General features: G+C 48.9%; 36 protein-coding genes and 1 pseudogene. 18 read left to right on the plus strand and 19 right to left on the minus strand.

Going from position 1 to position 45,717, the window contains the following annotated elements; translation table 11 throughout:
• The 3 genes from V7723_RS15825 to V7723_RS15835 form a co-directional block, all read left to right on the plus strand.
• On the plus strand, nt 1–8,628 hold an 8,628-nt coding region (locus V7723_RS15825; RefSeq protein WP_335685457.1), incomplete at its 5' end, for an autotransporter outer membrane beta-barrel domain-containing protein.
• 51 nt (nt 8,629–8,679) lie between these two features.
• A complete protein-coding gene (locus V7723_RS15830; RefSeq protein ID WP_335685458.1) occupies nt 8,680–9,204 on the plus strand; it encodes an invasion associated locus B family protein in 525 nt (174 codons plus the stop codon).
• A 93-nt stretch (nt 9,205–9,297) separates the two neighbouring features.
• Entirely contained in the window at nt 9,298–10,062 is a 765-nt protein-coding gene (locus V7723_RS15835) for an SDR family NAD(P)-dependent oxidoreductase (protein ID WP_335685459.1), read from the plus strand.
• A 48-nt stretch (nt 10,063–10,110) separates the two neighbouring features.
• Here V7723_RS15835 and V7723_RS15840 read toward each other — a convergent pair whose 3' ends face one another.
• The gene (locus V7723_RS15840; RefSeq protein WP_335685460.1) at nt 10,111–10,989 is read right to left on the minus strand and encodes a LysR family transcriptional regulator; all 879 of its coding nucleotides are present in this window, start codon (nt 10,987–10,989) and stop codon (nt 10,111–10,113) included.
• 117 nt (nt 10,990–11,106) lie between these two features.
• On the opposite strand from V7723_RS15840, the gene V7723_RS15845 reads away from it, so the two are divergent.
• Nucleotides 11,107–11,697 (plus strand): cytochrome P460 family protein, encoded by a 591-nt coding sequence (locus V7723_RS15845; RefSeq protein WP_335685461.1) that lies wholly within the window; start codon nt 11,107–11,109, stop codon nt 11,695–11,697.
• Between the two features lie 140 nt (nt 11,698–11,837).
• Here V7723_RS15845 and V7723_RS15850 read toward each other — a convergent pair whose 3' ends face one another.
• Nucleotides 11,838–12,761 (minus strand): aminotransferase class IV, encoded by a 924-nt coding sequence (locus V7723_RS15850; RefSeq protein ID WP_335685462.1) that lies wholly within the window; start codon nt 12,759–12,761, stop codon nt 11,838–11,840.
• 179 nt (nt 12,762–12,940) lie between these two features.
• Between V7723_RS15850 and V7723_RS15855 the strand changes: the two genes are divergently transcribed.
• Nucleotides 12,941–14,062 (plus strand): calcium:proton antiporter, encoded by a 1,122-nt coding sequence (locus tag V7723_RS15855; RefSeq protein ID WP_335685463.1) that lies wholly within the window; start codon nt 12,941–12,943, stop codon nt 14,060–14,062.
• Nucleotides 14,063–14,085: 23 nt separating this feature from the next.
• Here V7723_RS15855 and V7723_RS15860 read toward each other — a convergent pair whose 3' ends face one another.
• The 3 genes from V7723_RS15860 to V7723_RS15870 form a co-directional block, all read right to left on the minus strand.
• Nucleotides 14,086–15,258 (minus strand): MFS transporter, encoded by a 1,173-nt coding sequence (locus tag V7723_RS15860; RefSeq protein WP_335685464.1) that lies wholly within the window; start codon nt 15,256–15,258, stop codon nt 14,086–14,088.
• A gap of 145 nt (nt 15,259–15,403) precedes the next feature.
• The gene (locus tag V7723_RS15865; RefSeq protein ID WP_335685465.1) at nt 15,404–16,129 is read right to left on the minus strand and encodes an META domain-containing protein; all 726 of its coding nucleotides are present in this window, start codon (nt 16,127–16,129) and stop codon (nt 15,404–15,406) included.
• Between the two features lie 38 nt (nt 16,130–16,167).
• The gene (locus tag V7723_RS15870) at nt 16,168–17,133 is read right to left on the minus strand and encodes a Gfo/Idh/MocA family protein (protein WP_335685466.1); all 966 of its coding nucleotides are present in this window, start codon (nt 17,131–17,133) and stop codon (nt 16,168–16,170) included.
• A 266-nt stretch (nt 17,134–17,399) separates the two neighbouring features.
• On the opposite strand from V7723_RS15870, the gene V7723_RS15875 reads away from it, so the two are divergent.
• The 5 genes and pseudogenes from V7723_RS15875 to pcp all read left to right on the plus strand — a co-directional run bounded on the left by V7723_RS15875 (nt 17,400) and on the right by pcp (nt 20,759).
• Entirely contained in the window at nt 17,400–18,809 is a 1,410-nt protein-coding gene (locus V7723_RS15875; RefSeq protein WP_335685467.1) for an FAD-dependent oxidoreductase, read from the plus strand.
• Nucleotides 18,810–18,944: 135 nt separating this feature from the next.
• Entirely contained in the window at nt 18,945–19,079 is a 135-nt protein-coding gene (locus V7723_RS15880) for a nitroreductase family protein (protein ID WP_335685468.1), read from the plus strand.
• 13 nt (nt 19,080–19,092) lie between these two features.
• A pseudogene (locus tag V7723_RS19830) lies at nt 19,093–19,311 on the plus strand (nitroreductase); the annotation flags it as partial.
• Between the two features lie 45 nt (nt 19,312–19,356).
• Nucleotides 19,357–20,076, plus strand: coding sequence for a DUF2161 domain-containing phosphodiesterase (locus tag V7723_RS15890; protein ID WP_335685470.1), 720 nt, complete (start codon nt 19,357–19,359; stop codon nt 20,074–20,076).
• Between the two features lie 14 nt (nt 20,077–20,090).
• Entirely contained in the window at nt 20,091–20,759 is a 669-nt protein-coding gene (pcp, locus tag V7723_RS15895; protein ID WP_335685471.1) for a pyroglutamyl-peptidase I, read from the plus strand.
• Nucleotides 20,760–20,782: 23 nt separating this feature from the next.
• Here pcp and V7723_RS15900 read toward each other — a convergent pair whose 3' ends face one another.
• Both V7723_RS15900 and V7723_RS15905 read right to left on the minus strand, forming a co-directional pair.
• Nucleotides 20,783–21,646 (minus strand): DMT family transporter, encoded by an 864-nt coding sequence (locus tag V7723_RS15900; RefSeq protein ID WP_335685472.1) that lies wholly within the window; start codon nt 21,644–21,646, stop codon nt 20,783–20,785.
• A gap of 107 nt (nt 21,647–21,753) precedes the next feature.
• Nucleotides 21,754–23,376 carry an AMP-binding protein gene (locus V7723_RS15905; RefSeq protein ID WP_335685473.1) on the minus strand — a complete coding sequence of 541 codons (1,623 nt, stop codon included), beginning with the start codon at nt 23,374–23,376 and terminating at the stop codon, nt 21,754–21,756.
• Between the two features lie 224 nt (nt 23,377–23,600).
• On the opposite strand from V7723_RS15905, the gene V7723_RS15910 reads away from it, so the two are divergent.
• Entirely contained in the window at nt 23,601–24,494 is an 894-nt protein-coding gene (locus V7723_RS15910) for a DMT family transporter (protein ID WP_335685474.1), read from the plus strand.
• A 100-nt stretch (nt 24,495–24,594) separates the two neighbouring features.
• Here V7723_RS15910 and V7723_RS15915 read toward each other — a convergent pair whose 3' ends face one another.
• Nucleotides 24,595–26,142 carry an alanine/glycine:cation symporter family protein gene (locus V7723_RS15915; protein WP_335685475.1) on the minus strand — a complete coding sequence of 516 codons (1,548 nt, stop codon included), beginning with the start codon at nt 26,140–26,142 and terminating at the stop codon, nt 24,595–24,597.
• Nucleotides 26,143–26,156: 14 nt separating this feature from the next.
• Nucleotides 26,157–26,591 (minus strand): universal stress protein, encoded by a 435-nt coding sequence (locus V7723_RS15920; RefSeq protein ID WP_335685476.1) that lies wholly within the window; start codon nt 26,589–26,591, stop codon nt 26,157–26,159.
• 241 nt (nt 26,592–26,832) lie between these two features.
• Between V7723_RS15920 and V7723_RS15925 the strand changes: the two genes are divergently transcribed.
• Nucleotides 26,833–27,378: an amino acid synthesis family protein gene (locus tag V7723_RS15925; RefSeq protein ID WP_335685477.1), complete on the plus strand. Its 546-nt coding sequence runs from the start codon at nt 26,833–26,835 to the stop codon at nt 27,376–27,378.
• 98 nt (nt 27,379–27,476) lie between these two features.
• Here the strand turns inward: V7723_RS15925 and V7723_RS15930 are convergent, their stop codons facing one another.
• Nucleotides 27,477–29,123 (minus strand): hypothetical protein, encoded by a 1,647-nt coding sequence (locus V7723_RS15930; protein ID WP_335685478.1) that lies wholly within the window; start codon nt 29,121–29,123, stop codon nt 27,477–27,479.
• Between the two features lie 130 nt (nt 29,124–29,253).
• The gene (locus V7723_RS15935; RefSeq protein WP_335685479.1) at nt 29,254–30,279 is read right to left on the minus strand and encodes an amidohydrolase family protein; all 1,026 of its coding nucleotides are present in this window, start codon (nt 30,277–30,279) and stop codon (nt 29,254–29,256) included.
• Between the two features lie 320 nt (nt 30,280–30,599).
• Here V7723_RS15935 and V7723_RS15940 point away from each other — a divergent pair, with 320 nt between their 5' ends.
• The 4 genes from V7723_RS15940 (at nt 30,600) to V7723_RS15955 (ending at nt 35,865) form a co-directional block, all read left to right on the plus strand.
• The gene (locus V7723_RS15940) at nt 30,600–31,655 is read left to right on the plus strand and encodes a cupin domain-containing protein (protein ID WP_335685480.1); all 1,056 of its coding nucleotides are present in this window, start codon (nt 30,600–30,602) and stop codon (nt 31,653–31,655) included.
• Nucleotides 31,656–31,765: 110 nt separating this feature from the next.
• Complete coding sequence (locus V7723_RS15945; RefSeq protein ID WP_335685481.1) at nt 31,766–32,209, plus strand: nuclear transport factor 2 family protein; 444 nt, start codon at nt 31,766–31,768, stop codon at nt 32,207–32,209.
• Between the two features lie 263 nt (nt 32,210–32,472).
• The gene (locus V7723_RS15950) at nt 32,473–33,333 is read left to right on the plus strand and encodes an alpha/beta fold hydrolase (protein WP_335685482.1); all 861 of its coding nucleotides are present in this window, start codon (nt 32,473–32,475) and stop codon (nt 33,331–33,333) included.
• A 408-nt stretch (nt 33,334–33,741) separates the two neighbouring features.
• Nucleotides 33,742–35,865, plus strand: coding sequence for a DEAD/DEAH box helicase (locus tag V7723_RS15955; RefSeq protein ID WP_335685483.1), 2,124 nt, complete (start codon nt 33,742–33,744; stop codon nt 35,863–35,865).
• A gap of 181 nt (nt 35,866–36,046) precedes the next feature.
• On the opposite strand, the gene V7723_RS15960 is transcribed toward V7723_RS15955, so the two are convergent.
• The 3 genes from V7723_RS15960 to V7723_RS15970 form a co-directional block, all read right to left on the minus strand.
• Nucleotides 36,047–36,646: a PA14 domain-containing protein gene (locus V7723_RS15960; RefSeq protein WP_335685484.1), complete on the minus strand. Its 600-nt coding sequence runs from the start codon at nt 36,644–36,646 to the stop codon at nt 36,047–36,049.
• Nucleotides 36,647–37,023: 377 nt separating this feature from the next.
• Nucleotides 37,024–38,553: a class I adenylate-forming enzyme family protein gene (locus V7723_RS15965; RefSeq protein ID WP_335685485.1), complete on the minus strand. Its 1,530-nt coding sequence runs from the start codon at nt 38,551–38,553 to the stop codon at nt 37,024–37,026.
• Between the two features lie 308 nt (nt 38,554–38,861).
• Nucleotides 38,862–39,482: a TIGR02466 family protein gene (locus V7723_RS15970; protein ID WP_335685486.1), complete on the minus strand. Its 621-nt coding sequence runs from the start codon at nt 39,480–39,482 to the stop codon at nt 38,862–38,864.
• Nucleotides 39,483–39,558: 76 nt separating this feature from the next.
• Between V7723_RS15970 and V7723_RS19835 the strand changes: the two genes are divergently transcribed.
• The gene (locus V7723_RS19835) at nt 39,559–39,708 is read left to right on the plus strand and encodes a winged helix-turn-helix transcriptional regulator (RefSeq protein WP_443024242.1); all 150 of its coding nucleotides are present in this window, start codon (nt 39,559–39,561) and stop codon (nt 39,706–39,708) included.
• A 368-nt stretch (nt 39,709–40,076) separates the two neighbouring features.
• On the opposite strand, the gene V7723_RS15975 is transcribed toward V7723_RS19835, so the two are convergent.
• The 5 genes from V7723_RS15975 to V7723_RS15995 all read right to left on the minus strand — a co-directional run bounded on the left by V7723_RS15975 (nt 40,077) and on the right by V7723_RS15995 (nt 44,821).
• Nucleotides 40,077–40,823 (minus strand): amino acid ABC transporter ATP-binding protein, encoded by a 747-nt coding sequence (locus V7723_RS15975; protein WP_335685487.1) that lies wholly within the window; start codon nt 40,821–40,823, stop codon nt 40,077–40,079.
• Between the two features lie 11 nt (nt 40,824–40,834).
• On the minus strand, nt 40,835–41,674 hold the full coding sequence (locus V7723_RS15980; protein WP_335685488.1) for an amino acid ABC transporter permease: 840 nt from the start codon (nt 41,672–41,674) through the stop codon (nt 40,835–40,837).
• Nucleotides 41,675–41,686: 12 nt separating this feature from the next.
• Nucleotides 41,687–42,433, minus strand: a complete 747-nt coding sequence (locus tag V7723_RS15985) for an amino acid ABC transporter permease (protein ID WP_335685489.1) — start codon at nt 42,431–42,433, stop codon at nt 41,687–41,689.
• A gap of 86 nt (nt 42,434–42,519) precedes the next feature.
• Entirely contained in the window at nt 42,520–43,332 is an 813-nt protein-coding gene (locus tag V7723_RS15990; RefSeq protein ID WP_335685490.1) for a transporter substrate-binding domain-containing protein, read from the minus strand.
• 82 nt (nt 43,333–43,414) lie between these two features.
• Nucleotides 43,415–44,821 (minus strand): MmgE/PrpD family protein, encoded by a 1,407-nt coding sequence (locus tag V7723_RS15995; protein ID WP_335685491.1) that lies wholly within the window; start codon nt 44,819–44,821, stop codon nt 43,415–43,417.
• 297 nt (nt 44,822–45,118) lie between these two features.
• On the opposite strand from V7723_RS15995, the gene V7723_RS16000 reads away from it, so the two are divergent.
• Complete coding sequence (locus V7723_RS16000; protein ID WP_335685492.1) at nt 45,119–45,715, plus strand: 2-hydroxychromene-2-carboxylate isomerase; 597 nt, start codon at nt 45,119–45,121, stop codon at nt 45,713–45,715.
• Nucleotides 45,716–45,717 lie beyond the last annotated feature (2 nt).

Here is a 45,717-nt window from a genome sequence, read left to right on the forward strand (position 1 = left end):
GGCGATATTTACAGCCTGTCGACTACCGGGGACAATGCGGAAGGTATTATCGGCCGCAGCAGTGGCGGAAATGGCGGTGAAGGGGGCGAAGCAGATTATGGTACGATCGTTGTTATCTCCGTCGGAGGGAATGGGGGAGACGGTGCCGACGGTAGCGATGTCAATATATCCAGCAGTGGTCAAATCACGACAACAGGATCGAATAGCGACGGTATCCTGGCCATTGGTCAAGGGGGAGATGGCGGTAATGGCGGAAAGGGACTTGGCGCCGGTGGAATAGGCGGCGATGCGGGGGATGGGGGCACCCCGGGGATCGTCTATGTTTACAGCCAGAGTATAATTCAAACCAGTGGGGACGGTGCCAACGGAATCCTGGCGCAGAGCCTTGGCGGGAGCGGTGGCGACGGTGGGGCCGGAGACGGTGCGGTTGCGGGTTCCGCTGGCGATGCCGGAACCAGTAAGGCTGGGCAATTGGTTACTGTCATCAACTCAGGCAACGTCACTACTGGTGGTTCGCTAGCTAACGGAATTCTCATTCAAAGCCTCGGTGGTTTTGGGGGGGATGGCGGTGATTCCGATGCCGGGATATACGCATCAGGGAGTGACGGTGTTGACGGAGCAGCGGGCGGAACCGTTGTCCTGACCAATAGCGGGACCATTTCGACTACAGGGCCAACCGCTTACGGTATTTTGGCGCAGAGTGTTGGCGGCGGCGGTGGCAGTGGCGGCGATGCGGGCGCGGCATCTTCAGTCGGCGGCGACGGGGCCGGCGGTGGTGATGGCGGCACTGTAACAGTCATCAACAATGGGGTGGTCTCGACGACCGGAACGGTCTCGCTGGGCATCCTCGCGCAAAGTGTTGGTGGCGGTGGTGGTGACGGGGGAAGCGCCGGTGGGATTGTGTCCATCGGTGGTTCGGGCTCTGCCGCGGCGAACGGTAGTACAGTGAATGTAACCAACACCAATACAGTATCTACCCTTGATGACGGGTCCATAGGTATTCTTGTACAAAGTGTTGGTGGCGGTGGTGGTCATGGTGGCGAAAGCACTGCGCTTGTTTCAATCGGTGGCCAAGCGGGCGGCGGCGGTGACAGTGACGTGGTCACCTTTATCAATACCGGTGATGTCTCCACGGAAGGCGATCTCGCCGATGCAATACAGGTTCAAAGTGTTGGCGGCGGTGGTGGTAAGGGCGGCGGCAGCGTCGCTGTGGGTGTATCGCTGCCGGCAATTGGTATCGGTGGCGCAGGTGGTTCAGGTGGCGACGCCAGCAGCGTATTCGTCAATAAGGACAATACACAGAGCAGCGAGACGGCAATTCTGTCAACAATGGGTGATCACTCTGTGGGGCTCGCGGCAATAAGTGTCGGCGGCGGCGGTGGTAGCGGTGGTTGGGCCGTGTCCACATCAGTAGGTGCCGGTGCCGTCAGTATTGCGCTGGGCGGAACAGGTGGTGACGGTGGAAATGCCGGAGCTGTTGATGCCAAATTTAATGGCACTATTACGACGGTGGGCGACCATAGCGCTGGATTTAGCGCACAGAGTACAGGCGGCGGCGGTGGCGCCGGTGGGTTTGCAATTGACGTCGCCGCGAGTTTTGCAGGTTCCATTAGCGTCGGTGTCGGAGGCAATGGCGGCGGGGGTGGATATGGTGAAACCGTCGACTTGACCAGTTGGGCGGCCATAACAACTGAAGGAGATCATTCTCCGGGCATAATTGGCTCAAGCGTTGGCGGTGGTGGTGGTAACGGCGGGTTTAATGTCAGCGTTGCCGCGAGTACTACGGCGGCATTAAGCGTTTCAGTCGGCGGTGGTGGTGCGACGGCGGGTGATGGGGCGGGGGTCGTTGTGAGCTCTACTGGCGTAATTCGTACCGGCGGCGATTATTCCTATGGTGTCGCCGCGCAGAGCCTTGGTGGTGGTGGTGGTAATGGCGGTTTCTCGATTAGCGCCGATGCGTCTGCGGGGCTCAGCGGCGCTGTCGGAATTGGCGGATCTGGTTCGGGCGGCGGTGATGCCAGTACCGCGTCTGCAACCAGTATAGGCAATATTACCACTCAAGGGGATTATGCTTACGGGTTGATTGCACAAAGCGTGGGCGGCGGAGGCGGTTCGGGTGGCTTTGCAGTCAGTGGATCCATTGGTGCCGCTGCGGTTTCCGTTGGCATTGGAGGGACCGGATCGGGCGGTGGCGATAGTGACGCCGCTATTGCCAACAGTACTGGTACTGTCATAACAAACGGCGAGCACGCCCACGGTATTCTAGCGCAAAGTCTTGGTGGCGGCGGCGGTAATGGCGGCTTCAGTGTTGCTGGTTCGGCTTCTTTGACGGTTACAGTCCCGGTCGCTATTGGGGGGCAGGGCGGGAGTGCGGGTAACGGCTCAACCGTGACCTTGACCAATGGTGGTGACATCACGACAACCGGCGGTTATTCCAATGCCATCTTCGCACAAAGCCTGGGCGGCGGCGGCGGAAACGGTGGATATAGTGTTGCCGGAGCCTTGACATTCAGTCCCGAATCCGCAGGTGCAAGCATCGCTGTCAGTGTTGGCGGATTGGGCGGTGGCGGCGGGACAAGTGATGAAGTGAGCGTTACCAGTAGTGGTGATTTGGAAACCGACGGGCAGCATGCCATGGGAATCTTTGCACAGAGTCTCGGTGGCGGTGGTGGTAATGGTGGCGCTAGTGTAGAGGGAACCTTGAATATCAGCGCCGACGGGAGTTGGTCTGCCGGGGTAACGATCGGCGGGGACGGAGGCACAGGATCCAGCAGTTCCGCTGTTATTGTGGACAGTACCGGTTCAATTTCCACGGCCAGTGACAATGCAGCGGCAATTTTCGCGCAAAGTGTCGGCGGTGGCGGCGGTAATGGCGGCTTTAGTGTCGGCGCGGCCATCGATGCCAGCGGCGGGGATGGTGGAAACCTCAGTGTATCCGTCGGCGGAGAGGGCGGCACAGGCAATGACGGTGATACGGTCAATGTGACATCCGTCGGCAATCTAACCACTCTGGGTGATAATTCTGCAGCGATCCAGGCGCAGAGTATCGGCGGCGGCGGCGGTAACGGCGGCTTCAGCATCGCCGGTACAGTCGGCAATGTGATAGCCGTCGATGTCTCCATTGCGCGCGCGGGTGGTGATGGCGGGCTTGGTAATGATGTGGATGTTAAAAGCACGGGTATCATCAATACGACCGGTGCCCATTCCTATGGTATCCTCGCGCAAAGTATTGGCGGTGCCGGTGGTAACGGCGGCTTTAGTGTTGCCGGAAGCTTGAGCACGTCTTCAAACGTCAATGTCAGTATTTCAGGTACCGGTGGTGACGGCGGAACGGCTGGAACATCTGAAGTAACACAATATCTTGGCGGCTCTATTACGACGACAGGAAGTGGCGCCCATGCCATCTTTGCGCAAAGCTTGGGTGGCGGTGGTGGCAACGGCGGCTTCAGTGTTGAAGGGGCTGTTACATTGAGTCCCGAAAGTAGCCTTAGTGCTGGCGTCAGTATTGCGGGCGGTGGCGGCGATGGCGCGACAGCTGCCGACGTAACCGTCATAAATTCAGTTGATATATCAACTGGCGGAGATAATGCGTCAGGTATTTTTGCCCAGAGTCTCGGCGGCGGCGGTGGTAGCGGCGGCTTTAGTGTTGCCGGAAATCTCAGCGTGAGTTCCGGCAGTAGTGCGACAATTGATGTTACGGTTGCTGGTGCAGGCGGTACGGGTAGTTATGGGTCGGAAGTAATTGTCAATAGTGCCGGAGATTTCATCACAACAGGGGCCAATTCGACCGCTATTTTAGCACAGAGCATTGGCGGTGGTGGTGGTAATGGCGGGTTCAGTGTTTCTGGAACCATCGCGGTTGCCAGTGACGATGGCGCCGCCGGTGGTGTCTCCGTTGGTGGTGAAGGTGGTGTTGGCAGTGACGGTGACGAAGTCACGGTTTTCTCTACCGGCAACGTGTCTACTGGCGGTGACAATTCTTCCGGTATATTGGCACAAAGTGTTGGTGGCGGTGGTGGTAACGGTGGTTTCAGTGGCGCGTTTTCTGCCAGTAAACAAGGCGCGCTCAGCGTCTCGGTCGGAGGCAGTGCAGGAGCTGGTGGCATCTCCGATATTGTCAATCTTACAAGTACCGGCACAATAATAACAGCAGGGTCTTTGTCCTATGGTGCCCTGGCACAAAGTGTTGGTGGGTCCGGCGGTAACGGCGGCTTTAGTCTTTCCGGATCCTTCAGCACAAAAGCCAGTGTAACCGTGTCCATCGGCGGTGGCGCCGGTTCAGGTGGCACGGCTTCTGACGCCATATTGGTGCAAAACGGATCCGTTTACACATCAGGCAGCGGGTCTCATGCCCTCTTTGCGCAAAGTGTCGGCGGCGGCGGTGGTACGGGTGGTTACGCCGGAGCAGCATCCATTACATTTAAAGGTACGGCAGCTTTGTCCGTTGGTGTGGGCGGCTCGGGTGGAACAGGCGGGACGGCTGGTACTGTCTCTTTGACCAGTCAAGATGGCACCTTGATCCAGACAGAAGGTGACGGTGCATTCGGTTTGCTGGCGCAAAGCATTGGCGGCGGCGGCGGTGACGGTGGATTTAGCTTCGCGGCCGATCTTGGATTCGTAAATAGTGGATCTTCTACAACCGATATTGCTGTCAGTATCGGAGGTGACGGAGGCTCCGGGGGAGCCGCGGATACCGTTGAGTTGTACAACTATATACCGGTTGTCACGTTTGGGGACGACTCCTTCGGAATATTGGCGCAAAGTATTGGCGGCGGGGGTGGTAGTGGCGGAATGGCAATTTCCGGATCCGTAAATTTATCTACTGATGCAACAAAAGCCTTGAATGTTGCCATTGGAGGTTCAGGCCTTACCGGTAATATCGCGGCCAAGACGACGGTAGAAAATTATGCCGCCATCACCACAATAGGCGATCGGTCCCGTGGTATTCTGGCGCAAAGTGTTGGCGGCGGCGGTGGTGTCGGTGGGATCGCTTTTTCAGGAACACTGGCAGGTGGTGGCGATGATGCTACAGCGAAATCTATAAATGTTGCTATAGGTGGTGACGGCGGTAGTGGTGGCGATGCGGGAGAAGTTCAACTGACCAACACCGGCGACATCGTCACATCTGGAGATTTGGCCGAAGGTATCCTGGCACAAAGTGTTGGCGGTGGCGGTGGTGCTGGTGGTCTTGCCGGAGCCGGCGTGATGTCGTATGAGGGCGGCGGTACAAGCTTGCAAGTATCTGTGGCTGTTGGCGGAACAGGGGCCGCAGGCGGTACGGGTGATGATGTCGTTCTTGTAAACTCAGGAAACGTGACGGGCACCGGAGTTGGATCAACAGCGATTTATGCCCAGAGTGTTGGCGGCGGCGGTGGTAATGGTGGCTCCTCTTTCACCGGCGTGATCGATCTCACCAAACCAGGCGGCGGCGGCGAAGATAGTGACGATGATTCCAATGACCGTAGTCTGACTGTAAATGTTGCCATTGGCGGGGATGCCGGAGATGGCGCCAGTGCGGGCACCGTGACCGTGACGAATGCCGGGGCGCTCACAACAACTGCGGGATCTGCTAAAGGTATTTTTGCGCAGAGTGTCGGCGGCGGCGGTGGTAGCGGCGGGTCCTCTGATGCGTTCTCCATGGAAATCGGATCCTGCAGTAACCCGGCCATACCAGGCTGTGATACACCTGATTTTACGGAACAAAACCTGACAGTTGAAGTGGCCATCGGCGGTAGCGGCGGAAGTGGTGGATTTGGCGATACGGTCACAGTGACCAACAAGAACACAATCCAGACATCGGGAGATGGATCTGAAGCCATTTACGCACAGAGTGTTGGTGCTGGGGGCGGCGAAGGCGGCAACGGAACCCTTGGCCAGAACCTCATTGATGGCGTTCCTGGGGATATTATCGGGACTGTCGATACCGTCCTCAATCCACCTTTTGCCTTCTGGCAGGAAATTGGTGTCACGGTCGGTGGCGCAGGCGGTGCCTCAGGAAGCGGTGGAGCCATCACCGTGAACAATGACAGCACATTGATCACGACGGGCGATCGGTCAAGTGCGATATTTGCACAAAGCGTTGGTGGCGGCGGTGGTCAAGGCGGAAATACTGAAGGTGTGTTTGTTGGGGTTAGCATCGGCGGCAGTGCCGGCGCAGCCGGCGACGGGGATACCGTGGAAGTTATCAATGACGGAAATATCAGAACACAAGGCATCTCGTCTATGGGTGTTTTTGCGCAAAGTGTTGGTGGCGGCGGTGGTATCAGTGGAACGATCGAGCAGGACTTTTTTGGGACAGGCGCCGATATGGGAATTGGTGTCGGACTTTCCAAAGGTGGCGGTTATGGTGGTAACGGAGGTAACGTTAATGTGGAAACCTCAACCACGATTATGTCGTCGGGGGATGGAGCCCACGGTGTGTTTGCGCAAAGTATCGGTGGTGGTGGCGGCCTAGCCGGAAGCTCGGGTTCTGATATTGGTGTGAATTTTGCCGGAACCAACGGCGACGACGGCGATGGTGGCGATGTGACGGTAAAGCATACAGGGTATTTACAAGTAACTGGTGATGGTACCGCAGGTATTTTTGCTCAAAGTGCCAGTGGTGGAGCAGACGGCAATACGGGCATTACAACGGATGACTACGCCTTGGGTGCCGAGGGCATCGGCGGGTTGGTGACTGTTACGGCAGACGGCAGTGTCATGGCCAGCGGCGACAATTCCATCGGCATTTTTGCCCAGAGCATCGGCCTTAACGGTGACGGCCAGATTGTCATTACTGTTGGAGAAGATGCCGTGATTACGGGCGGTGCAGATCCGGATGGTAATGGTGTTGGCGAAGATCCGGCCGGTATTCTTGTTCTGGATGGATCGGGAAATAGTATCACAATCAATGGCACGGTCACCACAGTTGACGGCGTCTTAGGGACGGCAATTGATGTTAGGGAAACCCAGGCAAACCCGGCCACAGCCATCGAAGATCTTGATGGTAGTTCCCCGGTTTTCCTCGTTGTTGAACATACGGGTACAACCATCATCAATAACGGAATGATGGTAGGATCCATTTTTCTGGCCGAAGCGGACAATCGGGTCATCAATACGGAAACGTATATTGCTGGGGAAAGCATCGCTCTGGGCGGTTCGGCCAATCAATTTGTCAATGATGGTATTTTGTCACCTGGCGGCGCGGGTAATATCATCACGACGACGCTTGACGGAAATTTGTTTCAAACAGAAAACGGCCAGATCATTGCGGATGTTGATTTTGCAGATAATAACTTCGGCGTAAATACTTCGGACGTGATCGTGGTTACGGGTATTGCAGACGTCGTCGGCACTGTCGCTATCAATTCAATTAACGGCGCCTTTATTGAGCCGGACGAATCTGGGGAGGTGAAGATTATCACCTCGGCTGCAGAGGTTGGATTACCGACAATTGTGGCGCTGGACACGGAAATTGTTGATTTCGAAACCCGCACCGATGCGGATGGCAATATTTTTCTGGCCTGGAATGTCGACTTTGCGCCGTCAGCCGGAGATTTCAACGCCAATCAAACAGCTGTTGCCAATTACCTGGTCGAAACAATTGCCACTGGGGAACCAAATGAACTGACAGATGTTCTCAATGCGGTTCTGGAAGCGCCAACCGCGGCGGTGCTGGCAAATTACTACGATCAACTTTCAGCAGAGCCTTATTTGCAAACGGAGCAAGCCGCTGTTCTGAGTGCGCAGCAGTTTGGTCGTGGCCTGTATGAATGCCCTGAATATGCATTGCCCGTTAGCGGTAAAGGGTGCGCATGGCTGCAAGTGAGCGGCCAGAAATCAAGCCAGTCCAGCGAGTTTGAAAGCGTTGGATATGATGAGTCCGTGATTGAAATGCAGTTCGGACTTGGCGGAAGCCTGAGTGAACAAATAGATATCCTGTTTGGTGTTTCCTATGCACAAACCTATCTGGACACGGAAGATCTTGCCTCAAGTGAAGGAAATCGGTTCCAGACCGGCGTTGGTGTAAGTTTCGCAAATGAGAGCGGGACCGTACTTTCCGTCGCCGCCGTTGGTGGTTACGCGACAACAGACGTCGAACGCTATCAAACTTTGACCGGGGCAGCCGTCACGGCGCGCGGAAATCAGAAATTATATTATGGGGGAGGTCAGGCGCGGGTCCTGCAGAATATCATGTTTGACGATATTTCTGTTGCCCCTGAGCTCGGAGCCTGGGTTGGTTATTTTCACCATAATGGTTTGAATGAATCCGGTGCCGGTGCAACAAATCTGGAAATTGATGCAGGTGGGAACACTTATGTTTCCTTCCGTCCAGCCGTAACAGTTGGCACAGAATTCAAAACCAGTGACGGCAACATGATACGACCTTATATCGGTGGTGGTGCGAGTTTCGTTCTGACAGAAGGTGGGCTCAGCCAGACTGATTTGACAGCCAATCTGCAAGGTGACGATAATCTGGCACCGGCTTTCACGGCGTCACGATCTTTGGAGAACCCATATTATGACGTGCAGCTCGGCCTCGATTGGGTTAGTCCCGCCGGCGTTGCGTTCAGGGTTGGCGGCATTGCTCAATTTGCAAGTAATTACCGATCCTATGGCGGCACCATGAGACTTGTGGCTCCGTTCTAAGACAGATAAACATTAAGTATACCGAGTTCAGTTTGGTGGAAGGATTTGATTGTGGAAGTAAAACTAGCCTATCGCGCGTTGATCATTGGGGCTTTGCTGGTGGCGGGAAGTAGCACGACTGTCGCCACACGAGCGCAAACGACGGCGCCCGTTGAAGCCAAACAGCCAGATAGTTCCTGGTCCGTGCAATGTGAAGCGAAATCCCGCGAAGCCCTTCCCGATTGCCGTATTGAACAGCGCGCAGTTGTCACGAAAACAGGCCGGCTTTTGATGCAGATCACTATTCGTGTTCCGGCAGAAACCCGCAAACCTGTGATGATGGTCCAGGGTCCGCTAGGCACGTTTCTTCCCGCAGGCCTCCAGTTAGATGTGGATGGATCCGAGCTGATGAAGCTGCCGTTCCAGACCTGTGAAGCCAATGGCTGTTTTGCGGGAACGCCGCTGTCCAGTGAACAGTTGCGGGTCTTGTTCGCCGGGCAAAAGCTCAATGTCCGTGTTCAGTCTGTGAATAAACAACCAATCACAGTTCCCATGTCCCTTATCGGTTTCACGTCTGCCTATAAAAAAATACAGTAGTTTTAGGTAGTGTGATAGGCGGAGGGACTAAAATTTTCTGACTGTATAGTTGGTAAAACAAGGCTATAGTTTCCTTAAAAAAGGAACAATGTCATGAAGCCAGTCTGTCTTGTTATGGGAGCCGGAGCCGGTATTGGCGGCACCGTCGGGAAGAAATTTGCCAAAGAAGGATATCATAGCGTTTTATGCCGGCGCAGTGATCAGGAAGGCCTCGACAAACTGGTCAGGGATATCGAGGATGACGGAGGATCGGCTTCGGGGTTTCTGCTCAATGTCGTTGAACCTGATAGCATCGAAAATCTTGTAAATTCCATCGAAGACGATATTGGGCCAATCGAAGTCGTCATCTTTAATTTGGGGGCGCAAGTTGGTGATCGCTCGCTCAAGGACACTAGCTACAAGGTATTCGAATTGGGCTGGCGCATGGCAACCTTCGCTTTGTTCCGCTTGGCCTCCATTGTTTGTCCGTTGATGGAAGAGCGCGGGAGCGGTGTCATTCTCGTCACCTCTGCCACTGCGGCGATGCGGGGAAATAAAGGGCAACATTCCCATGCCGCGGCCATGGGTGGACGGCGGATGCTATGCCAGTCCCTCAATGCGGAATTCGGCCCGAAAGGCATTCATGTCGCCCATATCCTGATTGATGGATCAGTGGATGCACCGGATACTCTTGGCAAAATGCTGGGCGAAGAAAAGTTCAAACAATTGAGAGAAACAAAGGGTCTGGAGAATGATGGTCTTGTCTTGCCCGAAAAAATTGCAGAGACATATTTCCATATTGCCCGTCAGCATCGTTCAACCTGGACAAATGAGCTGGATATCCGGTCCTTCTCTGATATGCCATGGTGGAATCACTAGCTGTGTCGGCGTTACTATTGCCAACGATCTTGAGACTGGTGGTGTTGTTTAAACCAGCCAGGAATATTTAGTAGCTTCATCAACGAAGGCCTGCACGGCGGGCGATCGATGGCGACCTGAGACAGTCACCAATTCTACATTGCGCAGGATATCCGGATCCGTAATTGGCCGGTTTTGGACACCCTCAACGGATATGGCATACTCGGGTATGATGGATATGCCCATGCCCTGCAAAACCATATTCTGCAACCAGTCTTCGCGTTCGCTTCGGTACCAAACGGAAACCTCGATGTCTCGTTTTCGTAAGAGCTCAAAGAAAGAGTTTCTGAATTCACAATTTAACCGATCCAGATATCGTTCATTCGCCAGCTCGCCAATAGGGATTTCGGTCATGGCAGAAAAACGGTGGTCAGGTGGAAATATGGCGACCATGCGTTCTTGATACAAACGAACTGTATCGAAGCGGTCTTCTAACTCAGTAGGCAATCCAAGTAATGCGCAATCAAGGTTGCCTGACAATAACCCTTCATTCAGATCTTGCGGCGTGACGTCATAAATTGTCAAGTCGATGCCAGGATGGATCATCTGAAAGCGCGACAGGAAGGGAATAGTGCGCAAGGATCCGATCGTGCACATAATGCCGACTTTCAAGGGTGATTTTTCCAGATTTAGCAACTTGCTCGCTGCCAAAACCGCATCTTGTGTTGTGGTGTTGACGCGGCCCAGATGCTCCTTCATCACCTGACCCAAATCCGTAAGATGTGTTCGGTTGCGTTCCCGTCGAAACAGCGCACCGCCAAGTTCCTCCTCTAGTTTTTTTACGGCCCGTGTCAGCGCTGGTTGCGAGACATTGCACCGCTCTGCGGCTCTCGTGAAATTGAGGGTTTCGGCTGTGGTCAGAAAGTATCTTATTTGGTGAAATTCCATCGTAGGCTTCTTTCACTATAACCATAGAACATTGAAATCATAGAATAACGGTATTTTTGTTTATGGCAACCCATGGGCATAATCCAGCTCTAACTGGTCAGAAATAAGGATGAAACAATGTTAAGAAATACTATTCCAATTGTCGGAAAAACTTTGGCAGCTGTTCTGGCAGGTATTTTAGTCATGATATTTGTCGTCGAAAAAGCAATGGCGGAAGAGCGCATTGAAGGTCCGAAATATGATGCTGAAGGCCAGCTTTTACGGGCTGATGGCTGGCGGCAATGGATTTTCATCGGCGCGCCCCTAACCCCCAATTCGTTAAATGACGGTAAGGCAGCCTTTCCGGAATTTCACAATGTCTATATCGAGCCCAAAGCATTCGCACATTTCGTTGAGACCGGGCAATTTCCCAACGGAACCATGATCGCAAAAGAATTGGTTAGTGTTGGTGAAACCGAAGCCGTGAGTGGCACAGGGTTTTTCCAAGGAGACTTTCAAGGCTTGGAGTTCGCTGTGAAGGATACGGAGCGTTTTCCAGATGAGCCCGGCGGCTGGACATACTATAGCTTCGGCCATGCTCTGCCTTATAAAAAACTAGCCAAGGCTTTTCCGACAGAAACCTGCGCGGCCTGTCATGAGGCGGCGGCAAGCTTTGATATGGTCTTCATGCAATATTATCCCGTGCTTCGGGCAGCAAAACCTGAATAACAGTACCGTACCAGGCAGGAGGGGAATTTCCCTTCCTGTTTGAACATGTATTGACAGGACCATTGGCGCCCTTCCCCGCACAAGTAGGGCATAGCAGCAGGAATTGAAGAAAAGACCGAACAGGGTGTTTTGCTCTTTTTCTAAGCGGTATTCTCGGCAACCAGTTCCGAATAAAGCTGCCGAATTCTTTTGGAAACGGGTCCGAGACCGTCATAATCACCAATGCGCTTACCATCAATTGTCGTAACAGGTGTTTGCGCGCCAAACGTGCCGGTCAGGAAGGCTTCATCGGCACCATACGCTTCGTAGAGACTGTAATTTTTTTCGTAGACGGGTATGTCACTAGCGCGGCAAAGTTCGATGACTTTCTGGCGAGTGACGCCGTTCATGCAGTAATCACCGGTCGATGTCCAAACTTCATCTTTACGAACGATAAAAAAATTGCAGGCGTTTGTGGTGTTTACGAAACCATGAGGGTCCAGCATAAGGCCTTCATCAGCGCCAGCCTGTTCTGCTTGTAGGCAAGCGATGACACAGTTCAATTTGGAGTGTGAATTGAATTTGGCATCCTGAGACATCGGTAATCCTCGGACCTGCGGCACCGTCGCGAGCCGGATGCCACTCGTGTGCAAACTGGTTGCTGGTTTGGAATGCTCCATGATTATCACGATGGTCGGCCCGGATTGCGATAGTGCCGGATGTTGGAAAGGCTTTACCTTTGTTCCCCGTGTGATCATGAGACGGCAATGAACATCATGGGTCATGTCATTTGCCGCAGCTGTTGCACTCAAAGCGTCAAGAATACCAGCGCGGTCCAGCCCGGTCTCCAATGCAACCGCTTTACAGCTATTGAAAAGCCGGTCCATATGTTCGTCAAAAAAGGCCCATTTACCATTATAGAGACGCATGCCTTCCCACATGCCATCTCCCAACATAAATCCTGAATCGTAAACCGACACTTTGGCTTGGTCGCGCGGAACAATGTCACCGTTGATATAGATCTTTATATTCTGGTTCCGTTCGTCTTCTAACGCATCGTGGGTGCTGTGACTTGGCACGGTCATATGATTTGGAACCCTTACGTTCTTATTAAATCTGGCTTTCGAAGTCGCTAATGTACAAATAGTTTAAACCGGATTGGCGTGAAAACCAAGAAATCAGCGCCGATATTCGGTTCCGGTTATCATTCGAAAATTAATGGTGTATAAAATATACATCATCTTTTACCGGCGGGACAATGAGCATGCAATTATCTATACTCAGATCAGAAATTGCCACCATTGTCTGCGCGATTGCTTTAATTTTCTTTCTTGTGTTTGGAGCGGATCTGGCACCTGATAAGGTCGGGGTTTCCGCGTCTCTTGCGCTTCTCGCAGGATTATTTTTTGTTATGTTGTGGGCAGCATTTAGTGTCGTGCGCCATGCAGAGTGCCTGGCGTCTATATTGGGGGAACCTTACGGGACGCTCATTCTAACATTATCCGTTATCGGAATTGAGGTCGCCCTTATTGCCTCCATCATGATTGCCGGTGCTGATAAGCCAACACTTGCTCGCGATACCATGTTTTCCATACTGATGATTGTGCTGAATGGGCTGGTGGGGTTGAGCTTGCTTTGCGGTGGTTTGAAGCATCGCTTACAGGAATATAATCTTCAAGGTGCTAGCGCATATTTGACCATGCTGATGCCTTTTGCCTTCCTTGGCCTCATTTTGCCCCGGTTTACGGAATCCGCGCCTGGTGGCGAAATTTCGAGCATAATGGCGGTTTTCCTTATAGTGGTTTCAGTTGTTCTATATGGTATTTTCCTTGCGGTTCAGACTGTTACCCATAGTGATATTTTTCAATATCAGGCGCCGGAAAAAGATAACCCAACCCTTTCAGATAGTCATGACGATCATCATGACTATGCCGTACGCAGTAAGACATTTCACACTATTGGGCTTTTGGCTGCTCTTCTGCCCATTGTCTTTTTGTCGAAAATACTTGCCGGATATGTTGATTTCGGAATGGATGCGTTGGGCGCACCGCTGGCTTTAAGTGGATTTCTTATTGCGGCGTTGATTTTGACCCCGGAAGCTTTGAGCGCCATTCGCGCCGCGCGCAGTAATCAGCTTCAAAGATCTGTCAATATCTGCCTCGGCTCCGCCTTGTCTTCCATGGGATTGACCATCCCAACCGTCCTGGTTGTCGGTTGGATCTTGGGGCAGCGGGTGGAATTAGGCCTAGAGCCAGCGGATATTGTGATCCTCGCTATGACACTTATTGTTAGCCTGATCACCTTCGTAAGCAAACGCACGCATGTACTTCAAGGGGCCGTTCATCTGGCTCTTTTCGCAACCTATCTGATCTTGATTTTCGACTAATTATCGTAACTTGGTATCAGGGTTTAAAGGACATGTCTCCGCGCCGTAACCTGGAAGAGGTACGTGGCAAGAGCGGTACAAGCGAATAGCCCCATGGCAAAAACAATTGGCCAGTTCGCACTTTCAGTCAAGTCGAACAACCAGCCACCAATAGGCGGCGCAAGGGCCTGCAAAACGAAATAGATCGTAAAGAAAAGACCCATACCGATGGCGCGATTTTCCGGTCTCATGGCAACCCCCGTCAAGGACATGATGACGCCCGCTGGCGCTATCCCTGCGAAACCGAACAACAAAGTCGATGAAAGCCCAAATGGTGTATAAATAAGCAGGGCCAACGAAATCACGGCAACCCCCATGCAAAAGTAAATAATTACGTCAGGTTTACCGCTTTGATCGGACAGATAACCGAACATTGAAATGGTGAAAATCATCATCCAGCTAGCGATACTGATTGTGCCCAGGGCTGTGAGCGTATCATACCCGTTCACTTCCAATACGATTGGTGCAAAGCTCAGATAAAGTACATAAGCGGCGTTAAACAAAGCCCAGATCAAAGCTGCAAGTGTTGTCAAGGCAACCTCTGCACGGCTTAGTGTAAAGCGAAAGCCACCGGACGCTTTGGCAATGCCTGGCGCATCTTTGCAAAGAAATAGGATGATACAAGCACTGAAAAAGCAATAGAGGGATACAACCCAAAATGCTGATTGCCAGTCGTAATTTTCCGCGATCCAACCCTGACCGATTTGTCCGATTGCGATCCCGATTGGCCACGAGGAAACCAGAACGCTCATTGCTAATGCCAGGTTTTTTCCGGCAAACCAGTCCGCAACCATTTTCGTGAAAAATATGCTCGAAAAGACGAAACCGACACCGCTAATAAAACGTCCCAACGCCAGCAATTCAAAACTGCTTGCGATCGCGGCACAGGCGCCGCCAACGGCAAGTGTTAGCAGTCCCATACCAATAATGAAACGATCGGACGCAAAGCGCCCGGAAAGGCCTGCAGGAATAGCGAGAAACATACCTGGAACCATAAACAATCCGATTAACGTCCCGATTTCTGTGTAATCTAGGTTGAGATCCGCGACCAGATTTGTGGATATTGAGCCAAGTGTTTGAAATTGAAACCCGAGGCCTATACGGGCCACGAAAAGTAATGCGAGAGTTATCCAGCGGGCGTTATTAGATTCTATCAATACATATTCCCAACGCTGCTTTTAACCTCAAATAATGGTTATGCCGGATAGTATTCGATATTGAAATTTTAAGCGAGTATTAGTGATATTCAAGAGCATCATCTATTTGAGCACGTTCTCTAATTTTTTTGCCGTGCCACTGCCCTTAATCGGCGTCGCGCCGCGTAAGCGTGGCGAGCAACTGATTATCTGCGCCGAAGAAGGCGAGAAGCAAATGCGTTGCTGTTATGCTTTGTGTGGCTTCAAGTGCTTTAGAAAAACCTCTCTCTGTTTCCATCATTTCTGGGGGGCAGGCCATTTGCGTCATGGCCAGTGGGCCAATGTCGAATTTGCCTTGTTTTACAGAAAATTTTCCGTTGAAGCGGTTGCACCCACCGAGACCGCTCACCAAGTCATCCCGTTTGAAGGCAATCCAGGCCTCCTCTTCGACAGGCATACCTGCCAGGTCACGCAACTGCCATTCAGATCCGGCTAGCGAGCTGAGGCGCCCGCCACCCTTGAAGGCATCCGGGCCTGTGCCTTCTTTTAAATACTGCGCAGCGGACCAACCAATTATCCGGCTGTATCCGATTTTGCACCAGCGATCTTTAAGTGCTGCCGTTCGTTTAGCCGCATTCGCAGACGCCCATTGATCTGCATCAAGCCCTCCGACGCATCCTAAATTCGCCAGGCCATCTGTACCGGCCGGTATTTGACCCAAAATAGGCGAGGTTATGCTAGGACCTGAGCGTATGTTGAGTAAGCTGTTCGATGTTACGTCGTTGAGGCGATAGAAATCGGGCCCATCCGCACCAGCTTGTGCCAGTGATGGGCTTAGAGATAAAAAGGGTAACATCATAATCAAACGGGAGAACCTTCTAAATATCTGCATGATGCTACCTTTCAAGAGTGAAGCTTTTATCGTTCAAATCATTCTTCCAACAAACCTTCGACTAAACATTGCACGCTAAAGGCGTCAGCAAATGAAGGTAAAAGCTTTTCACCCATATAGTATTGATCGCAAAGATTTGCGAGTTGTGCCTGACGGGCTTGCTCCGCAACATCACCTTTGTCAGAAAACAGGGGTATTTTTACGCCGTCTGTTTGTAAGTGGCCAAAGTAGAAATCCTGAAGTGTAAAGGTTTTTGAGGTGCTGTTGACGGTGAAAGAGATGAGATCTTCCAGATTTTCCGCCGCTTTCGATTTGAGAGAGACGGGGACATCGCCGAAAACCAATTCCGCATCCAACTGGGTTTCACACAATTTTTGGTTTTCCGGATAGTGAACTGTTTTTGACTTAATGGAACCAGGTCCAAAAAATTTGCCACAAAGATATAGGAAATGAGTGGTTACTTCACGGGTGAACCCACCGTCTTCGCGATATTTGAGCCACGCCGCGTTATTTTGCCATTCGCGGGGCCACATGCTGAACTGAAGAGAAATTTCCGCAGATTGAGGAGCGCCGAATACTCCGGTTGCAAGTTCCTGCTGGAGAATTCCAACGGCACCGGCGGAGGCAAGAGACAAATTTACTGCATTGAAGATATTACTCTGTTGCGTCATTTCTACGAGCTTCTTGCCCTCATCCAAGGACACGCTGAGAGGTTTCTCACAGAAAATAGCTTTGCCCGCAGCAACGCAGGCTTCGGCATACGCAACGTGATATTTTGGTGGAACACCTATATACACAAGATCAACCTCCGCCGAGGAAATCAAGGCGCTGGCGTCGACAGCAATGTTCAACCATGGAAAAGCGGCTTTTGCTCTATCGCATTCGGCCGGTGAAATATCCCAAGCAGCAACAACTTCAAGACGTGGTTCTTTCGGCATGTAAGTCAGCATCCTGTGCCCCATAATACCAAGCCCGAGAATTCCAACTCTTATTTTCTTTTCCACGATGTTCCATCTTTCTTGTTTATTGACCGTTGGCCTGAGTACCCAAATGAATAATACAATTCATCATTTAAGGTGTCTATTGGATAGGGGGGAAGTTTTTTTATCGGCCTTAGCCAAATCACCTGCGCTGAAGGAGAATTAAATCAATTAGATCATAATCGCCGTCGGCTCTAAAAGCGAAAATGCGAGTTGAAGGGCAAAATAATCTTTCTTCTCAAATAGCGAACGGCTAGGGTTCAGCACCTGTTACTGCCATTTGAGGTGACATGCAAAATACGACTTTTCAGCCTTTTTGGTTCGCGCAAGCCCTGCAACGTGAAGCTTCGGTTTCGCCTATTTCTCTGACAAGGGACACCACTGCCGATGTGTGTATTGTCGGAGGTGGCTACACGGGCTTGTGGTCAGCACTTCAGCTGAAGAAGCAGAAGCCATCACTAGATATTGTCCTTATCGACAAAGGACTGTGTGGCAGTGGGGCATCGGGACGTAACGGTGGTTGCATGGTGACCTGGTCTGGAAAATACTTCACTTTATTGGCGACATACGGCGCGGAAGAAGCGGCTCGATTGGTCAAAGTATCAGAGCAAGCGCTGTTTCACATCAGGGATTTCTGCCACGATCATCAGATAGACGCGGAAGTCCGTGTGGAGGGCGTATTGAATACTGCGACGAATAACGCTCAACTTGGTGCCCTGGATAATGTAATCAACGCATTAAAGGATCAGAATCTCAATTCATGGCAACGATGGGCACCCGCTGAGGTACAAAATGCCGCTGGATCAACGCGGCATATTGAGGGGGTCTTTTCACCAGTAGGCGGCAGTCTTCATCCGGGTATGTTGGTCCGGGGGTTGCGGCAGGCGGCCCTGAATTTGGGCGTCCGCATTTATGAAAATACACCTTTGATTGCTCTTGATAATGGCCGGCCTGTATCTGTTAAAACAGCCAATGCTGTAATTACTACCAAGAAAACTGTACTTGCTCTTAACGCCTGGATGCCGACCGTGTTCCCAGCCTTCAATCGCAGTATTATGTTGGTTTCCTCAGATATGGCAATCACCAAGCCAGCCCCAGATTTGATGAAGAGTGCGGGCCTAGCTGATGGAAAAGCGGTAATCGATAACCGAGCATTTGTTCATTATTACCGTAGCACTTTGGATGGCCGTTTGATGATGGGCAAAGGCGGCAATATGATTTCTTTAAACAATGTCGTTGCTGCTAAATTTGACCAACCGAGTCGGTATGCAAAACAACTACGAGAGGCCATAGATCACTTTTTCCCAAGCCTCATTGACACTGATATTGAAGCTACCTGGACCGGGCCGTCGGATCGTTCAACGACAGGGCTGCCGTTTTTTGGCTCCCTGAATGGTAATCCTGACATCGTTTACGGCCTTGGATATTCGGGTAATGGCGTTGGCCAGTCGTATGTCGGGGGGCAATTTCTGACGGCTTTGGTGCTGGGTCAGGATAATGAATGGACAAGATCTATAATGGCTAAAGGGCCTTTGGGAGCCTTTCCACCTGATCCTTTACGGTGGCTGGGGGCTATGATGGTCAAAAATGCAATACAGCGAAAAGAGCGAATGGAAGATGCGGATCAAAGGCCTTTTTGGTTTGATCGGCGGCTTTCTAAAATAGCCGCGACAACGGCCGGGCGTTTAAAGAAAATCTAGTTGAATAAAGGGTGCTGCTTTCACATTTACCCGATTATAGAACCCCGGCTATTGATATATGGTTCGTCTTCGTTAGACTACGTCACTATAAATTTTCTATGCGTTATAAACGCTTACACAATAAGAGAAGATACAATGAACTTTGATGCAATTGTGCAGGGGCGGCGCTCTATCCGTGGCTATAAAATTGATCCCATTCCAAAAAAAGTTCTCGAAGAAATAATCCAGATCGCAACGAGAGCGCCTTCTTCCATGACCACCCAGCCCTGATACTTGCACGTGATCAGCATGGAGCCGGGGTATTGGGTCCGTCATTAACGGCCAGGGTATCATGCAGTCGTCCGTCGTACGTGAACACGCTGGGATACCGGAAAACCACGTGATACAAACGTCCGTTGCCATGGGGTATCCTGACTTTGATTTTCCGGCGAATGCAGTCGTACCGACACGCCGGTCAGTAGAGGAAGTTGCAGCTTTTATCGGGTTCGGTGACGAGCACTAAAAAAGCGTGTAGAAGTAAATTGACATAAGGGCAGGGCACAGGAACATGACAAAGGAAACAGCGTTATATCAGCCTGTGAAGTCCCTGTTGGAAGCCAAAGGGTACGAAGTCAAAGCTGAAGTCAAAGGCTGCGATGTCGTCGGTGTAAAAGACGGCTGTCCTATCGTCATCGTCGAATTGAAACTCTTGTTTTCTCTGGATTTGATTCTTCAAGGTATCAATCGGCAGAATATGACGGATGATGTTTATATGGCGGTTCTTGCACCGAATACGACACTCAAGAGAAAAAACTGGAGGGGTCGCCAGCGCGGTTATGTGAAGCTTTGCCGCCAACTGGGTCTCGGATTAATGACAGTTGCCGTAGAGCCGAGGCCTGAAGGAATTGTCACAGTTTTACTGGACCCTAAAGCCTATGCCCCACGAAAAAGTAAGGTTCGAAAAACACGTCTTGTTACCGAGTTCCAGAAACGCTCAGGTGATCCCAATACGGGAGGCATTAACCGCGCTCAGATAATGACAGCCTATCGCCAGGATGCACTTCGCTGTGCCACTGTTCTAGGGAACAAAAAGGAGATGAAAGTAGCGGAAATCAGACAGGAAGCAGCTGTGCAGAACGCTGCTTCTATCCTGCAAAAGAACCATTACGGTTGGTTTGAGCGGGCATCACGTGGTGTCTATTGCCTAACAGCGGTGGGACGGGAAAGCTTGCTAATTAATAGAACGGAACCGCAAAAATCGAGCGATGAAGAAGAAAGCATCGAATAGGAAAGATACGAAATATGAAAAAGATATTCGTCACTGGCTTCGAAGCTTTTGGAAATACGCCTGTTAATCCGGCCGAACTCGTCGCACGGCATATAGATGGTTCTCAAATTTGCGATGTGGATATAGTTTCGAAAGTCATTCCCAACACCTTCTTCAAATGTATAGATACCGTACGAGAGGCCCTTGATGAGGAACAGCCAGATGCCGTTGTCATGTTGGGAGAATTTGGTGGTAGATCGATGCTTACTGTTGAGCGCATTGCCCAGAACATGAATGATGGCGTTCGCTATGGATTGCAAGATAACGCGGGCCAGGAGCTGCAAGGTGATCTCACCGTCACGGGTGGGCCAGTTGCGTATTACGCTACTTTACCCATAAGAGCGATGGTACTTGCGATGCGAAAGGCCGGTATTCCAGCGGATATTTCCGATGCTGCAGGTACCTTTTGTTGTAATCATTTAATGTATGGAATACTTCACCACATAGCGATAAATAATTTGAAAATTCGAGCCGGCTGGATACATATTCCTCATCTACCGGAGGTCGCTGCGCTTGATGACAATCTCGGTGCGCCGAGCATGTCCTTGTCGACTAGCATCGACGGGGTGCGCGCTGGTATACAGGCGGTTTGTGCGCATAGCGAAGACAGCACCGAACCATTTGTTTCGCGGTTTCAAATTTGAACTCCAAGAAACCGTTACTGTATTCACAGTGCGCGATTTTTACGCTCACGGATAACGGTATAAATTCCACTTAAAACCACTAGGGCGCTGCCGAGCAAGGTGATGGCGTCCGGCCGTTCATCGAAGATGAGAATACCGAGAACCATAGCAAAGATTAGTCTTGTATACCGAAAAGGCGCGATAACGGATAATTCACCAGCGCGCATCGCCGCGGTCAACGCATAATAAGCGATCACTCCTGTAAATATGATAGCTGCTAGCTGCAAACTGTTCGTCGTCGTTGGAACTACCATCGGCCCGGTCCAGAACAGCAAAATGAGACCGGCGATAATCAACATAAAGAACCCGTAGATGCCGAGTTGCATATTGGAAAGAGACGGTGGCGCGGCCCGTGTCGCTAAATCTCGTCCTGCGAAACCAAGGGTTCCCAGAACCGCAAATAGAGACGCGGATTCAAAACCACTCAATCCGGGGCGCAGGATGAGAAGGACACCGATAAATCCTGCAATAATGCTGCCCCACCGATGCCATCCAACTGTCTCCCCGAAAAACACGATGGCACCGACCGCAACCACTAATGGCGTGGCTTGCAAAATAGCCGAAGCACTGGACAGCGGTGTAAGCGCAATCGCCAGGGCGAAGAACAAGCGGCCTGTGACTTCGCAAACGGATCTAATGAGAATTGCTCGCGACAAAATTTGCCGATGAAAGATGACTTCGCCCCGAACTTTAGTCAGAAGCATGAAGACAAGCATTCCGCCAAGGCCAAATACAATAAGCGCCTGCCCAATAGGAATAGATTGCGTCGCCGCCTTAAAGAACATGTCTTCTAATGCAAAAGCGGCCATCGCCGAAACCATCAAGATGGCGCCGCGGAGATTATTCATTATCGGAGCATTTCTCAATCAGGAGGCGGATTACTGGTTCGAACCCCGGTTACACCATTAAAATTGTAACCGGGCTACTACATCAGGGACTAAACTGTTATTAATGCCTATCTCAATTCCCGTCGAAGGATTTTTCCTACCGGGCTCTTCGGCACTTCATCAATAAATTCAATCTGTTTAGGTACTTTATAACCGGTCAGGTTCTTTCGGGCAAAAGCAATGATGGTCTCTACTGTAAGATCTGTGTCTTTCTTGACAACAAACAGCCTGAGTGCTTCGCCTGTAGTGTCGTCGGGAACACCGATGCAAGCGCATTCCGTGACCTCATCCATCATGGCAATAACCGCTTCAATTTCGTTGGGATATACATTGAAACCGGATACGATCACCATGTCCTTCATCCGGTCAACGATTTTAACATAGCCATCTTCTGAAATCTCGGCTACATCGCCAGAGCGGAAATATCCGTCGGACCAGAAAGCTTCCTTATTGGCTTCATCCTGGCGCCAATATCCAGACATTACCTGTGGCCCCTTGATACAAAGTTCACCCGGTTCTCCTGTCGCCACTTCGCTCCCGTTTTCATCCCGAATGGATACATCAGTTGACGATAATGGTATGCCGATGGTTCCTGTAAAAGTTTGCGAGGGCAGGGGATTGACAGATACTACTGGCGAGGTTTCACTCATACCGAAACCTTCGGTGATATGCATGCCGGTGATGTCTTTCCAGCGATTAGAGACGGCTTCCTGGCAGGCAGTGCCGCCGCCAAGGCAATATTTGAGCGCGGAAAAATCAAGCTCCTTGAACGCAGGCGTCAAGGAGAGGCCATTATACAAAGTATTGACGCCGGTAAAGACGGTGAATTTCCATCTGCCCATTTCTGCAATAAAGCCGTCAATGTCCCGCGGGTTGGTAATCAAGACATTGGTAGCACCGACACTCACATATGTCAGGCAATTTACTGCCAGAGCGAAGATGTGATAAAGCGGGATAGCCGTAATGACGACCTCATTTTCTTCGGAAATAAAATCGCCTAAAAACGACTTGATCTGCAGGATATTGGCAACCAGGTTGCTGTGGCTGAGCGCGGCCCCTTTGGATAAACCAGTCGTGCCGCCTGTATATTGCAGAAACAATAAATCACTCCCGGTCAGGCCCGGATCCGTGAATTCGAGATCTGAACCTTTTGCGACTGCGTCGGGCATCGTCGCGGTGACGGTCAGGCCCTCGTCCGCTGCCGGGCTGGGTATTCCGCCACCGTGAAAATCATCCAAAGTCAACGTGATGATATTCTTTACTTTCGTACCGTCGAGAGCGTCCGCCAGAACGGACGTGGAGCCCGTAAAAATTACAATGGTTTCGGTATCGGCGTCCTGCAGTTGGTGCCGTAATTCACGTCCGGTATAGAGCGGATTAACATTCACCTGCACCGCGCCAGCTCCAACAATACCAAACATGGCAACAGGAAAGGCCATGCAATTGGGGGTCATTAGCGCAATACGGTCGCCTTTCTTTATGCCGAGCTCGCTTTGCAGATAAGCAGAGAAATTTCGCGCCAACACTTGAATTTCGGCATAGCTTCTGTTTTGTCCGAAGCTTGAAAAGGCAGTGCGATCCGCGAATCTTTCGCATGAATTGTTAAATATGCTCATTAGTGTCATGTCCGGCTCCAGGTCTATCTCTGCCGGTATTTTTGCGCCGTAATGCTGCTGCCAAACTCGATCCATTTATTTTGCTCCCTGATTTCGATTTGAAATGACATATGCCCGATATAATATTCGATGTCGATTTTTATCTTGAAAACGAAATTTGATTTTGACGATCTCGTTGTCTGCTACTCAACGGTATTACGAATGCCATTTTTCCATAGTAACATCTGGTAAACAGATTGGATTTGTGGGCAAGATATCTTTAAATTTAACACCATAGAAATTGTTTGGCGGTAATATTATTGACCACTTTATCCCCTCGAAACATCGGTTTGCTGTTCGTTTTTTCCGCAGGCCTTTTGTGGTCGACCGTAGGTCTTGGTATTCGGCTTATCGATGATGCTTCGGTATGGCAAATATTATTATATAGATCTGGCAGTCTGACAATATTTTTGGGGATTGTAATTACACTACAAACGCGGGCCAACCCTGTCGTCTTGATATTGAAATCAGGCTTGCCAGCGGTTATCGCGGCTTTTTCCCTTGTTGGCGCCTATACCGGTGCGATCTATGCCATTCAGGTCACGTCTGTGGCCAATGCTTTGTTGCTTTTCGGCACAGCTCCTTTTATGGCGGCTGTTCTTGGATTACTTATTCTAAAAGAACGGGTGAGGCGAGTGACTTGGTTGTCCATTTTTGTTGCGATGATTGGCGTAATGGTGATGGTCACTGATAAAACTACGGGAGGTGCTCTTTCGGGTAGTTTGGCAGCTTTGGCATCAGCTTTTGGTTTCGCGGTTTTCACTATTGCACTGCGATGGGGCAAATCAAGTAATATGCTGCCGTCAGTGTTTTTATCTGGAATTATAGGCGTCGTTATTATGACGATAATTTGCATCCATATGAACCTGTCTTTCAAATTATCATTTAATGATGCAGGTATTGCTATGGCAATGGGAGTATTTCAAGTCGGCGCTGGATTAGTTTTGTATATTATCGGGTCTCGCACGCTATCGGCAGCAGAATTGACTTTATTATCAATGTCCGAAGGCATCCTTGCTCCGGTATGGGTGTGGATATTTCTAGGTGAAACCGCAACATCTTATACTTTAGCCGGCGGCGCTATTTTGCTTTGCGCGATTGCGGGAAATGCGGTGTTCGGAGGGAAGCGGCATACTCCTAAATGGGGTAAATAAACAGAATAACAAAACTACAATTAGAATTTTTCTTTGCATCATTAATTCGGCGCATTAGAAGTAATGAGGAGGCGCCCAATAAGGCGCCTCCTGCCTTTTTTTAATCCTTAAACTTCTTGATTTCTCCGGAAGCAAGACGTTCACGGTAGGAATTGAATTCCTTCTTAACCTGTCCCATCAGGAAATATAGCCCGATGATGTTGACGACAGCCATCGCGAAAATTGCAGCATCAGAAAAATCAATTACAGGGCCAAGACTTGCTGCTGCTCCAATAACAACGAAGATGCAGAAGATGATCTTGAAGACCAGTTCTTTTGTTTTTCCTTCACCAAAGAGATAAGTCCAACTCTTTAAGCCGTAGTAAGACCAGGAAATCATTGTCGAGAAAGCGAACAAGACAACGGCGACAGCCAGAACATATGGGAACCAGCTAATGCCGGAACCGAAAGCGGCAGAGGTCAAGGCGACACCGGAATTTCCGTCAACAGTTGCGATCATGGATCCATCGACCATGTAGTTTCCGGTCACTGGATCTACAATCAATTGGCCTGAAATCGTAATCACGAGAGCTGTCATTGTGCAGATCACAACAGTATCGATAAATGGCTCTAACAAAGAGACAAAGCCTTCAGTGATCGGTTCCTTGGTTCTAACGGCTGAGTGAGCGATCGCCGCTGAACCAACACCAGCTTCATTGGAGAAAGCAGCCCGTTTGAAGCCCTGGATCAAAGCACCAACAAATCCACCAGCTACTCCTAGGCCAGTAAAAGCACCTTCAAAAATTTGACCGAATGCCCATCCGATTTTGTCATAATTGATTATTATTATGATAAGTGCTGCCAACACATAAAGTATGCCCATAAACGGTACGACTTTTTCCGTAACGCGGGCAATTGATTTCAATCCACCGACAATTACGGCGAAGACAATCGTGGCGAAGACCAAACCAGTGATCCAACCTGGGTAATCACCAAAAATACCAGCAATCTGGGCATGCGCCTGATTGGCCTGGAACATATTTCCACCACCAAGAGCACCGAGTATACAGAAAATCGCAAATAACACCGCGAGGATTTTACCACCTGGTAATCCAAGTTCCTTGAATCCCTTTGATATGTAGTACATCGGTCCGCCAGAGACTGTCCCATCCGCATATTCGTTGCGGTATTTGACCCCCAGAGTACATTCAGTAAATTTAGACGCCATACCAAGCAATCCGGCAAGGATCATCCAGAAAGTCGCTCCCGGACCACCAATACCGACAGCAACAGCGACCCCCGCGATATTTCCAAGGCCTACTGTCCCGGATAACGCAGTTGCAAGCGCTTGAAAGTGACTAACCTCACCTGCATCATTCGGATTAGAATAATCGCCTTTAACCAGGCTGATTGCATGTCCGAAGAATCTGAACTGGACGGCACCAAAGTAAATCGTAAATACCGAAGCGGCTATAACCAGCCACATGACAATCCAGGGAAAACTTGTGCCAGGTATTGGCGCAAATATAAGACTCACGAATGGGCCCGTGATCATAGAAAACACTTCATTAACCTGTTGATCAAGTGATTGTACTTCTTGAGCAAAAGCTGTTGTAACCCAGCCATTCGCTGCAAATAACACTAGCAATGCTGTAATACTTTTTCTCATTACTTATTTCCCCCTTAACTTACTACTGTCACTGGTACAGTCGCGCTCATAACCAGATTAGATGTCGCACTGCCAAAGAGGCGACTTGCAAGGCCATGGCCCGACGTACGCCCGACGATGATTTGCTCCGCGTTTTCTTCTTTGGCAACAGCATTCAAAATGTCGGCAACATGACCATGACGAACGATACCTCTTGCTTTGATATTTGCCTTTTCCAACTTTTCAACAGAGGGATGAACGACGCGCTCAACTGCAACAGAGATTTCCTCCTCCCGCCGTTTATGGCGTTCTTCATTTTCTTCAGGTGTTTGAAATGAATAAGGTGACCATTCCACAACGTAAACCAGCAAAAGCTCGCTGCCTTCGATTAGTCCAGCCATTCGTTTGCCATATTCTACGGCACGATCTCCAGATTCATGGCCATCCAAGCCAATAACCAAAGTAGTCATATTTTACTCTCCTCTTAGACGAAACAGAACGCGATTACGCAATATGAAAGACATCTCTTCCGTAAAATGGAAAAGTTAAATCCGTATCTGTGGTTTCTTTTAAAATCATTGGTCCCCCAATCCAGTATAGAATAGAATTCTCTAATTTAGAAAATGTTTTAATTTCATCCACTTTCAGTTCGGAAGTTGGGATGATAGGATCTTTGCGAAATTAGTCTCAATCATTGGGCAGGGATCTTCCATGGACATTCGCAAGACCACTTTAATAAAAGAAGTCATCGAAACAGATAGCTTTTACGAAGCCTGCAATCCAATAACCCGAGTGGTCGCAATAGCCGTCATCAAAAACCCATTTGCCGGGAGTTTTGTTGAAGATTTGTCAGGTCTCTTTGATATTGGCGGTCAACTTGGTGATAGGTTAGTGAACGATGCTGTTGAAGCGCTCCCCAACCCGGCTGTTAGTTATGGTAAGGCGGCCATCGTTGGCGTTGCGGGCGATTTTGAGCATGGCGGGGCGTTAATCCATCCAATGCTTGGCAAGCCCATGCGAGCAGCCGTTGGCGGAGGCGAGGCGCTAATTCCCTCTAACGTAAAAGTCGCGTCCGCGGGCGTTGAAATCGATATACCTTTGGGACACAAAGATGAGGCTTGGTCATTTGATCATTTTGACACTATGACAGTAATGGTTGCTGATGCACCACGGCCAGATGAAATTTTACTCTGTGTGGCGGTATCTGACGGCCCTCGAACTCATCCGCGCGTCGGTAGTGGCCCGGTAACAAACTGAGAATAGAATTCTTTAGTCGTTGCAAGGCAGAATTCACCAAAAAAAGACGTCCGCGAAAATAGTATTCTGATTATCCAACTTCACGTTAGAATTTTCTTCTAGGCAGCTTCTTTGGCTCGACTTCGACAATAACAAGACGCGTGGATTGGTACTGTTGCACGAGCAACGGCTTGGTCGAGCATTAATTTTATATGCTTGGCTTCGGTCTGTTCGCCTCGGCGGTCAAGGCATTCGTGGAGACCGTGCAAACTCCATACATTACGTGGATGCTGGCAGGCCCTTGCCAAAGTATCGTCAAGCCCTAAGTCGGCGCGATAAATTGATTCTGCTTCTTCATATTGTTCAACTTCCATAAGAAGAGCGCCTAGTGCGTGTCGTGTCGGCTGCATCCATCCCCAAGGTTCGTCATATAATAAGGCGTCATCAAGATCGACAGAACGACGCAAATGGCCAAGTCCTTCTTCAAGGCGACCTGATTTAAATGCTAGTTCGCCGTCCATCATCGCCTCGCCAATTTTCAGTACATCTTCGCAAGTATTATTGAACACCATACGCCCATCTTGAACAGCCTTACCAGCTGAGATGGCTAGTTTTCGCTCCTCTTCTGCGTCCTCAAGTCTTCCTAGATTGGCGAAAGCGATCGTTCGCGCTTGGTGCATTGCAGTTGTTGTATAACTGTAGAGTTCTTGGTCTTCAGGAAAAGGCTCATCCAATATTTCCTGCCATTGTCCGAAGCGCACCATGACGTGGATTTTTTTGCCGTAGAAGGATTCGAATAACTCAGGCATGAAGCGAACAACCGGTTCGGGAAGCATCCGCATTAATTCCTCAGAGGCGGCAAGCGCTTTTTCTGGCTGGCCCAAAAACATTGCACCATAGGCCTCGAAATGGACGTTATGAATGCGATAGAGCGTATAAAAATTCTCGCCGCCTGCGATGGCTTCATACTTTTGGTCGACCTGCGCTGCACGATGGTTCCGCCAGATCACGTTCTGATACTCTCCACACAAAACGTCAATATGTGTGGCCATATGAACCAAATGACCGCTGTCTGGTACAAGATCGACTAGTCTGTCGCCATGTCGCAATGCTTTTTCAGGTGTCGGCGACATCTCCATCAAATGGATATACATATGCAAAAGGCCCGGGTGATCCCAAGCGCCAGGCAAACTGTCGAATGCGCGCTCCAGCACAGTTTGAGCTTCCGTCGTTGATGCGTCGTCGTTTGGCTCACTTGTGCTCAGGTTCCACAACTGCCATGGCGTGCGGTTCATAAGAGCTTCTGCAAAAAGCGACGATACATCTAAATCATCTTGATACTCGGAATAGACCTTTCGCATGGCATCTGAGAAAGCATCATTCCAAGGTGAATAATCTTCAATTTCAGGGTCTTTAGGGAAACGATCTGCTAGAGCGTCGATGAGGGCGACTTCCGCAGGCGAAAGGCTATCCCGCAACATTTGAGCTTGCTCAATGGCGATATGGGCGCGTTTCAGGGTGGCTATACGTTCGTCTGCTTCAAAAAACTCCCATGGTTTATTGTAATTTGGCCCAATGGCGTAAGCGACGCCCCAGTGCGCCATACCACAATTAGGGTCGACGGAAATCGCTTTCTCAAAGCATTCCGCGGCAGCTTCATGGTTATACCCAAATAGCCAAACCAGTCCCTGGTCGAACTCTGTTTTTGCTGCTGAAGAAGTTACGGTAATCTCGCGAGAATACGAGCCAAGATCAAATTTGGTCATTGAATTTCCCTCCCAATTTAAAGCGGTAACGTTGAGAATATTTCGGATCTCACATTCGCTATTTTTCTCTTTGGACGTCCTTATTCTATCACAAATTAAATTAGAAATCTCTTATCAAAAATCTCGGTACTCACCCTAACCGGTATATTCTGTTAGCAGTATCATGAAATAGATCCGCCTTTTCAGTGGCACTATAGTTGGACGTTAGCCGTTTGAAGGAATTCCATAAAATATTGTAGCTGCAGCTCACCATGTCGACGGGGAAGTTCGATTCGAACATGCAACGTTGGGGGCCGAACTGTTCGATAGTATGTTCATAAAAGCGTCTGGTTGCCTGCATCAACTCTTCGCTCGACGGCGGTAGTTTGTTATCGTGCCATCCAAATCCATTTACTTCCATGTTGATACCGCCAAGTTTTGCGACGACATTTGGACAAGAAGCGAGATCAGCAATAGACTGTTTCCAGATTGGAAAATATTCATCCTGTTTTCCTTTATAGGGGCCGATGCCCAAGGGGCCGCCAAAATGATTCAAGATTATGGTTGTGTCAGGAAAACGACGCGCGAGATCCGTCAGCTGCGGGATCTGCGGATGATAGCACCACCCCTCAAAGCTTAAATTGCGCGACGCAAGATTTGAAAACCCCTGTCGAAATTTGGTATCCAGGTACAAATTTTCTATTGTAGTTGGTTGGGAGTTAGGCACGTCATCACTTGGGTCCCATGTTGCACGATGTCGGATGCCGCGAAAACGACCGCCTCCGGCTTCAATATGGGCATCTAAAATAGGTCCGACAGCATCGCCTAACATTAGATCAGCCGAGCCGACAATTCCCGCAGCAACCTTCGTCTTGCCATAGAGACCTGACGCGCTCATCGCGGCAATGCCATTAACGAATTCAGTTTCGCCAACGGGCTTCATTTGTTCTGAACCCGTGGAACGATACATCGATCCACATTCTATAAATACTGTCGATACGATGTTGTGGCCGCAGTTCACATCCAGCAGAATTTCGTCCAGAAGATATCGTTGAGCCACTCTCTCGGTGCGGAAATCCCATAAGTGATGATGCGCATCACAAATAGGCAGTTTCGGATCTAAAACCTTTTCTGTTGTTCGCTTAAGCCAATCCATGTTTGTTGGGATATCAGTCATTTCTATCGTTACTTTCGTGGCATTTTTATTCGATTGTAACCGAAAAAAATAGTCAACCCCAGGGATTTCAAAGTGAGAAGGGGCAGTAATTGTAATCTGATTTTATTGAGACTAATTGTCAATTAAACAAGAGTGTTTTAAATCTGTATATTGATCTCGATATGGGGGTTCTCGTTGTGAATGCTGGCTGTCGTGGGTTTAAAGTCAATGCTGGAAAACAATTCGTATGGTAATAATAATTTTGTTGGATCGGCTACCCTTGAAACGGAGCTAGACAACGCATATCGTTTGGATTCGTAAAAAAATGAGAAAGTGGCAAAATGGGACTGCGGTTTATTTTTATGCTGACGCGGAACGATAAAACCGTGGAAGATGCAGAGCAACATCTGATAACAGCGCTGGCCGCCGGAGTGCATCACATTGGTTTTAAAGACGTGGGTCTACCTTTCGAGCGTCTGAAGCAACTGAATGAAGCTATCAAGGCGGGTGGTGCAACCAGTTATCTTGAAGTGGTTTCCCTTGATAAGGAAAGTGAAATAGCGTCGGCGAAAGCTGCTGTAGAAATTGGCGTTGATATTCTGTTGGGCGGTACAAATGTTGATGCAGTATTACCAATATTGAGCGGCACTGAAATTCAGTATTACCCATTCCCTGGTAAAATTGAGGGGCATCCGAGCGCGTTGACGGGATCTATCGACGAGATAGTTGCCAGTGCGGTAGAACTAAATTCTCGAGAGGGTGTGAGTGGGCTGGACCTCTTAGCCTATCGATCAACAGAAAATGTAACCGGTCTTATGGCTGCTGTCTGTGCGGCTGTTGACAAGCCGGTCATCATGGCCGGCTCTATCGGCAGCCGAGAACGAATTGAAATAGTGCGCAGGTCTGGCGCCGCCGGGTTCACCATAGGTACCGCTGCCTTGGATGGAGACTATCCTGCCGACAGCCCGGAACTGGAAACTCAACTGCGTTCCATCCAGAAGGATGTGGCTGGCGTGAATAATCACCTATCACCCCTTGGCCCAAAGAATCTGGAGCAGTCCTTTGCTGGTTTTTCCGAGACTTGGAGCCCGAAAATAGCCGGGACGATAAATAATATGCAGGTGAAGCTAGTTAAACTCGAAGGCGAGTTCGTCTGGCACCATCATAAAGTCGAGGATGAATTGTTTTTCGTTCACAAAGGAAAACTTATGATGAGGTTCCGAGATCGCGATGAAATCATCAAGGAGGGCGAGTTCATTATTGTCCCCCACGGGGTTGAACATTGTCCGGTCGCTCTAGATGGTGTTTGCGAAGTCCTGTTGCTGGAACCCAGCTCAACGCTCAATACTGGCAATGTTCGGGATGAACGCACCGTCTCGGATCTTGAATATATATAAGTTCAACGGATGAACATTAGGACTGGTACCCAATTTGGACCGATTGTCACAGGAAACGGTCTTAGGGGTTGGCAGGATGTATTGTTAGTAAGTTATTTATGGGGAGCAAGATGGGGATGCTAGCGGATCACCGATATACGAGCATTATTAGACGCTACTATGAAGGCTGTTCGACGGCAAACTACAACTTGATGATGACCACGTTCGATCCAGATGTCGTGCATTATTTTGTCGATCATAGCCCGGTACATGGCGCGGAAGCGTTGGCGAACTATTGGTTCAAGATAGGCCCGAAAACTAAAGCATCTTGGATTTTGGACCATGTTATTGTTCAAGAGCCGGAGGCGGTGATCGAATGGAGCATGCCCTGGACATCGCCGCACGAGCAAAAACGCGAAGTTTTGCGGGGGACAGAATGGTACATGTTCAAAGATGACAAGATCACGGAAATTCGGAGTTATCACAACAATCACTACTTACAAAATCCGAAGAACCGTCAGCTTTGGGAATTTCCGTATGAAGAACGCGGATACGTCAAGCAATTGGTAGAATAAAGGTAGTTGCGTAAAGCAAAAATATTTCAGTATTGGCGCGCGTCTGAGAAAGAGGATGTTCAAGGCGGATTCGAAATAACAATATGTAGTTTTTTACAATGCACATAATTTACCGGAAATTCCTCTTGTGCGAAAACCAATTATCTGTTTCAAGAATGCTCACGAGAAGCGCTTACAAGAACGATTAAATACCCGGGATGGACCATGGTTATTAATTCGTCTTATAGTACGACTTAACGGACTAATCACACTGAAAGCAACCCATGGGCCCAACCTCAAACAGCTATATTTCGCAACGCATTAAACTTCATTATGTGGATTGGGGAAACCCAGAGGCTCCGCCATTGTTGCTAATACACGGGGGGCGTGACCATTGCCGGAACTGGGACTGGATCGCAGAAGAGCTACGCCATGACTGGCATGTTATCGCGCCTGACTTACGTGGTCACGGAGACAGTGGATGGTCAACTGATGGCAATTATAGCATCCAAAGCTATATCTATGATATTGCGCAGCTAATCCATCAAATGGAGTTGAGTCCGGTAACTATCGTTTCCCATTCCATGGGAGGAAATATTGCATTGCGTTATACCGGACTATATCCGGAAGCTGTAAGAAAACTTGTTGCCATTGAAGGCCTTGGCGCATCCCCTAAGATGATTAAAGAAGCTCAAGCTGTTCCTACAGCCAAGCGTTGGCGTGACTGGATTGATCAAAAACGTGCGGCCAGTGCCCGTACCCATCGTCGATACAAAACATTTGACGATGCTCTTTCTCGTATGAAAGCTGAAAATGGACATTTGTCTGACGTGCAGGCATTGCATCTCACAACCCATGCCGTAAACCAAAATGAAGATGGTACTTTCAGCTGGAAATTTGACCATTACATGCGTGTTTGGGCTCCTTTCGACATTAGCCAAGAAGAAACCCAAAAACTTTGGGGCGAAATCACCTGTCCAACAATGCTCTGCTATGGCAATGACAGTTGGGCTTCAAACCCAACCGAGGATGGACGGGTAAAATATTTCGAAAGCGCTATTGTGAAAAATTACGAAAACGCGGGTCATTGGTTGCATCATGACCAGTTTGGCCGGTTTCTGGCAGATTTAAGAGATTTTTTGTAAATTACTTGAGTATTTAGGCATGGAAACGTTAAACCTACTTTGCTTTGAACACGTTCGTTGAAGCTAGGCGCCATGCCACTTGGCAGTCAAAATTTGCAAATTAAAAAGCAACGGGGCAAGAATTCGAACTAAAGGCCGGTTTTCAAGTATTTACCGCGTGGTATCGCGTGGCGCTGATCGCACTGCCTTGCCCGGCTTGCTGCAGCCCATGGTATGCGCAGGTTTTGGCAGCCTTTGACGACACATAACTATTTTTCAATTACAGTGCCTATCGCTTTACATTGCGACGAACAGGTACTAGAAACCTTACAACTTGCTCGATGCCACTTACCCGATGTTAAGTAATGGCCTCCTTAATTTTTTTCGATTGTATTGAGAGCAAGAAACCTACGATCTGAAAGCAAACTGATGACCAATATTGATGGTATAGCGGCCCCTCTCGCTGCGGCGTTGGATGAGCGTGGGTATAGTGTGTTGACCCCGGTTCAAACCGCAATGCTTAATCCCGACCTTAAAAATAGGGACGCGCTCGTTTCTGCTCAAACCGGATCCGGTAAAACAGTGGCTTTTGGTTTGGCAATGGCGACAACGTTATTGGAAGGGAACGACCGATTTACCTCTAGGAATGTTCCTGTCGCCTTGATCATCGCGCCGACACGTGAATTGGCACTGCAGGTCAAAAGTGAAATTGACTGGCTATACGCTAAAACAGGTGCATCAGTGGTTTCTTGCGTTGGCGGTATGGATTCTCGGGCTGAACGCAAAAATCTGGAACGTGGTGCCCATATTGTTGTTGGAACACCGGGGCGGTTGCGGGATCATATCGAACGTGGTGCGTTTAATACAAGCGGCCTTAAATGCGTGGTATTGGACGAAGCTGACGAGATGCTGGATATGGGATTCCGAGAGGATCTGGAGTATATACTGGATACATCTCCCGTTGAACGCCGGACAATGTTGTTTTCCGCTACTGTTCCGCGAATGATTGCCAGTTTGGCAAAACGTTATCAACGTGATGCCATTCGTATCAGTACTGCTGCAGAAGAAAAACAGCATCAAGATATCGAATATAAAGCGCTAATCGTTGCGCCCAATGATCGCCAGAATGCAATTATCAATATATTGCGGTTTCAGGATGCAAAAAATGCCATTGTTTTCTGTGGCACGAGAGTCGCTGTAACTCAACTTGCTAGCAGGTTGAATAATCGAGGTTTTTCTGTTGTCGCACTGTCAGGGGAATTAAGCCAGAACGAGCGAAGTCATGCGTTGCAGGCGATGCGGGACGGGCGCGCGCAAGTTTGTGTAGCGACGGATGTCGCTGCGCGCGGAATTGATTTACCTAATCTGGAACTTGTCATTCATGCGGATTTACCTCGAGGAGCAGACTCTTTGCTGCACCGCAGTGGACGAACTGGGCGCGCAGGGCGCAAGGGCGTCAGCGCTCTGATAGTTCCTTACAACTGGCGCAAAAGAACGGAAAGGTTGCTGCAAACGGCGAAAGTAAAAGCCGTTTGGGAAAAGCCGCCTTCTTTGGAAGATGTGGTAGCTCGTGATCGAAAACGGTTCTTGAGTGACCCGTGCTTGACGGAGCCGGTAAAAGAAGACGAAAAAGCGATCGTCAAAGAGTTATTGGAAAATCACACGGCCGATCAGATCGCCGCGGCACTGGTACGTATTCACCATACGTCAAAACCTGCTGCAGAAGAATTATTGGATCAAGGTACCTCTGATCCTGGTCATCCGAAAAAAGAGCGTCAAGAATTTTCAAATGGCGTATGGTTCGAATTGTCGGTCGGGCGTAAACATACGGCAGAGCCACGCTGGATATTACCAATGCTGTGTCGCGCTGGGCATATTACGAAAAATGAAATCGGCCCGATTAAGATTCAAGAAGAGAAGACTTATGTTGAATTAGATGGTGGATGCGTTGACGCCTTTCTAAAGGCTCTCGGACCGAGCCGTAAAATGGAAAAAACAGTCGAAGTCACACGTTTGGATCGAAAACCAGACATTGGCGGGAACAGCGGTGGTCGGCCACGTAGAACGGACCGTAAACCCCGGCGAGATGGAACGGCGGGCTCCGACCATAAAACTAAACCGAGGAAAAAATTTAATCGTGAGGGCGCCGATACAACGCCGCATAAACGGACTGATAAATCGGATGACCGTGGTTTGACTGAAGCTCGGACAAGCGAAAAACCTGTTAAGAAAGATCCTGTTCAGGATCAGCAAAATGATGCAGCGCACGTATATAACAAGCGCTTTGGTAATCCAGAAAAGCCGTCGGAGCGCTTTAAGAAGAAACGGGACAATGCCAGATCGAATGAGGGTGTAGCGGGTAAAGAAAAAGCCACAGTATCCGAACCGAAGAAACGGGTTTATGCTTCAACCGAAGAACAGCCGGTGAGCAAGTTCAATCGAAAACCGAAAGAAAAGAAACTCAAAACAAAAAAATCGGCAGCCTCAAAAGACGACGCAATCAAAAATGGGTTCAGAGCTAACAAGCGTAAAAAACCAAAACCAGCAGAATAAATGGCAAAGATAATTGAGATCTAAGAACAAGTAGACTCGAACAAATGATAAACACGGATTGTTATAACTGCTTGAATTTTTGGCCCCCGGAACAAATTAGAAACAGCGACATGCGGCTAATAAGTAAGGCCAAAAAATAATGCGACCCGTTCTTTCGACCTAATATTAAACGATCGAGGGATTATTTCTTGATGTGGCCAAATGCCTCTGTCGGCACAAAAACCATATCACCCTCAGGTTCCTGCCAGTACAGTTCCAGAGTGGATGAGTTTGACTTCTCAAAATACAATACGCGGATTGAGTACCAGCCCGGATCAGTAACATCAACATACAACTCCGGAGAAAATCGATCCCCATGAATATCCGGGTCTTCAAAAATTTGCTTTCCACCTATATTCAGTCGTACACCATCGTTGGACTGAACGAGAAATGTATATCGACCTTTCTTTGACATATTGATGTACCCGGTAATATCCGCACCCATCAGATCAGTCGTCGTCGTCGTCAATACCGTGCCTTCGCCAACCTTATAATTCAACATTGGAAGGGGAATACCTTGGACACCTTTTTGATACTCCATCATTTCAACAAGACCGCGGATGTTAGCGTATTGTCCGCCATAATACCGAACCGCTAAACCCGAAGCTAGGGTACTTGGTTGTGGAGAGGTCCTTGCGATTTCAGCCGAAGGCTTTGTAACTTCAACACTCGCACAGCCAACCAACATGGCTACGACACTCAATGTTGTAGCAACTTTACAAATACTCAATATGAAAGACATTCAAGACGATCCAGTTTTTTTTAAGGTTTCAAAAATATAGATGTAAAATTAAATCATGGCAAAGATAATGGTTAGCCCGCTGATAGTTCGTAAGAAATCTATGTAAAAGTTGCGCCTAGGGTGGGTTCAAAACACAGATAGTGCGTCAGCATGTATTGTGAAAGCTCTTTTTCCGACCGAAATATTGGAGAGTTCGCGAGATGCCAGTAGAAGATAAGTCGTCATCCGGGGGTTAGGATTAGGGTTCAATTCACCTAAAAGGCTGCGCTAAACTCTTCGCAAACTGGTGTTTTTCTCATTGTCATGACAATACCGCCGGTTTTCTGGAGGACAGCTAATATGTCGAGGCATTGGTGCAAAACGTAAATTGTGATGCCCTACCGGTTCAGGTCGGTGTCCAAAGTGTGGAGTTCCCGGCGCATGATTTTACCGGTACTGGTTTTCGGCACGTCCTCTACGAACTGGACCTTTCTTGGGCATTTATAGGCGGCCAGCGACTTGCGGCAAAAATCCATCAGATCTTGTTCTGTGCAGGCCACACCCTCTTTTAAAACCACATACGCCTTGGCAATTTCTCCCTTCATCTCGTTGGGCTGTTTACCTACTGCAGCGAGCGCCACGCCCGGGTGAGCTGCGAGAACGCGTTCAATCTCAGCCGGATAAACGTTGTATCCGCCCGTCAGGATCATGTCCTTCTTGCGATCGACGATAAAGACGCAGCCGTCCTCATCCATTGTGCCGAGATCCCCCGTATGGAGCCAGCCATCGGGTTCAAGCGTTTCGCGGGTTTTCTCTTCATCCCCGAAATAGCCCATCATCACAATGGGCCCAAACACCATCAATTCGCCGACTTCACCGCGCGGCATGGTTTTGGACGCGTTGTCCACATCCGCGATCCGCAACTCGCAATAAGGTATGGCGCAACCAATGGAACCATGCTTGTTTTTGCCATATAGCGGATGCGTGGAGCCTAATCCAGCGATCTCAGTCATGCCCCAGAGCTCATAGAGAGGAACCTTGAAGCCCTTTTCAACCGCTTCCATTGTGGCGACTGGCATGGTTTGGCCGCCGACATAGCAGCGTTTCAGGCTGCTGAGGTCGGCCTCAGCGAAAGCAGGGCTGTTCAGCATGAACATGTACATCGTCGGCACACCATCAAAAATCGTGGCTTTGTGGGCCGCGATGTCCTGTAAGACCAATGCAGGATCAAAAGATTTGTGCAAAATCAGTTTGGTTCCGAACATCATCATGCCCATCATCAGGACATTTGCATAGACATGGGGACAGGGAAGTGCGCTAACCACAACATCATCCCGGCTCCGCATATGGAGTTGACTAGTCATCGCGCCGTTGAAAATGACGGCCTTGTGAGATTGCATCGCACCCTTGGGATGACCGGTCGTGCCGGACGTATAACCGATCGTAGAGAGGGCGCTCGGTGCAATATCGACCATTGGGGGTGTGGGCATGCTGCGGGAGATCAAATTATCAAAAGAAACGGTCCCCGCTGGGGCATCGCCAAAGGAGATGATCGAAGCGACGTTGGTGCTGTTTTTTACGCCGATGATGCCAGCGGCCTTATCTGCAGAAGTAATAATGGCCCGGGCACCACAATCCTTCACAACGAATTCGATTTCCGGCGGTGTTAACATGGTGTTGACAGGGTTGATCACCGCGCCGATGCGAGCGATGGCAAAGTAGCTAACGATCCACTCCCATGAATTTGAAGCATAGAGAGTAACCACGTCACCTTCGCCTATCCCGAGACTGTGTAGGGCGCCTGCGGTTTTCTCAATCAGCGTGTTCAAGTCGTTAAAGGTAAAAGATCGATCCTCAAATACGAGGGCTTCCCTATCCTGAAACATCTGTGCTGCATGTGCAGGAATCTGGCCTATATGATCACGCATGTTTTCCTCCTACTGCTTACCAATCATGAGATTACGCCCCACCATTTGCGAGTTTCTCATTAATATGTAGGATAGATGTTATAGTCAACGAGCGCTACGTCTATTCACGGTCCTATACAGGTCACTCACCTGTAGAAGGTAGTCGCCAGTGTGCAGTGCAATAACCACTCATTACATAGAAAGCTTAAGCAGCGCAGCTTTGAATTAGCCCGTTTATCTTCATGCTTTGGAGAAGTTGTATTTTCGTCCGTCGTACCAGAGAACCTGTAATGGGCCAATAGCAAAAGGGACACCTCTCCAACGACCCGTCACTCCCAGCTATAATTGAAACTGACACTTATACGTTCCCCATCGGCTTTGTTCGGAGAAACTTCATGGCGTAGCCAGCTTTCCCAAAGCAAAACCTCGCCCGCTTGAGGCATGATGTAGATGAATTTGCGCAGTTCGTTCCGTGCCCCAAGCTCGCGTTCCGGTGCCGCCATCATCATTGCCGACCGTGGGTCTTCGAACTTGATGGCCCCCGCGCCATTCGGCATCGTAACATAAGCGGTGCCGCTGACTATGCTATGGGGATGCAAATGCGATGTATGTACGCCGCCTTCAGGCAAGATATTAATCCACATACTATCCATCCTGACCTTCTTGCCGTCCAGATCGAATTGCAGGTCCTTGACAAAGGTTGCGACATGTTTATCGAGCACCCGAACTAAGTCCTTGAAGATCGGGAACCGCCAAGCCAGATCGTCCAGCGAGGCATAGCTCGTATAACCCGGATAATCATGTTCCTCGCACCATATTTGCCCGGCCTTATCATCTTCAGATATCGACAGGCAGGAGGTTTCAAGTTCGGCCGCATCCGGTGCCTTGTCGAACTCGGATAGGGCCGCACGGTAGAGGCGGGTGACGAAAAGAGATTCAATATGTGTCATGCGCCTATCATAGCACCGGAACAGTTTCTCTTGTCTAGATGTTTAGATTCTTCGAATAGTCGCCAGGACACGATACATCTTATCAGACCGTCTAAAGCACTTGCAAGTTGAAGATATTATTACAAAGGCTCGCGATCCCGGAAACCGTCGGAGTTACATCTACTCACTGACGGGAGAAGGACTTGATCTAGCACCAACAATTTTGGAGATCGCTTCTTGGATTTGACAATACGATGACTGACCTTTTGCCGTCAAAATCTTCGTCGACAAAATCAAGAAAGACCGAAGAGGGTAAAAAGCGCATATCCAGGTCAGTCATCCCTGATTGGTGATTTTACAATTTTTGCTCCAATAGCGGTGAATTACGAAAAGCTCTATTGGAATTGTGTTTGTGTATGCTTTGAGTAAAGATCGACCTATAGCATACGAATACCAGGTTATTGTATGGCAAGCTTAAACAGCGCGGCTTTGGCTTAGTCCGTCGAACTTGAAGCTATGAAGAAAGTAGTGACCGTGTGTGGTAATGAACCACTGATACGATCCTAATTTTTTCGCATTGGTGTCATTCTTGCGTAAAGCTAGTTCTACATAAGACTACAGAATCTGCCCCAAAAATTCGACAGTACGAGGGTCTTTGGCTTCATCGAAAAACGTGTCAGGTGGACCGTGCTCTACAATCACGCCGCGATCTGTGAAGTAAATATGATCAGCGACTTCACGGGCAAAGGCCATTTCATGAGTTACCAGCATACATGTCATTCCATCAAGAGCCAGTTCCTTAATAGTGGTCAAAACTTCATTAACAGTCTCGGGATCTAGGGCTGCGGTCACTTCATCAAACAGCATAACATCGGGGCTCATGGCAAGTGAGCGGGCAATTGCCACGCGTTGTTGCTGACCACCGGATAATTCGCCGGGATAGGCATTTTCTTTGCCCTCAAGGCGCACTTTCTTGATCAATTGGCGTGCAAATTTCTCCGCATCTGCCTTGGATTGCTTTAAAACCAACAGGGGAGCCATCATGATATTTTGAAGAGCCGTTTTATGCGGAAAAAGATTGTACTGCTGAAAAACCATGCCAACCTTTTTTCGCAACTCCAACTTATCTAGATCATCATCATGCACTTCCTGTCCCTCGACAAGAATAGATCCTTGTTGAATGTCGTTAAGAGCATTTACACATCGTATGAGCGTCGATTTGCCAGACCCCGAAGGCCCGATAATGCACACGACCTCTCCCTTCATCACATCCATCGAAACGCCTTTTAGGACTTCAAGGGAGCCAAAAGATTTATGCACGTCCCTTATAGAGACCATTGGTTGATCGTCACTCCAAGTCATAGCAGACTCCATTAATTAATAACTGCGAATTTCTTCTCTAAACGTACTGTCCACCGCGCGATGGGATAGCAGTAGATAAAGAACATGAGCAAAACGAATGAGTAAAATGGCATTAAGAGATCGCTCCGGCCGCCTTCAGCAGCCAGGGCCTGGCCTGTAAGTGTCATCATCTCCGACACACCAACGATTGACGCCAAGACAGTAGCCATCGTCAGTATCGAATATAAGTTCATCCAGGGGGGCAGCATGCGTTTTACGCATTGGGGAAGAATAATGCGCCACAAAACCTGTGTGCGAGAAAACGCTAGGCTTTCGGCAGCTTCCCATTGCCCGCTGGGTAGCGACGAGACACCGCCGCGAACGATTTCTGACACATTGGCCATCACCGGTAAAGACAACCCGATAATTGCTTTTACCCAATCCGGCAAAGGAATGGTAAAATCGCCAATTCTGATTTCGAATGGTAACAGGAACATTGCAAAAAATAATAATACCAACCACGGCGCATTGCGGAAAAACTGGGTTGTAATCCAAGCGAACTTTCTGACACTTCCATTCAAAGAGATTTGACCGAGTCCAAGTGCCGCTCCCGTAATTGTTCCGATGGCCATCGCAATTATTGAGATGATAACGTTGAACACGAACCCTTCCAGCAATAGCGGCATCCAACGAAAGAGCACATCAAGTATAGATGCTCTGGCCGGTTCTTCGGCGGCAAAAGCGGGAACAGTTGTTACAATAGCTAGCATCACCAAAATTATTCCATGCCAAGCTTTAAGGCGAAATTTATTGGTTGGGCGGATTCGACGTGGCATCATTACCGGTAAAATACTAGTTTCAATCTTTTTCATTGTTAGATCCCCTCAAGCCCCAAATCCGGGTATTTTTAGCGCCCGTTCCCACTTATTCATTCCCCAGACCAAAATTCCTACGAGAAAGAAATAAATCAGCAGCAGAAAAATCATCATCTCGGTAACATTCACATTGTCAGACCAAATCTGGTTGGCCTCATACAACATTTCGGGCACAGCAATTGCGTAGGCGAGGGTTGTTGTTTTAACTAAATTGACAAGATTATTATTTAGGGCAGGGAGAACAACACGAAATGCCAGCGGTAAAGTTATATCTTTATAGATATGCAACCTTGAAAACCCTAGTGCCTCTGCGGCTTCAATAGTACTCTTTGGCACCGCTTCGATACCGGAACGAAAAATCTCAACATTAAAAGCGCCGGCGAAAAAGGATAATGAAATCACCGCCCAAGCAAATCCGCCCAATATTGGTTCTTGGCCACCATACTCATTTGTAACTTTTGGTAATAACGTGCCTATGGCAAAATAAAAGAAATACAATTGTACCAGAGGCGGCGTATTGCGGAACAATTGGATGTATCCATTTACGAACCGACGGGTCCATATTAGCGGCGAATTTTGCAACCATGCCCCAATTATTCCAATAATAACCGAGAAGAACAAGCAGGTAACGGACAACTTCACTGTCATCAGAAACCCCTCGACCATTCGGTCTCGATCATAACTGTCATAAATAAAGGGAAGATTTATGCCTGTATTCTCATAGAGCTCCCTTGCCCATTCATAAAATACCTCCACAAATTCCTCCCCTCAGTCAACTATCGACGCGAACAAATGGGAACTGGCGCAAATCTTTTGATGTTAGTCGCCAATTCCCCTAGTGCTTATTTGTATTTTTTATTCATATCGATGGCAAAGGGCGTATTCGTGACACCCCATTTGGTTTCAAGTTCCAAAATGCGACCAGTTTTATGCCAATCAACAACCATTTTTTCCATCAATTTATGGAAACTGGGTTCGCCGTTCTTCACTGCAAGTCCCCAAGGGGCATCGTCGATTGTTGGTAATGGCATTTCATAGTCAGCCCATTCAGGAAGTTGCAGCGTTGCAACGTGCGAAGAATCGTCATAAACGAATGCAACACAATTACCGGCTTTTAATGCGGCGTAGACTTCAGCAGTTCCCTTAAAGGCAACGATCTTTGCACCGAAATCACGGCCAGTTTTCTTGTTATAGAAAGCACCTTGAATACCACAAACGGGTTTGTCACGAAGGTCTTCCCATTCTTTGAAAGCAAACTTTTTGGGCGCCATTATATTGGTTCCCGATGAGTAATAATTCGGTTCAATAATCGAAACCACTTTTCGGCGATCCGGTTTATCGGTCATCGTCGCGATCATTAGATCTACTTTTCCTTGCTGCAAGAACTGCATTCGATTGGAACTGACCACGGGCACGTACTCGATCTCTACACCGAGCTTGTCAGCAACATCTTTTGCCAGTTCAGGTTCAATGCCGATAATCGCACCTGACGTATCGCGAAAACCATATGGCTTATAATCAGCCTTAACCCCGACGATCAATACACCCCGGGATTTGATGTCGTCTATAACGTCTGCTTGTGCCGGTAAAGCGGCAAACGCAAAGGCTCCTAGCACAACAGCCGCAGCTATTTTTTCTGACAGTATTTTAAACATTACTTCCTCCTTTGTTAAGCCCCGGCCAAGATTTACAAATAACCGGTGGCAGCTTTAGTGTTTTTTTGTTTATTTCAGATTCTTACTTTTCTTTATACACGTTAGTTTGTTCGCCTCCTTTGGACAACGAGCATATTGGATTGTTTGGAATTTTACCCATTAGTTGTTCTGCCAATTGTAGCACGTCTCTTTCAAGCATGTCGGAGACTTCTGTACGTCCTGCAAATACTATGCATTCTTTAAGTTTAAGGTAAAAATCTGTGTCCTTCAGGGGATTTTTTGGCATTCCATAAGCCTCCCCACAAAATCCGGTACGGCTGGAACCATCTTTCAGTTTAATTTCCACCCGTGCACTTTCAGGAAACCGCTGACGCATCTTTTCAGTTGATAAATCATCGGCCACTGTAATCTGAGTTTTCTGCATCAGTGTTTGTTGCACGGAAGACCCCAAAAGTTCTTTGGACAGATCAGATAAACGCACCGTGCCATACCGAACAGCGCAAGCGGCCACAAATGGCAAACTAAATTGAGCTTCAGAGGGTGTTTTGGGCTTATCATACACAAGACTGATGCGGACGAGCTCAGGTACTTCAACCAGTATGGTATCAATATCGTCAGGGGCTAACCCGGTTTCAAATGTTAGACGTGCAATTTCCTCTATAACAGCATGTGCTGCCGAGCATACCGGATAGCGTTTCACCATCAGGCCAGGTTCGATCAGGCGCCAACATTGGCCCAAAGTTTCGACCTCATTAATGCGACTTATATCGTTATTCAAAAGATGGAAAAATCCGGTCCCGCCGCTAAAGCTGGCTTCCGGACCTGTCAGGCCACTCGCAGTAAATCGAGCGAATAATATTGCCCGCTGCGCCGCTTCACCGACAAGAAACGGTTTTGCATGGGTTCCAAATACGGATTTTCCGCTTCCTGCTGCTGCGGCGGCAAGTCCGATGGCCTGTGCAGTTTGAGCGTGGTTGCAACCCAGCAGTTTCGCGGCTGCCGCAGTTGCTCCAACAAGGCCAAAAGTCACAGTACTCCACCAACCGTTAAAATAATGCTGATGGGTACAAATGTCAGCCAGCACATAAGCGATCTCTGATCCAACGATAAAGCTTGTTTGTAGTTCTTCTTCACTTGCGCCCAGTTCTTGGGCCAGGGCAATAACTGTCGGAAACACCACCGCAGATCCATGCATAATGCCGGTATAACTGGTATCGTCAAAATCCCAAAAATGAGCGGCACTGCCATTCACAAGTGCGGCAATTTCGGCGGACGATTTTCCACCTGTGGCCAGCTGACTAGTCCCGCCATGAGAAGGCCAGATTTCAGCAAGTTTTCTAATATCTAAATGGACACTTCCTGCAAGTGTTACGGCCAGTGTATCAAGCATGGCACGGTGCGCTGCAACCTTAACCTCGTGCGGTATATCTGCGTCGGTCAATTCGCAAGCCCATTGAGCAAATTGATATGTCAAATTATGCGCGTTCATTTATCTTTTTTTCCATTTTTTTTAAAACCCAGAATTTCTTTTCCCTAATCTCACGGCACGCTTTCGTGCAACATTAGTTTATAAAAATATTACAAAAGGAAATATTTAAGTCAAAGGCTTTCCCTGACCTAGATCCGGCGGTATCTACTAAATTAGAACTTTTTGAAGCAGGAAGAAGTGTCGCCCAGGGGCGGATTTTCAAGATTCAAATATAGATTGAAGTTAGATTTCAGATACTATTGTATATTCTCTCATGAAGCACATTCTTAAGCCCTGATACAAGCGGAGAAATCTCAAATGGAAAACAAGTATGTTGAAATGTATTGGGAGGTAGGCAGTACGAACACCTACTTTGCTTTTCATTTGATCAAACCCGTTCTCAAAAGGACGGGTGCTAGACTGATCTTACATCCGTTTAATTTAGGGTATGTATTTAGAGCGAATAATTATGTGCTCATGGATGAGCCGGCCATAAAAATTGAAAACCGCATACATGATCTTACCCGATGGGCAGCGAAGTATGATTTGCCATTTAGCGTTCCGAGCGAATTCCCAATCAAGACAAGCCGTGCACTACGAGGATCCCTGGCTATGCGGCAATTTGATTTGGAATTGCCCTATATTGAAGCGATCATGTCGGCCTATTGGGAACGGGATGACGCATCTATTCAAGATTACTCAGGGTTACGCCCGATTGTTAAAGGATTAGGCGTTGATCCTGATGAATTTGAAACCCTCAGCGAGAGCACAGAGGTCCGCGCGCAGTTAGCCAACTCCACAGACGCAGGGATGAAACGCGGTGTCTTTGGTGTACCAAGCATGTTTATTGGGGATGAGTTATTTTGGGGTAAAGATCGTATGGAGTTTGTCGAGGATGAACTACTTCGTCCTTAAGA

Source organism: Sneathiella sp., assembly GCF_036960985.1.
GTDB lineage: Bacteria > Pseudomonadota > Alphaproteobacteria > Sneathiellales > Sneathiellaceae > Sneathiella.

Excerpts from the sequence above, each read along its gene's own strand:
- V7723_RS15975 (WP_335685487.1), bottom strand. The coding sequence starts at position 40,823 with ATGACTTGGAGTGACGATCAACCAATGGTCTCTATAAGGGACGTGCAT.
- V7723_RS15905 (WP_335685473.1), bottom strand. The coding sequence starts at position 23,376 with ATGGATCGAGTTTGGCAGCAGCATTACGGCGCAAAAATACCGGCAGAG.
- V7723_RS15865 (WP_335685465.1), bottom strand. The coding sequence starts at position 16,129 with ATGCAGATATTTAGAAGGTTCTCCCGTTTGATTATGATGTTACCCTTT.
- V7723_RS15950 (WP_335685482.1), top strand. The coding sequence starts at position 32,473 with ATGGGCCCAACCTCAAACAGCTATATTTCGCAACGCATTAAACTTCAT.
- V7723_RS15945 (WP_335685481.1), top strand. The coding sequence starts at position 31,766 with ATGGGGATGCTAGCGGATCACCGATATACGAGCATTATTAGACGCTAC.
- V7723_RS15990 (WP_335685490.1), bottom strand. The coding sequence starts at position 43,332 with ATGTTTAAAATACTGTCAGAAAAAATAGCTGCGGCTGTTGTGCTAGGA.
- V7723_RS15845 (WP_335685461.1), top strand. The coding sequence starts at position 11,107 with ATGTTAAGAAATACTATTCCAATTGTCGGAAAAACTTTGGCAGCTGTT.
- V7723_RS15970 (WP_335685486.1), bottom strand. The coding sequence starts at position 39,482 with ATGACACATATTGAATCTCTTTTCGTCACCCGCCTCTACCGTGCGGCC.
- V7723_RS15960 (WP_335685484.1), bottom strand. The coding sequence starts at position 36,646 with ATGTCTTTCATATTGAGTATTTGTAAAGTTGCTACAACATTGAGTGTC.
- V7723_RS15930 (WP_335685478.1), bottom strand. The coding sequence starts at position 29,123 with ATGACCAAATTTGATCTTGGCTCGTATTCTCGCGAGATTACCGTAACT.
- V7723_RS16000 (WP_335685492.1), top strand. The coding sequence starts at position 45,119 with ATGGAAAACAAGTATGTTGAAATGTATTGGGAGGTAGGCAGTACGAAC.
- V7723_RS15980 (WP_335685488.1), bottom strand. The coding sequence starts at position 41,674 with ATGAAAAAGATTGAAACTAGTATTTTACCGGTAATGATGCCACGTCGA.
- V7723_RS15840 (WP_335685460.1), bottom strand. The coding sequence starts at position 10,989 with ATGGAATTTCACCAAATAAGATACTTTCTGACCACAGCCGAAACCCTC.
- V7723_RS15855 (WP_335685463.1), top strand. The coding sequence starts at position 12,941 with ATGCAATTATCTATACTCAGATCAGAAATTGCCACCATTGTCTGCGCG.
- V7723_RS15925 (WP_335685477.1), top strand. The coding sequence starts at position 26,833 with ATGGACATTCGCAAGACCACTTTAATAAAAGAAGTCATCGAAACAGAT.
- V7723_RS15850 (WP_335685462.1), bottom strand. The coding sequence starts at position 12,761 with ATGACCGTGCCAAGTCACAGCACCCACGATGCGTTAGAAGACGAACGG.
- V7723_RS15935 (WP_335685479.1), bottom strand. The coding sequence starts at position 30,279 with ATGACTGATATCCCAACAAACATGGATTGGCTTAAGCGAACAACAGAA.
- V7723_RS15995 (WP_335685491.1), bottom strand. The coding sequence starts at position 44,821 with ATGAACGCGCATAATTTGACATATCAATTTGCTCAATGGGCTTGCGAA.
- pcp (WP_335685471.1), top strand. The coding sequence starts at position 20,091 with ATGAAAAAGATATTCGTCACTGGCTTCGAAGCTTTTGGAAATACGCCT.
- V7723_RS15880 (WP_335685468.1), top strand. The coding sequence starts at position 18,945 with ATGAACTTTGATGCAATTGTGCAGGGGCGGCGCTCTATCCGTGGCTAT.
- V7723_RS15900 (WP_335685472.1), bottom strand. The coding sequence starts at position 21,646 with ATGAATAATCTCCGCGGCGCCATCTTGATGGTTTCGGCGATGGCCGCT.
- V7723_RS15955 (WP_335685483.1), top strand. The coding sequence starts at position 33,742 with ATGACCAATATTGATGGTATAGCGGCCCCTCTCGCTGCGGCGTTGGAT.
- V7723_RS15920 (WP_335685476.1), bottom strand. The coding sequence starts at position 26,591 with ATGACTACTTTGGTTATTGGCTTGGATGGCCATGAATCTGGAGATCGT.
- V7723_RS15965 (WP_335685485.1), bottom strand. The coding sequence starts at position 38,553 with ATGCGTGATCATATAGGCCAGATTCCTGCACATGCAGCACAGATGTTT.
- V7723_RS15890 (WP_335685470.1), top strand. The coding sequence starts at position 19,357 with ATGACAAAGGAAACAGCGTTATATCAGCCTGTGAAGTCCCTGTTGGAA.
- V7723_RS15835 (WP_335685459.1), top strand. The coding sequence starts at position 9,298 with ATGAAGCCAGTCTGTCTTGTTATGGGAGCCGGAGCCGGTATTGGCGGC.
- V7723_RS15940 (WP_335685480.1), top strand. The coding sequence starts at position 30,600 with ATGGGACTGCGGTTTATTTTTATGCTGACGCGGAACGATAAAACCGTG.
- V7723_RS15915 (WP_335685475.1), bottom strand. The coding sequence starts at position 26,142 with ATGAGAAAAAGTATTACAGCATTGCTAGTGTTATTTGCAGCGAATGGC.
- V7723_RS15875 (WP_335685467.1), top strand. The coding sequence starts at position 17,400 with ATGCAAAATACGACTTTTCAGCCTTTTTGGTTCGCGCAAGCCCTGCAA.